Origin of the sequence: Pseudomonas sp. Irchel 3F6, from assembly GCF_900187595.1 — a bacterium.
GTDB lineage: Bacteria > Pseudomonadota > Gammaproteobacteria > Pseudomonadales > Pseudomonadaceae > Aquipseudomonas > Aquipseudomonas siliginis.
The window spans coordinates 589,136-644,019 of the sequence record NZ_FYDP01000001.1; the positions used below are offsets into that span (position 1 = coordinate 589,136).

Annotated in this window: 59 protein-coding genes, 3 tRNA genes and 2 pseudogenes (2 of these 64 running past the window's edge); 33 read left to right on the forward strand and 31 right to left on the reverse strand. The window is 57.5% G+C overall.

The window, feature by feature from the left end:
• The 3 genes and pseudogenes from CKW30_RS02570 to CKW30_RS02580 form a co-directional block, all read left to right on the forward strand.
• Positions 1-129 carry the 3' portion of an ATP-binding protein gene (locus CKW30_RS02570; RefSeq protein WP_095179744.1) on the forward strand. The gene continues 882 nt to the left of window position 1, outside the view, so only the last 129 of its 1,011 coding nucleotides appear in the window; the start codon falls outside the window, past its left edge; the stop codon is at positions 127-129.
• Positions 102-782, forward strand: a pseudogene (locus tag CKW30_RS02575) (VWA domain-containing protein); the annotation flags it as partial. The gene CKW30_RS02570 and the pseudogene CKW30_RS02575, both read left to right, overlap by 28 nt.
• Positions 783-1,151: 369 nt before the next feature.
• Positions 1,152-2,711 carry a TerC family protein gene (locus CKW30_RS02580; RefSeq protein WP_041478708.1) on the forward strand — a complete coding sequence of 520 codons (1,560 nt, stop codon included), beginning with the start codon at positions 1,152-1,154 and terminating at the stop codon, positions 2,709-2,711.
• 136 nt (positions 2,712-2,847) lie between these two features.
• On the opposite strand, the gene CKW30_RS02585 is transcribed toward CKW30_RS02580, so the two are convergent.
• Positions 2,848-3,279, reverse strand: coding sequence for a co-chaperone YbbN (locus tag CKW30_RS02585; RefSeq protein ID WP_095179748.1), 432 nt, complete (start codon positions 3,277-3,279; stop codon positions 2,848-2,850).
• A 458-nt stretch (positions 3,280-3,737) separates the two neighbouring features.
• Here CKW30_RS02585 and CKW30_RS02590 point away from each other — a divergent pair, with 458 nt between their 5' ends.
• The 8 genes from CKW30_RS02590 (at position 3,738) to CKW30_RS02625 (ending at position 10,433) form a co-directional block, all read left to right on the forward strand.
• Positions 3,738-4,586 carry a transporter substrate-binding domain-containing protein gene (locus CKW30_RS02590; RefSeq protein WP_041478710.1) on the forward strand — a complete coding sequence of 283 codons (849 nt, stop codon included), beginning with the start codon at positions 3,738-3,740 and terminating at the stop codon, positions 4,584-4,586.
• 51 nt (positions 4,587-4,637) lie between these two features.
• On the forward strand, positions 4,638-5,300 hold the full coding sequence (locus CKW30_RS02595) for an amino acid ABC transporter permease (protein ID WP_024012746.1): 663 nt from the start codon (positions 4,638-4,640) through the stop codon (positions 5,298-5,300).
• 9 nt (positions 5,301-5,309) lie between these two features.
• On the forward strand, positions 5,310-5,972 hold the full coding sequence (locus tag CKW30_RS02600) for an amino acid ABC transporter permease (protein ID WP_016774495.1): 663 nt from the start codon (positions 5,310-5,312) through the stop codon (positions 5,970-5,972).
• Complete coding sequence (locus tag CKW30_RS02605; protein ID WP_095179750.1) at positions 5,969-6,760, forward strand: amino acid ABC transporter ATP-binding protein; 792 nt, start codon at positions 5,969-5,971, stop codon at positions 6,758-6,760. Before CKW30_RS02600 ends, CKW30_RS02605 begins: the two co-directional genes overlap by 4 nt.
• Before the next feature lie 31 nt (positions 6,761-6,791).
• The gene (locus CKW30_RS02610; RefSeq protein ID WP_016774497.1) at positions 6,792-7,181 is read left to right on the forward strand and encodes a RidA family protein; all 390 of its coding nucleotides are present in this window, start codon (positions 6,792-6,794) and stop codon (positions 7,179-7,181) included.
• 147 nt (positions 7,182-7,328) lie between these two features.
• Positions 7,329-8,093: an IclR family transcriptional regulator gene (locus CKW30_RS02615; RefSeq protein WP_095179752.1), complete on the forward strand. Its 765-nt coding sequence runs from the start codon at positions 7,329-7,331 to the stop codon at positions 8,091-8,093.
• 38 nt (positions 8,094-8,131) lie between these two features.
• The gene (locus CKW30_RS02620; RefSeq protein WP_095179754.1) at positions 8,132-9,346 is read left to right on the forward strand and encodes an amino acid deaminase; all 1,215 of its coding nucleotides are present in this window, start codon (positions 8,132-8,134) and stop codon (positions 9,344-9,346) included.
• Between the two features lie 154 nt (positions 9,347-9,500).
• Positions 9,501-10,433, forward strand: coding sequence for a sugar kinase (locus CKW30_RS02625; RefSeq protein WP_095179756.1), 933 nt, complete (start codon positions 9,501-9,503; stop codon positions 10,431-10,433).
• A 116-nt stretch (positions 10,434-10,549) separates the two neighbouring features.
• Here the strand turns inward: CKW30_RS02625 and CKW30_RS02630 are convergent, their stop codons facing one another.
• Positions 10,550-10,825: a peptidylprolyl isomerase gene (locus CKW30_RS02630; protein WP_007912322.1), complete on the reverse strand. Its 276-nt coding sequence runs from the start codon at positions 10,823-10,825 to the stop codon at positions 10,550-10,552.
• 52 nt (positions 10,826-10,877) lie between these two features.
• On the reverse strand, positions 10,878-13,415 hold the full coding sequence (locus CKW30_RS02635; RefSeq protein WP_095179758.1) for a PAS domain-containing sensor histidine kinase: 2,538 nt from the start codon (positions 13,413-13,415) through the stop codon (positions 10,878-10,880).
• A 109-nt stretch (positions 13,416-13,524) separates the two neighbouring features.
• On the opposite strand from CKW30_RS02635, the gene CKW30_RS02640 reads away from it, so the two are divergent.
• Together CKW30_RS02640 and CKW30_RS02645 are read left to right on the forward strand one after the other, a co-directional pair.
• Entirely contained in the window at positions 13,525-14,634 is a 1,110-nt protein-coding gene (locus CKW30_RS02640) for a PilT/PilU family type 4a pilus ATPase (RefSeq protein ID WP_095179759.1), read from the forward strand.
• Positions 14,635-14,775: 141 nt separating this feature from the next.
• A complete protein-coding gene (locus CKW30_RS02645; RefSeq protein ID WP_143497854.1) occupies positions 14,776-18,465 on the forward strand; it encodes a hypothetical protein in 3,690 nt (1,229 codons plus the stop codon).
• A gap of 18 nt (positions 18,466-18,483) precedes the next feature.
• On the opposite strand, the gene CKW30_RS02650 is transcribed toward CKW30_RS02645, so the two are convergent.
• The 10 genes from CKW30_RS02650 to CKW30_RS02695 all read right to left on the reverse strand — a co-directional run bounded on the left by CKW30_RS02650 (position 18,484) and on the right by CKW30_RS02695 (position 31,517).
• The gene (locus tag CKW30_RS02650; RefSeq protein ID WP_095179761.1) at positions 18,484-20,457 is read right to left on the reverse strand and encodes an acetoacetate--CoA ligase; all 1,974 of its coding nucleotides are present in this window, start codon (positions 20,455-20,457) and stop codon (positions 18,484-18,486) included.
• Between the two features lie 150 nt (positions 20,458-20,607).
• A complete protein-coding gene (gene hbdH / locus CKW30_RS02655; RefSeq protein WP_071172267.1) occupies positions 20,608-21,381 on the reverse strand; it encodes a 3-hydroxybutyrate dehydrogenase in 774 nt (257 codons plus the stop codon).
• Between the two features lie 7 nt (positions 21,382-21,388).
• Positions 21,389-22,780 (reverse strand): GntP family permease, encoded by a 1,392-nt coding sequence (locus CKW30_RS02660; protein WP_016774505.1) that lies wholly within the window; start codon positions 22,778-22,780, stop codon positions 21,389-21,391.
• Positions 22,781-23,055: 275 nt separating this feature from the next.
• Positions 23,056-24,471, reverse strand: coding sequence for a sigma-54-dependent Fis family transcriptional regulator (locus tag CKW30_RS02665; RefSeq protein ID WP_056785262.1), 1,416 nt, complete (start codon positions 24,469-24,471; stop codon positions 23,056-23,058).
• 132 nt (positions 24,472-24,603) lie between these two features.
• Complete coding sequence (locus tag CKW30_RS02670) at positions 24,604-26,178, reverse strand: ABC transporter ATP-binding protein (RefSeq protein WP_095179762.1); 1,575 nt, start codon at positions 26,176-26,178, stop codon at positions 24,604-24,606.
• Between the two features lie 9 nt (positions 26,179-26,187).
• A complete protein-coding gene (locus CKW30_RS02675; RefSeq protein ID WP_041478730.1) occupies positions 26,188-27,210 on the reverse strand; it encodes an ABC transporter permease in 1,023 nt (340 codons plus the stop codon).
• Positions 27,210-28,271, reverse strand: a complete 1,062-nt coding sequence (locus tag CKW30_RS02680) for a microcin C ABC transporter permease YejB (RefSeq protein WP_041478731.1) — start codon at positions 28,269-28,271, stop codon at positions 27,210-27,212. The genes CKW30_RS02675 and CKW30_RS02680 overlap by 1 nt, the downstream gene beginning before the upstream one ends.
• Positions 28,271-30,139 carry an extracellular solute-binding protein gene (locus CKW30_RS02685; protein ID WP_095179764.1) on the reverse strand — a complete coding sequence of 623 codons (1,869 nt, stop codon included), beginning with the start codon at positions 30,137-30,139 and terminating at the stop codon, positions 28,271-28,273. Before CKW30_RS02685 ends, CKW30_RS02680 begins: the two co-directional genes overlap by 1 nt.
• A gap of 131 nt (positions 30,140-30,270) precedes the next feature.
• Complete coding sequence (locus CKW30_RS02690) at positions 30,271-30,552, reverse strand: peptidylprolyl isomerase (protein WP_041478733.1); 282 nt, start codon at positions 30,550-30,552, stop codon at positions 30,271-30,273.
• A gap of 95 nt (positions 30,553-30,647) precedes the next feature.
• Positions 30,648-31,517, reverse strand: a complete 870-nt coding sequence (locus tag CKW30_RS02695; RefSeq protein ID WP_095180294.1) for a triacylglycerol lipase — start codon at positions 31,515-31,517, stop codon at positions 30,648-30,650.
• 334 nt (positions 31,518-31,851) lie between these two features.
• Between CKW30_RS02695 and CKW30_RS02700 the strand changes: the two genes are divergently transcribed.
• Positions 31,852-32,931, forward strand: a complete 1,080-nt coding sequence (locus tag CKW30_RS02700) for a hypothetical protein (RefSeq protein ID WP_095179766.1) — start codon at positions 31,852-31,854, stop codon at positions 32,929-32,931.
• Positions 32,932-32,985: 54 nt separating this feature from the next.
• Here the strand turns inward: CKW30_RS02700 and CKW30_RS02705 are convergent, their stop codons facing one another.
• Positions 32,986-34,059, reverse strand: coding sequence for a 3-deoxy-7-phosphoheptulonate synthase (locus CKW30_RS02705; RefSeq protein ID WP_095179767.1), 1,074 nt, complete (start codon positions 34,057-34,059; stop codon positions 32,986-32,988).
• A gap of 605 nt (positions 34,060-34,664) precedes the next feature.
• Between CKW30_RS02705 and CKW30_RS02710 the strand changes: the two genes are divergently transcribed.
• The 6 genes from CKW30_RS02710 (at position 34,665) to CKW30_RS02735 (ending at position 38,552) form a co-directional block, all read left to right on the forward strand.
• Positions 34,665-35,108 (forward strand): N-acetyltransferase, encoded by a 444-nt coding sequence (locus CKW30_RS02710; RefSeq protein ID WP_095179769.1) that lies wholly within the window; start codon positions 34,665-34,667, stop codon positions 35,106-35,108.
• A gap of 127 nt (positions 35,109-35,235) precedes the next feature.
• A complete protein-coding gene (uvrY, locus tag CKW30_RS02715; RefSeq protein ID WP_024012761.1) occupies positions 35,236-35,877 on the forward strand; it encodes a UvrY/SirA/GacA family response regulator transcription factor in 642 nt (213 codons plus the stop codon).
• 2 nt (positions 35,878-35,879) lie between these two features.
• On the forward strand, positions 35,880-37,703 hold the full coding sequence (uvrC, locus tag CKW30_RS02720; protein ID WP_095179771.1) for an excinuclease ABC subunit UvrC: 1,824 nt from the start codon (positions 35,880-35,882) through the stop codon (positions 37,701-37,703).
• Positions 37,704-37,735: 32 nt separating this feature from the next.
• Positions 37,736-38,296, forward strand: a complete 561-nt coding sequence (gene pgsA, locus CKW30_RS02725) for a CDP-diacylglycerol--glycerol-3-phosphate 3-phosphatidyltransferase (RefSeq protein ID WP_056785283.1) — start codon at positions 37,736-37,738, stop codon at positions 38,294-38,296.
• A 60-nt stretch (positions 38,297-38,356) separates the two neighbouring features.
• Positions 38,357-38,432, forward strand: a tRNA-Gly gene (locus CKW30_RS02730).
• Positions 38,433-38,478: 46 nt separating this feature from the next.
• Positions 38,479-38,552, forward strand: a tRNA-Cys gene (locus tag CKW30_RS02735).
• 86 nt (positions 38,553-38,638) lie between these two features.
• Here CKW30_RS02735 and CKW30_RS02740 read toward each other — a convergent pair.
• Positions 38,639-39,172 carry a GAF domain-containing protein gene (locus CKW30_RS02740; RefSeq protein ID WP_164488345.1) on the reverse strand — a complete coding sequence of 178 codons (534 nt, stop codon included), beginning with the start codon at positions 39,170-39,172 and terminating at the stop codon, positions 38,639-38,641.
• A gap of 490 nt (positions 39,173-39,662) precedes the next feature.
• On the opposite strand from CKW30_RS02740, the gene CKW30_RS02745 reads away from it, so the two are divergent.
• A tRNA-Leu gene (locus tag CKW30_RS02745) sits at positions 39,663-39,749 on the forward strand.
• Positions 39,750-39,831: 82 nt separating this feature from the next.
• On the opposite strand, the gene xerC is transcribed toward CKW30_RS02745, so the two are convergent.
• From xerC to CKW30_RS02790, 10 genes are all read right to left on the reverse strand, one after another.
• The gene (xerC, locus tag CKW30_RS02750; protein WP_095179773.1) at positions 39,832-40,863 is read right to left on the reverse strand and encodes a tyrosine recombinase XerC; all 1,032 of its coding nucleotides are present in this window, start codon (positions 40,861-40,863) and stop codon (positions 39,832-39,834) included.
• A 1-nt stretch (position 40,864) separates the two neighbouring features.
• Positions 40,865-41,071, reverse strand: coding sequence for a DUF4224 domain-containing protein (locus CKW30_RS02755; protein ID WP_056785291.1), 207 nt, complete (start codon positions 41,069-41,071; stop codon positions 40,865-40,867).
• A 36-nt stretch (positions 41,072-41,107) separates the two neighbouring features.
• Positions 41,108-41,335 (reverse strand): hypothetical protein, encoded by a 228-nt coding sequence (locus tag CKW30_RS02760; RefSeq protein WP_095179774.1) that lies wholly within the window; start codon positions 41,333-41,335, stop codon positions 41,108-41,110.
• A gap of 48 nt (positions 41,336-41,383) precedes the next feature.
• Positions 41,384-41,506, reverse strand: coding sequence for a hypothetical protein (locus CKW30_RS27420; protein WP_256584134.1), 123 nt, complete (start codon positions 41,504-41,506; stop codon positions 41,384-41,386).
• Positions 41,507-41,698: 192 nt separating this feature from the next.
• Entirely contained in the window at positions 41,699-42,181 is a 483-nt protein-coding gene (locus CKW30_RS02770; RefSeq protein WP_095179775.1) for an SAM-dependent methyltransferase, read from the reverse strand.
• 49 nt (positions 42,182-42,230) lie between these two features.
• Positions 42,231-42,599, reverse strand: coding sequence for a hypothetical protein (locus CKW30_RS02775; protein WP_095179776.1), 369 nt, complete (start codon positions 42,597-42,599; stop codon positions 42,231-42,233).
• A 47-nt stretch (positions 42,600-42,646) separates the two neighbouring features.
• Positions 42,647-42,826 (reverse strand): hypothetical protein, encoded by a 180-nt coding sequence (locus CKW30_RS02780; protein ID WP_095179778.1) that lies wholly within the window; start codon positions 42,824-42,826, stop codon positions 42,647-42,649.
• A complete protein-coding gene (locus CKW30_RS27185) occupies positions 42,823-42,969 on the reverse strand; it encodes a hypothetical protein (protein ID WP_159894609.1) in 147 nt (48 codons plus the stop codon). The genes CKW30_RS02780 and CKW30_RS27185 overlap by 4 nt, the downstream gene beginning before the upstream one ends.
• Positions 42,966-43,502 (reverse strand): hypothetical protein, encoded by a 537-nt coding sequence (locus CKW30_RS02785; protein WP_095179779.1) that lies wholly within the window; start codon positions 43,500-43,502, stop codon positions 42,966-42,968. The genes CKW30_RS27185 and CKW30_RS02785 overlap by 4 nt, the downstream gene beginning before the upstream one ends.
• Positions 43,499-44,149, reverse strand: a complete 651-nt coding sequence (locus CKW30_RS02790) for a DUF4406 domain-containing protein (RefSeq protein ID WP_256584135.1) — start codon at positions 44,147-44,149, stop codon at positions 43,499-43,501. The genes CKW30_RS02785 and CKW30_RS02790 overlap by 4 nt, the downstream gene beginning before the upstream one ends.
• 48 nt (positions 44,150-44,197) lie before the next feature.
• On the opposite strand from CKW30_RS02790, the gene CKW30_RS02795 reads away from it, so the two are divergent.
• The 4 genes from CKW30_RS02795 to CKW30_RS02800 all read left to right on the forward strand — a co-directional run bounded on the left by CKW30_RS02795 (position 44,198) and on the right by CKW30_RS02800 (position 46,315).
• Positions 44,198-45,025, forward strand: a complete 828-nt coding sequence (locus CKW30_RS02795) for a hypothetical protein (protein WP_095179781.1) — start codon at positions 44,198-44,200, stop codon at positions 45,023-45,025.
• Between the two features lie 186 nt (positions 45,026-45,211).
• A complete protein-coding gene (locus CKW30_RS26645; RefSeq protein ID WP_143497856.1) occupies positions 45,212-45,556 on the forward strand; it encodes a DUF6864 domain-containing function in 345 nt (114 codons plus the stop codon).
• The gene (locus CKW30_RS26650; protein WP_143497858.1) at positions 45,549-45,854 is read left to right on the forward strand and encodes a hypothetical protein; all 306 of its coding nucleotides are present in this window, start codon (positions 45,549-45,551) and stop codon (positions 45,852-45,854) included. The genes CKW30_RS26645 and CKW30_RS26650 overlap by 8 nt, the downstream gene beginning before the upstream one ends.
• Before the next feature lie 143 nt (positions 45,855-45,997).
• Complete coding sequence (locus CKW30_RS02800; protein ID WP_095179783.1) at positions 45,998-46,315, forward strand: hypothetical protein; 318 nt, start codon at positions 45,998-46,000, stop codon at positions 46,313-46,315.
• On the opposite strand, the gene CKW30_RS02805 is transcribed toward CKW30_RS02800, so the two are convergent.
• Positions 46,312-46,674, reverse strand: coding sequence for a hypothetical protein (locus tag CKW30_RS02805; RefSeq protein ID WP_095179785.1), 363 nt, complete (start codon positions 46,672-46,674; stop codon positions 46,312-46,314). The two genes, CKW30_RS02800 and CKW30_RS02805, sit on opposite strands and share 4 nt — an antisense overlap.
• Positions 46,675-46,685: 11 nt before the next feature.
• Positions 46,686-46,934: a hypothetical protein gene (locus CKW30_RS26655; RefSeq protein WP_143497860.1), complete on the reverse strand. Its 249-nt coding sequence runs from the start codon at positions 46,932-46,934 to the stop codon at positions 46,686-46,688.
• A 22-nt stretch (positions 46,935-46,956) separates the two neighbouring features.
• On the opposite strand from CKW30_RS26655, the gene CKW30_RS02810 reads away from it, so the two are divergent.
• A complete protein-coding gene (locus tag CKW30_RS02810) occupies positions 46,957-47,871 on the forward strand; it encodes a hypothetical protein (RefSeq protein WP_177434187.1) in 915 nt (304 codons plus the stop codon).
• Positions 47,872-48,045: 174 nt separating this feature from the next.
• Here CKW30_RS02810 and CKW30_RS02815 read toward each other — a convergent pair whose 3' ends face one another.
• From CKW30_RS02815 to CKW30_RS02825, 3 genes are read right to left on the reverse strand one after another with little or no spacing between them, the layout of a single operon-like run.
• Positions 48,046-48,288: a hypothetical protein gene (locus tag CKW30_RS02815; RefSeq protein ID WP_095179787.1), complete on the reverse strand. Its 243-nt coding sequence runs from the start codon at positions 48,286-48,288 to the stop codon at positions 48,046-48,048.
• A 2-nt stretch (positions 48,289-48,290) separates the two neighbouring features.
• Entirely contained in the window at positions 48,291-48,959 is a 669-nt protein-coding gene (locus tag CKW30_RS02820; protein ID WP_095179789.1) for a lambda exonuclease family protein, read from the reverse strand.
• A complete protein-coding gene (locus CKW30_RS02825) occupies positions 48,956-49,264 on the reverse strand; it encodes a hypothetical protein (protein ID WP_256584137.1) in 309 nt (102 codons plus the stop codon). The genes CKW30_RS02820 and CKW30_RS02825 overlap by 4 nt, the downstream gene beginning before the upstream one ends.
• Between CKW30_RS02825 and CKW30_RS02830 the strand changes: the two are divergent.
• The 6 genes and pseudogenes from CKW30_RS02830 to CKW30_RS02855 all read left to right on the forward strand — a co-directional run.
• A pseudogene (locus tag CKW30_RS02830) lies at positions 49,236-51,182 on the forward strand (DUF1983 domain-containing protein); the annotation flags it as partial. The gene CKW30_RS02825 and the pseudogene CKW30_RS02830 sit on opposite strands and share 29 nt — an antisense overlap.
• 8 nt (positions 51,183-51,190) lie before the next feature.
• On the forward strand, positions 51,191-51,502 hold the full coding sequence (locus CKW30_RS02835) for a hypothetical protein (RefSeq protein ID WP_177434196.1): 312 nt from the start codon (positions 51,191-51,193) through the stop codon (positions 51,500-51,502).
• Complete coding sequence (locus CKW30_RS02840) at positions 51,502-52,182, forward strand: hypothetical protein (protein WP_095179792.1); 681 nt, start codon at positions 51,502-51,504, stop codon at positions 52,180-52,182. Before CKW30_RS02835 ends, CKW30_RS02840 begins: the two co-directional genes overlap by 1 nt.
• A 20-nt stretch (positions 52,183-52,202) precedes the next feature.
• Positions 52,203-53,465, forward strand: coding sequence for a hypothetical protein (locus tag CKW30_RS27425; RefSeq protein WP_252877571.1), 1,263 nt, complete (start codon positions 52,203-52,205; stop codon positions 53,463-53,465).
• A gap of 5 nt (positions 53,466-53,470) precedes the next feature.
• Positions 53,471-53,806, forward strand: coding sequence for a hypothetical protein (locus tag CKW30_RS02850; RefSeq protein ID WP_095179794.1), 336 nt, complete (start codon positions 53,471-53,473; stop codon positions 53,804-53,806).
• Between the two features lie 51 nt (positions 53,807-53,857).
• Positions 53,858-54,406, forward strand: a complete 549-nt coding sequence (locus CKW30_RS02855) for a glycoside hydrolase family 19 protein (protein WP_095179795.1) — start codon at positions 53,858-53,860, stop codon at positions 54,404-54,406.
• Here CKW30_RS02855 and CKW30_RS02860 read toward each other — a convergent pair whose 3' ends face one another.
• Positions 54,407-54,709 carry a hypothetical protein gene (locus CKW30_RS02860; protein WP_095179796.1) on the reverse strand — a complete coding sequence of 101 codons (303 nt, stop codon included), beginning with the start codon at positions 54,707-54,709 and terminating at the stop codon, positions 54,407-54,409.
• 67 nt (positions 54,710-54,776) lie between these two features.
• Here CKW30_RS02860 and CKW30_RS02865 point away from each other — a divergent pair, with 67 nt between their 5' ends.
• Positions 54,777-54,884 carry the start of a lysis system i-spanin subunit Rz gene (locus CKW30_RS02865; protein ID WP_095180296.1) on the forward strand. 384 nt of this gene lie beyond the right edge of the window, so the window shows 108 of its 492 coding nt (coding positions 1-108); it begins with the start codon at positions 54,777-54,779; its stop codon lies off the right edge, out of view.

Here is a 54,884-nt window from a genome sequence, read left to right on the forward strand (position 1 = left end):
TCTCCGTCAGGCACAGACAGCAAATCCGGCGAAGGCCAGGGCCAGTGGGGCGAGATGCCGGCAACGGCGCAAGCCACCGGTGCCCGCCGCGAAGTTCCGAGCTGGCCGCCACTGGCAAAAAAGCCCTAGGCATTCGCCCCCGATCCGACGCGGGGGCGAATGCCAGACCCCGTGCCGGACAACTCGATAATGGTCGTCAGGGCCAACGCCAGAGCGCCAGCAGCGGTTCGGTGAACTGGCCGGGCACGCTGCTCAACGGCCGCCCTCAGCGACGCGCCGATTTGCTGTTTCAACAGCGCACCCGCTCACCCCATGAAATCTGGCTGGTGATCGTCGACGCGTCGGCTTCGACCCGTCGCCATCAGGCCTTGAGCGATGCCAAGGGTCTGCTCGCGCAGTTGTTCGACGATGCTTACCGCCAGCGGGCGCGGCTGGCGTTGCTGACCGCCAGTGGTTCTGCGCCGAAATGGCAGGTGCAAGGCTTGAAGGCCTCAAGCGGCCTGAGCACCTGGCTTGACGGTCTGGGCGCTGGTGGCGGCACGCCGTTGCTCGCGGCGCTGGAGCAGGCGCAGCAATGGCTGACGGTTAGACGCAAGCGCTTTCCCGCCGAACAGCAACGCTGCCTGATCGTGACCGATGGTCGCTTGAAAAAGCTGTCGGGGTTGCCGGTGCTGGCGTGCCCGGGATTGCTGATCGACATCGAACGCGGGCCGATTCGACTGGGCCGGGCGAAGGATCTGGCGACCGCGCTGCAAGCGCAGTATCAGCATATCGATGAGCTGGGTCTACGCTTAAATCCGCCGCACCGCTCGCACCCTGTGGGAGCGAGCCTGCTCGCGAAGGCTTTTTCGGCAACGCTGAAAGTCTCCGATCAAGGTCATTCATACAGATTTTGAAATGATTTACCGCTGTGGAGCAGGTCGGTCGACGCTGTACGCTCGAAGGCCATTTTTCATTCAGGATCTACATGAACACCCTCTCGGAGCCTCCCAGTCAGCACTCTCCAGCGCAACGTTGCGCGGTCTTGATCCATTCGCAGCATCCTGTTTTCCGACTCCCGACTATGGTTGATAACGCGGCTCTTGAGCCTTCGCGTTGCACTTCGCCGTGTCCGGCCGCCTGAATTCACTGAAGAGAGATCGAGACGTTTTATGGAATGGTTAGCGGATCCCACGGCCTGGTTAGGCCTGTTGACTCTGATCGTGCTGGAACTGGTGCTGGGTATCGACAACCTGGTATTCATCGCAATTCTTGCCGACAAACTGCCGCCGCATCAGCGTGATCGTGCGCGCATCATCGGCTTGTCGCTGGCGTTGATCATGCGCCTGGGCCTGTTGGCGAGCATTTCCTGGCTGGTCACGCTCACGCAACCGTTGTTCGAGGTGTTCGACAAGAGCTTCTCCGGCCGCGACCTGATCATGCTGTTTGGTGGTGTGTTCCTGCTGTTCAAAGCGACGATGGAGTTGCATGAACGCCTCGAAGGCCACGTCGGCGAGCGCTCGACCAACACGACCTACGCGCTGTTCTGGCCGATCGTGGCGCAGATCGTGGTGCTCGACGCCGTGTTCTCGCTCGACGCGGTGATTACCGCCGTGGGCATGGTCGATGAACTGGCGGTGATGATGATCGCCGTGATCATTTCCATCGGCCTGATGATCGTCGCCAGCAAGCCGCTGACCCGCTTCGTCAACGCACATCCGACCGTGATCATGCTGTGCCTGGGCTTCCTGATGATGATCGGTTTTGCCCTGACCGCCGAAGGTCTGGGCTTCCATATCCCGAAAGGTTACCTGTACGCGGCCATCGGTTTCTCGATCCTGATTGAGGTGTTCAACCAGATCGCCCGGGCTCGGCGCAAACGTTCGATGCAGGGCGTGCGGCCGATGCGTGAGCGCACGGCACATGCAGTGATGCGTCTGCTCGGCGGGCGCAAACTGGCGGCGGAGGAGGTTGGCGAGGAAATCTCCGACCTGCTGGACAACGGTGAAGCGCCGGTGGCCGAGCTGTTCGACCGTCGTGAGCGGGTGATGATCAGCGGTGTGCTGCAACTGGCGGAACGGCCGATTCGCAACCTGATGACGGTGCGCGCCGACGTTGACCTGATTGATCTTGCGGATGACGCCGAAACCATTCGCACGAAGTTGATGCATTCGTCCTACTCGCGCTTGCCGTTGATTCGCGATGGCGCGGTGGACGAGCCGCTGGGCTTCGTACACAAGAAGGAACTGCTCAAGGAATATCTGGCGGGCAACGAGCCGAACCTGGAGCATCTGGCACGCAAGACCGTCAATCTGCTCGACAGTTACTCAATCCTCAATGCCCTGGAGCAGATGCGCGCGGCCTCGACCCACATCGCTTTCGTGGTCAACGAGTTTGGCGATTTCGTCGGTGTGTTGACCATGACCGACATCCTCGAATCGATCGCTGGCGAACTACCCGATGCCAGCGAAATCGAAGGCCCGGACGTGGTCGAAGAGCGCGGCGGGTTTCTGGTCAGCGGCGCGCTGCCCTTGGCTCGCGTTCGCCAGCGTACCGGCTTCGATGCCGAGCCGACGGAGGACTATCAGACCATGGCCGGGTTGGTGATGAGTCTGCTGGATCGCTTGCCGATGACCGGCGACCAACTGGAATACGAGGGCTGGCAATTGACTGTCAAAGCGGTGGAAGAGCGGAGGGTGACGCGGGTGTTGCTGGAGCGCGCTGCCGCGTAATACTTGCGTTTTCTAAAAGCTGTGCCGGCCTTTTTGCGAGCGGGCTCGCTGCCACATTGCAATGCGGTTCAATGTGGCAGCTAGCCTGCTCGCGAAGGCAATTTGGCAGGCACTCCATACCTCTGAGGAGGCTCGTTCAGTACATCCTCCGTAGGCGCCCATGTGGGACGGTACGCAAAGTACGAAGTGTCTGACGCAGCCAAGGCAGATCATGCTTCCGTTTACGCGCGGCAAAGGGGGCTTTGGTCTTGCCGATGTGCACGGCGAAATCCCGTGCGAGGGTTTCTTCAGTGCCGATACCTTTGAGCTTTTTCATCAGCCTGCCGTTTTTATAGAACAGCACGGTTGGCGTGCCCGTGACATTCGGGTGCTTGGGCGATTGGCTGGTGTTGAGCATATAGATGTTGGCGCGCAGTCGGTAAGGCTCGGCAATCTGCCGAAAGATCGGCCCGGACCATTCGCAGGCGGGGCAATGTTCATTGGCGAAATAAAGAATGACCGGACGCCAGGTTTTCAGGGCTTTGCGGTAAACCGGGGCCAGCGCGGAAGTTGTGTTGGTGACGTTCATCGAAGGGTCCTTTTCAACGAGCGGATAGGTTCCTTGACGTTAAAGGAGTAGGCACGTCTGGGTCTACTGTCAGAAATTACAGGTGGACTGCGTAACCACGAGAAGTGCTGTCGTCACGGTGATAGCCGTCGCGAGACGGCAGGGTGGTGATGTCTACGGGCAGGCGCTAAAGCGCTGATACCGGGTTTTGCTCAACTGTCACCCTGATTCGCACCACAACGGCGCGATCTGACCCAAGTTGGGAACGCATTACCCCTTTCCTGGCTTTGTCAGGTGTTTCCTTCGCTCCTGGTCGGGCCAAACCCTTTGGTCCACGAAACATATCTTGTTGATTCCAAAAGCGTTCAACGCAGTTACAGATTTCGCGAGATTCCTGTGGCACACTTTCTGCTGTCTATTCCGTAGCAACAAACCGTGTTCCGGTATAGCTGAATAAACACAATTCTGGAGTGCTTGCCTTGCGTCGCCATCCTTCGTTGTTCAAAGCGTGTGTTTTTGTCCTTGCGGCTTCTTCCTCGGTCATGGGTCTGGCCCAGGCGGCCGACAGCAAGCTCGACAGTGTTCTCGCCCGTGGCAAGTTGATCGTGGGCACCGGCAGCACCAACGCGCCGTGGCACTTTCAGGGCGCGGACGGCAAGTTGCAGGGTTTTGATATCGACATCGCCAGGATGGTGGCCAAGGGACTGTTCAACGACCCGAGTAAAGTCGAGTTCGTGGTGCAGTCGTCCGATGCGCGTATCCCCAACCTGCTGACCGACAAGGTCGACATGAGCTGCCAGTTCATCACCGTCACCGCGAGCCGCGCGCAGCAAGTGGCATTCACTCTGCCGTACTACCGCGAAGGCGTCGGCCTGCTGTTGCCGAACAACAGCAAGTACAAGGAAATCGAAGACCTGCAGGCAGCGGGCGATGACGTTACCGTTGCGGTGCTGCAAAACGTCTACGCCGAAGAATTGGTGCATCAGGCATTGCCCAAGGCCAAGGTCGATCAGTACGACAGCGTCGACCTGATGTATCAGGCAGTGAACTCCGGCCGTGCCGATGCCGCCGCAACCGATCAGTCGTCGGTCAAATACCTGATGGTGCAGAACCCGGGCCGCTACCGCAGCCCGAGCTATGCCTGGAGCCCGCAGACTTACGCCTGCGCAGTCAAACGTGGCGATCAGGACTGGCTGAACTTCGTAAACACCGCGCTGCATGAAGCAATGACCGGGGTTGAGTTCCCGACCTACGCCGCCTCCTTCAAGCAATGGTTCGGTGTCGATCTGCCGTCGCCCGCGATCGGTTTCCCAGTCGAATTCAAATGATCCCGTGAGAGTGGGGCGATTTCAGTCGCCCCGCTCAAGGTACTGCTGACCATGAATTATCAGTTGAACTTTGCCGCCGTGTGGCGCGATTTCGACACCTTGCTGGCAGGGCTCGGGCTGGGCTTGCAGCTGGCGCTGGTGTCGATCGCCATCGGCTGCGTGATCGGCCTGCTGATGGCGTTTGCCTTGCTCTCCAAACATCGCGCCTTGCGGGTGCTGGCCTCGGTGTACGTCACGGTGGTGCGCAACACGCCAATCCTGGTGTTGATTCTGTTGATCTACTTCGCACTGCCCAGCCTTGGCATTCGTCTGGACAAGATTCCTTCGTTCATCATCACGCTGTCGCTGTATGCCGGCGCGTACCTGACCGAAGTCTTCCGTGGCGGCTTGTTGAGCATTCCCAAAGGCCAGCGCGAAGCCGGGCTGGCAATCGGTCTCGGTGAATGGCAGGTCAAGGCTTACGTCACCGTGCCGGTGATGCTGCGCAATGTGCTGCCGGCGCTGTCGAACAACTTCATTTCGCTGTTCAAGGACACTTCGCTGGCGGCTGCGATTGCGGTGCCGGAGCTGACCTATTACGCGCGCAAGATCAACGTCGAGAGCTACCGGGTGATCGAAACCTGGCTGGTGACCACGGCGTTGTATGTCGCTGCCTGTTACCTCATTGCCATGCTGCTGCGTTACCTCGAGCAGCGTCTGGCGATCCGCCGATAGGAGGCTGCGATGTACGAATCTCCCAGTTGGTTGCATGAATTGTGGGTCGCGCGCGAGCCGTTGTGGCAGGGCTTTCTGACCAGTGTGCAGGTCTCGGCGCTGGCCATTGTGTTGGGCACCATGCTCGGCGTGGTTGCCGGCCTGGTCCTGACTTACGGCAGATTCTGGATGCGCGCGCCGTTTCGGCTTTACGTCGATCTGATTCGCGGCACGCCAGTGTTTGTGCTGGTGCTGGCCTGCTTTTATATGGCGCCGGCGCTCGGTTGGCAGATCAGCGCGTTTCAGGCCGGAGCCTTGGGCCTGACGCTGTTCTGCGGCTCGCACGTTGCCGAAATCGTTCGTGGCGCGCTGCAAGCCTTGCCGCGCGGGCAGATGGAGGCGGGGAAAGCCATCGGCCTGACGTTCTACCAATCCCTCGGCTATGTACTGTTGCCTCAGGCGCTGCGGCAGATTTTGCCGACCTGGGTCAACTCGTCCACCGAAATCGTCAAGGCTTCGACCTTGCTCTCGGTGATCGGCGTCGCCGAATTGCTGCTCAGCACGCAACAGATCATCGCCCGGAACTTCATGACCCTGGAGTTCTACCTGTTCGCCGGTTTTCTGTTCTTCGTCATCAACTACGGCATCGAATTACTCGGCCGGCACATTGAAAAGCGGGTGGCCCTGCCATGACTCAAACTCAAGTTGCTTCACAGAATCAGGCGCTGCTGGATATTCGCGGTCTGCACAAACAGTACGGCGCGGTGGAAGTGCTCAAGGGTGTCGACCTGAGCATGCAGCGTGGCAACGTCGTTACGCTGATCGGCTCCAGTGGCTCTGGCAAGACCACGCTGCTGCGTTGCGTGAACATGCTTGAAGAGTTTCAGGGCGGGCAGATTCTGCTCGACGGCGAATCCATCGGCTATGACGAGGTCAACGGCAAACGCGTTCGCCATGCGGAAAAGGTCATTGCCCGTCATCGTGCGATGACCGGCATGGCGTTCCAGCAATTCAACCTGTTTCCGCACCTGACCGCGTTGCAGAACGTCACCTTGGGCCTGCTCAAGGTGAAGAAGATGCACAAGGACGAAGCCGTGGTGCTTGCCGAAAAATGGTTGGAGCGTGTCGGCCTGCTGGAGCGGCGCAATCACTTTCCCGGTCAGTTGTCCGGCGGCCAGCAACAGCGCGTGGCGATTGCCCGAGCTATTGCGATGAACCCGAGCCTGATGCTCTTTGACGAAGTCACTTCGGCCCTCGATCCGGAGCTGGTCGGTGAGGTGCTCAACGTGATCAAGGGGCTGGCCGAGGACGGCATGACCATGTTGCTGGTGACCCACGAAATGCGTTTCGCTTTCGAGGTCTCGGACAAAATCGTATTCATGAATCAAGGGCGGATCGAAGAGCAGGGGCCTCCCAAGGAACTGTTCGAACGCCCGCAATCGCCGCGTCTGGCGGAATTTCTCAAAAGCACGCGGTTTTGAATCTGCACTTTTGCAATCAGGAGAAACACCCATGAGCATTACGCGTTACGGCACCGGCAGCACCGCCGCCGGCGGCCAGCCTCGTCCATTCGCCCGCGCAGTCGAAGCGGATGGCTGGCTGCATGTGTCCGGCCAGGTACCGGCAGTAGATGGCGAGATCATCGTCGGCGGGATTGTCGAACAGACCCACCAGACCATGAAGAACCTGATCGCGATTCTTGAAGAGGCCGGTTATGGCCTTGAGGACGTGGTTCGCGCCGGCGTCTGGCTGGACGATCCACGGGATTTCAGCAGCTTCAACAAAGTCTTCGCCGAGTATTTCAAACCCGAACACGCCCCGGCGCGGGCCTGTGTGCAGGCGAGCATGATGGTTGATTGCAAGGTTGAGATCGACTGCATTGCCTACAAGAAGAAGGCCTGAAACAAGTGCAGCCCTCTTCGCGAGCAGGCTCGCTCCCACATTTGGAATGCGTTTTCCTGTGGGAGCGAGCCTGCTCGCGAAAGCGATGTAACAGGCGACACTGGACTCTCGGTAAACTCCCGGCGACTTTGAATGGAAACCACTGACATGACCGAAGACACCATCAAGCGCCGGGCACGTGGTCTGGACCGGGCGTTCGATATCCTCGATTTTCTCAAGGAAATCGGCCAGCCCCTGCGCCCCAATGACATCGCCAACGGCATCGGCGGCCCGAAATCCACGGTCTACGAGCTGGTCGCATCCTTGCTGGAACGGCGGATTCTGGAACCGGTGGGCAAGGACGGCCACGTCTATCTCGGCCGCCAGTTGTACTTCCTCGGCCAAGCGCATCTGCGTCATTTCGACCTCAGCCGCGAGGCCGATCACGCCTTGCAGGAGATCGTCAGCCAGACCCGCGAAACCGCGCAGATGTGCCTGCTCAACGGGCGCAAATACACGGTGGCGTTGATGAAGGAGGGCGAGCGGCATTTCCGCATCTCATCGGATATCGGCGAAAACGCACCGATCCCTTGGACCGCCTCCGGGCGCTTGCTGCTCGCGCACTTGAGCGATCAGCAGATCATCGACCTGATCGACGAGGACGACTACATCCTGCCCGACGGCGAACGTCTGCCGCTGGAACGCTTTCTGGCGGAGATTCGTAAGGCCGGTATCGATGGCTTCTTCTCCTTCGACAGCGTCGCCGACACCTTCACCCATTGCTTCGCCGCGCCGGTGAAAGACCCGCAAGGCGTGGCCATTTGCACGTTGTGCATCGTCGCCCCACGGGCCGATGCAAAAAACAATTACAACGACTATCGCCGGGTGCTGATCGAGAGCGCCAACAGCCTCGCCCGGCGTATCAACGAATAACCGCGGCTGCCTGCGGCCGCGACTGTGAGGACTGGACCATGACCACTGCCATCAACTCTGCCGTAGAAAAAGGCGACGCCACCCTCGGCGCGCAACTGACCCGCGATGTCAGCCTGCCGGCGCTGGTGCTGCACCGCGAGGCGCTCGAGCACAACATTCGCTGGATGCAGAAATTTGTCAGCGACAGCGGCGCCGAACTCGCGCCCCACGGCAAAACCAGCATGACCCCGGCACTGTTCAAGCGACAGCTCGACGCCGGCGCCTGGGGCATCACCCTCGCCAGCGCTACCCAGACCCGCGCGGCTTATGCCCACGGCGTGCGGCGGGTGCTGATGGCCAATCAATTGGTCGGCACGCCTAACATGGCGTTGATTGCCGATCTGCTCGCCGATCCGACGTTCGATTTCTATTGCATGGTCGATCACCCGGACAACGTTGCCGACCTCGGGGCTTACTTCGCTTCCCGTGGGGTCAAGCTCAACGTGATGATCGAATATGGCGTGGTCGGCGGGCGCTGCGGGTGCCGCAGCGAGCAGGAAGTCATCGAGCTGGCCAAGGCCATCGATGCGCAACCGGCGCTGGCGCTGACCGGCATTGAAGGTTACGAAGGCGTGATTCATGGTGATCACGCGGTCAGTGGCATTCGCCAGTTCGCCGCGTCGCTGGTGCGCCTGGCGGTGCAGCTGCAGGACAGCGGCGCTTTCGCCATTGCCAAACCGATCATCACCGCATCGGGTTCAGCCTGGTATGACCTGATCGCCGAATCCTTCGAAACCCAGAACGCCGCTGGCCGCTTCCTCAGTGTGTTGCGCCCGGGCAGTTACGTGGCCCACGACCATGGTATCTACAAAGAGGCGCAGTGCTGCGTGCTCGACCGTCGCAGCGATCTGCACGAAGGCCTGCGCCCGGCGCTGGAAGTCTGGGCTCATGTGCAGTCGCTGCCGGAACCGGGTTTCGCGGTGATCGCCCTGGGCAAGCGCGACGTCGCATTCGACGCCGGTTTGCCGGTGCCGTTGTTGCGCTACAAGGCCGGTGTGGTGCCGGCGACAGGTGATGATATCGGTGCGTGCAAGGTCACGGCGGTGATGGATCAGCATGCGTTCATGACCGTGGCGCCGGGTGTAGAACTGCGGGTCGGCGACATCATTTCCTTTGGTACTTCGCATCCGTGCCTGACGTTTGACAAATGGCGTGTTGGGTTGCTGGTGGATGAGCAGTTGGCGGTTATCGAGACCATGGCGACTTGTTTCTAAGGCTTGAGACCGAGGCGCGGCCAATCGCTGGCAAGCCAGCTCCCACAGGGCCGGAGGTGATTACCCAATTTATGTTCACCTTGACTATGTGGGAGCTGGCTTGCCAGCGATGACGCCACAACAGCCATCACCGAACGACCAGAGACCCTACCAGATGACCACGCTCAGCCCTCTGGGGCCCAACACCCCACGCATCGCCCTGATCGGCGAATGCATGATCGAACTGCAACAACGTGCCGACGGCAGTCTGCAGCAAAGCTTCGGTGGCGATACCCTCAATACGGCCGTGTACCTGTCCCGCGCGCTGGGCGACAAGGCGCAAGTCGATTACGTTACCGCGCTGGGCGATGACAGTTTCAGTGACGCAATGTGCCAGATCTGGCGCAGCGAAGGCATCGGCCTCGATCTGGTGCAGCGCTTGCCCGGTCGGCTTCCCGGTTTGTATTGCATACAGACCGACGCCAACGGCGAGCGGCGCTTTCTGTACTGGCGCAACGAAGCGGCGGTACGCGATTGCTTCACTACCCCTGCGGCCGAGCCGATTCTCGCGGCCTTGCCGGACTACGACGTGCTGTATTTCAGCGGAATCACCCTCGCCGTACTTGGCATGCAAGGCCGTGCCCGCCTGATCAAGACGTTGAGCGAAGCCCGGCAGCGCGATGCGCGCATCGTGTTTGACAACAACTACCGCCCACGCTTGTGGGCTTCTGTGGAAGAGGCCCGCGCGGCATATCGCAGCGTCTTGCCCTATGTCGATCTGGCGTTGCTCACCGTGGATGACGAACAGGCGTTGTTCGGGTTTGCCGATTGCGCTGAGGTGTTTGCGACGTATGCGCAGATTGGCACGCCAGAAGTGGTGCTCAAGCGCGGCGCGGAGGCGTGCCTGATTCGTTGTCAGGGGGAGGCGTTTGAGGTGCCGGCGCAAAAGGTCGACAAGGTTGTCGACACCACGGCGGCGGGGGATTCGTTCAGTGCGGCATATCTGGCCCGGCGCTTGCTCGGCGGCAGCCCGGCAGAGGCGGCCCAAGCGGGACATGAATTGGCCAGTCAGGTGATACAGGTGCCAGGGGCGCTGATCCCCAGGTAGTCAGAGAATGGCCGCTTGCTGCGCAATCGGTTCGCGAGCAGGCTCGCTCCCACAATGAAAATCCGGTCGAAATGTGGGAGCGAGCCTGCTCGCGAAGAAGCTCGACAGCCAGCCGATCAATCCCGATAAAACACCTGCACCAGGTGATAACCAAACTTGCTCTTGATCGGTCCATGCACGGTGCGCAGTGGTTTCTTGAAAATCACCGCATCAATCGCGCCGACCATCTGTCCTGGACGTACTTCGCCCAGATCACCGCCGCGTTTGCCGGACGGGCAGGTGGAAAACTTCTTCGCCAGCACATCGAATGCTTCGCCCTTGGCGATGCGCTGTTTGAGTTGTTCGGCCTCTTCGGCGGTTTTCACCAGAATGTGGCGGGCTTGGGCTTTCATCGTGCAATACCTGATAACGGGGTGACAGCGGGGCGCGCGATTATGCCTCAAGTCACGGGGTCGGGTTGCTCAACTTGCGAATCTTGCTCGCCAACACTTCCAGGACAAAAGGCTTGGCGACCATGTCCATGCCCTCTTCAAGAAAGCCCTGGCGCTCGGCAGCAATCTGCGCGTAACCGGTCATGAACAGCACTTTAAGGCCGGGACGATGCTGGCGCGCAATTTCCGCCAACTGGCGACCGTTCATGCCGGGCAGCCCGACATCGGTGACCAGCAGATCGACACGTTGCGCGGACTCGAACAAGGGCAGGGCGATCTTGGCGTTTGCCGCTTCGAAGGTTTTGTAGCCCAGCTCCCTCAGCAGATCGAGCACCAGCATGCGCACCGCCGCGTCATCCTCGACCACGATTGCGGTTTCGCCAGAAGATGAAGCAGCAATCGGTTCGGCTTTCTTCACAGATGAGGTTTCCGGCGTCGGCTCAAGCAAGCGCGGCAAGTACAGGCGCACGCAAGTACCTTGCCCCGGCACGCTGTCGAGGCTGACGTGACCACCGGATTGCTGGGCGAAACCGTAGATCATCGACAGCCCGAGCCCGGTGCCCTGGCCGATCGGCTTGGTGGTGAAGAACGGATCGAACGCTTTGGAGCGAATTGACGGAGTCATGCCGGTGCCGTTATCGCTGACCGCGAGCATCACATATTCCCCGGCCTTGACCGGTTCGAGAATGGTGATGTCACTGCTGTCGAGGTAGACGTTGGCAGTCTGGATCAGCAACGTGCCGCCTTCGGGCATCGCGTCGCGGGCGTTGATCACCAGATTGAGCAAGGCATTTTCCAGCTGGCTGACGTCGGTGCTCACCGGCCAAACGTCTTCGGGCAGGCGCAGTTGCAGGTCGATCGGATCGCCTTTGGTGCGGCGGATCAGATCTTCCAGCGAGTGCACCAGCTCATTGACGTTAAGTTGCTTGCGGTCCAGCGACTGGCGCCGCGAGAACGCCAGCAAGCGATGCGTGAGCGCCGCCGCGCGATTGGCCGATGACACGGCCGCTTCGGTAAAACGGCCGATCTCGTCGGCACGACCATTGGCGATGTAGCGCTGCATCAAGTCCAGACTGCCGATAATGCCGGTGAGCATGTTGTTGAAGTCGTGGGCGATGCCACCCGTGAGCTGGCCGACGGCTTCCATCTTCTGCGCGTGGCGCAAGGCATCTTCGGCGCGCTCGCGTTCGAACATCTCGTTCTGCAAACGCTCGTTGGCCTGAGCCAGTTGCTCGGTGCGCGCGCTGACCCGCTCTTCGAGGGTCTCGTTGAGATTACGCAGGGCTTCTTCGGTTTTCTTGCGCTCGGTCTCGTCGATGACAAAGATGTAGAAGCCGTTCACTGCACCGTCTGCGCCATGTCGCGGCAGATAATTCATAAGGGCATGACGGATGCTGCCATCGCGGTGCGGTGTGTAGAAACTGAAGGAACAGGCGCGCCCGGCCAGCGCTTCGGCGATGTACGGTGCGCGCAGGAAATACGCCTCTTCGCCGATGACTTCGCGAATCTTGCGCCCGTACAACTCTTGCGGTGTGAGGCCGTACCAGTCGAGATACGCTGCGTTGTTCAAGCGAAAACGTTCTTCGGCGTCGACATAGCTGATCAGGATCGGCATGGCGTTGATGATCAACTGCAATTCGGTCTGGCTCTGACGCAGCGCTTGTTCGGTGTGTTTGCGTTCGGTCAGGTCCAGCGCCGCGCCGAGAAAGCGCATCGGCCGACCATGATGATCCTTGTAGCAACGCCCGCGCGCGAACACCCAGCGCAGCGTGCCATCGGCCTGCAACAAGCGATATTCCTCAGCGTACTCGGTGCCGTGGGTGATGCAGTGCTTGATGCCGCGCGCAACCATTGCGCGGTCTTCGGGGTGCACCCCGTGCATGTATTCGCTGATCGGCAATTGCCCGGCCTTGCTCGGATCAACGCCATGCAGTTCGGCAAAATGCGCATCGGCAATGAATCGGTCTTCGCCAATGTCCCAGTCCCACGTTCCGACGGCGTCGGCGGCGGCGAGGGCCAGTTGCAGACGCTCTTCGGACTGGCGCTGAGCCTTGAGGCTTTCCTCGGAACGGCGCTGCAATTCCAGGGCAATACGGCGGCGTTCGTTGGTCTCAATGGCAGTGATCAGAATGCCGGCGATCTGTGCGGTTTCATCGCGAATCGGGCTGTAGGTCAGGTCCAGCCAGAAATCGGTTTTTTTGCCGTCCCGCTGTACGCTGAAACGCTGCTCGCTGAAGCTGCGCACCTGACCTTGCAGCACCGCCTGGTAAATCGGCTCGGCAAAATCCCGTACTTCCGGCCAGATCTCATGCGTTGGCTGGCCGAAGGCTTCGGGATGCTTGCTGCCGGCGAGCAGGGCAAAACCATTGTTGTAGATCTGCGTGAGTTGCGGCCCCCACAACAGCAGCATCGGCATCGGCGAATGAATCACGATGTCCACCGCTGTGCGCAGACTCTGCGGCCAGGTGCCGGCGGCGCCCAGCGGACTGCGGCTCCAGTCGGTGCGGGCGATCAGGGCCTGGGCGTCATCGGTGGTGGGTACAGCATTCATGTTTCAATCCTGAGCGTGGTTCGGTGAGACGGGGTCTATCATTGTTGCAGGAGCCGCGCCAAGCGTAGGCCAAATCTGCTCATTCAATGCTTCGCGGGTGCTTTCAGCCATGGAAATCGATGCACTGTTGTCAACATTGTCGCAAAAAAACGGTTCGGATCTCTTCCTTTCCACCGGCGCACCACCGAGCGCTCGCATTGATGGTGTGCTGACGGCGCTGAGCGATCAGCCATTCAAACCCGGCGAAACCGCGGCCATCGCCACCTCCCTGATGGACGCCGAGCAGCGCCGGGAGTTCGACCGGGATCTTGAAATGAACCTGGCAATCTCCCGAACGGGCGTCGGCCGGTTCCGGGTGAACATTTTCAAGCAGCGCAACGACGTTTCGATCGTTATCCGCAACGTCAAGCTCGACATCCCGCGGTTCGAAGACTTGAAACTGCCGCCGGTGTTGCTGGAAACGGTGATGCTCAAACGTGGCCTGATTCTTTTTGTCGGCGCTACCAGTTCGGGCAAGTCGACCTCCCTGGCGGCGCTCATCGATCATCGCAACCGTCACAGTGCCGGACACATTGTTACCATCGAAGACCCGATCGAATATATCCATCGGCACAAGCGCTCGATCATCAATCAGCGTGAGGTTGGCGTCGATACGCGCAGCTTTCATGCTGCACTGAAGAACACTTTACGCCAGGCACCGGACGTCGTCCTGATTGGTGAGATCCGTGACCGCGAAACCATGGAGCACGCGCTCTCGTTTGCCGATACCGGGCATCTTGTGTTGTCCACGTTACATGCGACCAATGCCAATCAGGCGCTGGATCGCATCATCAATATGTTTCCCGAGGAGAAGCGCGAGCAGCTGTTGCAGACATTGGGCAACAACCTGAAAGCCTTTATCTCGCAGCGCTTGGTACGCACTGTCGACGGCCAGCGCAGGGCGGCCGTGGAAGTGTTATTAGGTACGCCGACTGTTGCTGATGCGCTCCGTCGCAATGAGTTGGCTGAGTTGAAAAGTATCATGGAGAAATCCGAAGACTCAGGCATGCAGACATTCGATGCTGCACTGTTACAGTTAGTCCTTGCGCGTGTTATTACAGTAGAAGAAGCTTTGAAAAACGCGGATTCGACAAACAACTTACGGTTAGGCATCAAGCTTAAACTTGATTCTCCAATCAACGAAAAAGCATCGACAGGGGATTGGGGGTTGGTGGAGTAAGTTTCGTGTCTGTAGGGTGCTGAGCGGTCAGGTGATAGATGTTTGAAATCTAGACTAATACTTGGTTAGTTGTGGTTTTGCCTGTTTTTATTAGATTTGCGATCTCGATAGCAAGTCCATGTAAATAAACAGGTCAATAAAATGAAAAATCGATGTGGTGCAGGTGCTCTTTCCAAATTGAGCGCTGCCGATAATGTGCGTTGTTCTGCCGCAGATGAATTAGAACGAACGGCACTTCTAGGCCAGTTGAAAAGATTTCTTGGTGAAGCTCCGGAAGACGTTGCACGGGATATTTCAAACGACGACCAAAAGATCATCTGGCTCTCGCCTGAATCCTCTTTTGGACGTTTACAAAAACCGGCCAGCGAGATGCTTCAGGATCTGATGAGCTTACTCGGTTCTGGCACCTACAGTAGGGTTACGTCTTCGGGTGAAATTCACATATACGTTACTCATGAAGGGTGGGTGGATGTATCGGATAACGTCAAGAGTAATCCCGACGCGAATGAGAAGTTCGAGAAGTTAGTTGCTATTGCAGCAGGTCTTGGTGGATTCGTTCACCTTGATAACGCAGTGCTGTTGTCGCAGTGGTTGCGTTTTCACGGGTTCAACGTGCCGGATGACAGAGAAAAACTAGAAAGCTTGATTGGCTTTTTGGAGTGGAAGTGGCCTGAAGGAGATAATTTTGGTAATTACTGGGGGCAGATAACTGGGCTAAATGATACGTCGATCACCTTGACACCACAGCAGTGTGCAGAGATTCGCGCGGTGACGAGTAAACTTTTCCCTGCGAATGAGAATCTACTTAAGACAATCTTCAGAAGCGTCAGACCGTATAACGTTACTACCGTTAATTGGGACAGCGCTAACGAGGTCGTTGCAATGCTGGTTCGTCATCCAGCGTCACAGAAAATTGCCAAGGAATACGTCATTGCACTGGACTGGTGGGGGGCGAAGGATTCCGAGGAAATCAGTGGTGACGATCTAGCTCAGGTATTGCTCACCGCAATAATTTTGCAGTTGGATTCATCCATAGGCGTTACTGGCAAGCGCAACTGCATCGGAACCTTTGATATATACGATTCGAGCACCATGGCTGATAGGCCGTTATATGCCATACGTGAAAATTTTGAGGCTTACCTTGTAGCAAAGGGCCATTCGCACTCGATTATTCCTCTCGCTTCCCACCTGCTCCTGGCTCATGTAGCGCCTTGTCTCTTGGTTAAAAATCTGCCCCAAGAGCTTTACGCTGGCTCGATCGGCTGGGTGACGTTTTGCCAGGCGGTGAGCTTTATCGAGATCAATTGTCGAGGCGTCTCTCGCTTCATGACATATGAACAAGTCATGAAGTTTGCAAGCATGGAAACGGTCAGCCCGGTACTGGGGGAGCTGCAAGGTATTACTGCGATCGACCCTATCATTGACTGGGCATTGATGAATGAAGTCATCACTCATGAGCAACTGAGCACGTCTGCTCTTACAGCAGCTCAAGACGCTTTGAATGCGTATAAAACGCACGTGGATGATATTGTTTTGGGAATCAAGGCATTTGGGGCGGCTCCGCCCAATCGGAAACGACTGGCGATGACTGCATTGAAGCAGGCGGTTGCTGATTTTGATGTTATTGAACAACCTCTTTTGCGTCCTGAGACTTATTCTGCAATGAGAGTGTCGATGCTTGATCTTCATATCGAAGGGTTGCTGGCGTCCGGAACATGGGATTGGAATAAAGAGCCCGGCATTTTCGATAAGTATCCGCAGCTTTTGGCCTTGCCTGCCATCAAACCAGCATTCGAAGCTGAGCTCGTTAGCTATCACTGCAATATTCATAAGGCGATGGCTTCAAACATAAAGCTGGCGATAGCAGGAATGCCTCGAGCCGATCGAGATGTCTTTGCCTCAAGCAAGATCACGTTTTTTACTGTACGTCCTTCGGTTGCAGAGATTTACTATCCGTCATCGGCTAATTATAACTTGGTCGGCGCGGGTAATCAGCCACCAAAAAACATAGAAGTTCAGCTGAAGAAAGACCAGGCGGTGGGGCGGTTCGGCGTAATTATGATAGCTTCCTTCGGGAATGATCAGACTTTATGCTATGAAATGTTTACCTTGCTGGGGGAGTGCAGAAGAAACGATGAGCTAGGCAAATTGATTATTTATACCCAAAAAATGAACATGCCTGGAAGGGTTGAATATACAGGGGAGCCCAATGATGCATTTTTCCCTTTGCCCCCCACGCATAACGTTCCAACTGATTTCGATAGCTACATTGTCGGAAAAAAGCCGTCGCCGAATGCCTCTGGGATTATGGTTATAGAGAAACTTGGCACTGTTATCGCTCCGACTTCTGCGTCGCGGGTCGTTCGTAATAATTATCAGTTTTTCGTAAATGAGCATATCGAAAATATTGCCCAATTTGTTGTGAAGAACAGACCTTTGGGCAGCCTCCAGGATTTCAGGGAAGTCTTCACCGAATACACTGATAAAGAGCGTGCGGAGAACACTTATAACGAGGTGCTGACGTATATCATTGACCTGTGTGTCCCGTTCAAGAAATGTATCGAAGACTTGGCTTCCGGAAATAGAAATCAGGTGGTTGACGGAATTTACGCGTGCACGATGGATGCTATCGGTATTTTCTTCACTGTACTGGGTGCCCCGGCTAAAATTCTGCATATCGCAGCCAAAACAGTTTCGTTGACGGCAAAAATCGGCAGCCTCGTCAGGTTTGGCATTTCTCTGACAGTCTCCACTTTCAATCCGATTGATGGATTGCCAACTGCTGGATACCAAGCGTCAAAAGCATTGTTCAAAAGCGTCATGCATTTGGGCGCGTCGGGCGCAAAAGTCGTGGAATCTGCCGTTGTCCAGATGAGCAGACTGACCGGTACGGCGCGGGAATTTCACAAGCTGGCGAATGCTACCGATGTTGGTTTCGGGAGGTGGCGCCCGCTTGGAAGCACCGCGTCTTCTTTCAATGTCTGTGCCATCAAGAAAAGCAGTGAGTGGTACGCGGCCAATCGGCTAGGTAAGCCGTGGGGAAAACGACTCGTCAATTTCGACCTGCAAGAGAAGTTTAGTCTGCCATTACTGCAGAAACCGGTTCCGGGTGTTTTTACAGCTCACATTCTCGAGCGCAGTCTGCCACTGGCCCGTTTCAAAATAGACAGCGCAATTGAAATGCTGGGCTCGCCGGCGCTGAATTTCAAAACCGACCCCGCGATTGGATTGTTTTTTGGCAGTACCGCGGCGGCGCGTGACGAATTGTCCAATCTGCTAAGCGCCATCAGGCTGGATTTCGGCGGAACGTCCGCCAGTAATTTCCTGTTGGATAGCCTGAAACTAGATGATGGCGTCATTGAGGTAAATCCATTCGATTACAGTAAATGGAAGAGCGCAGGAGCTACAGATAAAAAGCGTGTTCAGTACATGACGGTCAATACACGTAACTTCAACCAGCGATTCAGCCTGACAGGTTACGGCGAAATCGCTGATGACCTCATCCACGAAATGATTCGGGTCAACCCCGCCAAGACCAGTCTGATCACTGCCGAGGGGGCGACCCGAGATGGTAAGGTCGGTTTGGATGTGGCGCCTTTACTAAACTTGGCAAAGGGACGCTTGCCCCGGTCTGAGCCTATCACTGGCAGTTTTCACGAAAGTGCTCAAGCGCTCCTCAATGCAGACTCGCTGATGCTCGTTATTGCCTTGCTCAGTTTGTTGAAAACAAACGAAGCGTTGTTTTCGCTGAATCTCAGCATCATGCGCGCAGCGATCGACGCCAGTGGAGATCAGCCCCTCACCGGTGAAGTTGTAATACAGCTGAATTGAGGCTGCGCCAGACGAAATTCAGTGTTGAATAACTTCGTTCATGGCCAGTTCGCGCCGATCCCGAAACTGCTCCAGCGCTTCGGGATTGGCCAGTGCATCGGTATTTTTCACTGGCCTCCCATGCACGACATCGCGCACCGCCAGCTCTACGACTTTTCCGCTGATGGTGCGCGGTATATCGGTTACTGCGACGATGCGTGCGGGAACATGCCTGGGTGTGGTATTGGCGCGGATCACTTCGCGGATTCGCTGTTCAAGCCCTTCATCTAGCTCGACGCCGTCGCGCAAACGCACGAACAACACGACGCGCACATCCTCCTGCCATTGCTGACCGATGGCGACGCTGTCCAGCACTTCACTGATTTTCTCGACCTGCCGATAAATCTCCGCCGTGCCGATGCGCACGCCGCCCGGATTCAACACCGCATCCGAACGGCCATGGATCATCATCGCTCCATCGCGCATTTGCTCGGCGTAATCACCCTGTGCCCACACGCCGGGAAACTGGCTGAAATAAGACTGGTGCAGTTTTGTGCCGTCGGGGTCATTCCACAAGCCGATCGGCATCGCCGGGAAGTGCCGCGTGCAGACCAGTTCACCTTTCTCACCGATCACCGGCTGGCCAGCGTCGTTCCACACCTCGACGGCCATGCCCAGGCTCTTGCCCATGATTTCTCCGCGACGTACCGCTGACAGCGGGTTGCCATTGACGAAGCACGAAACGATGTCGGTGCCACCGGACATTGAGGCCAGACACACCTCGGTTTTGAAGTCGCGATAAACGAAATCGTAGCTTTGCGGTGACAAAGCCGAGCCTGTGCACAGCAGGGTTTTCAAACTGCTCAAATCATGGCTTTCCCGTGGCCTGGCGCCGCTGCTTTCCAGCGTCGCGAGGAATTTCGGACTGGTGCCAAACACGCTGATGCGTTCATCGTCGATCAGGTCGAGCAGGCGCTGGCGATCCGGGTGGAACGGCGAGCCGTCGTAGAGCACCACGGCGCTGCCAACCGCGAGCGCTGAAACCAGCCAGTTCCACATCATCCAGCCGCAGGTCGTGTAGTAGAACAAGCGGTCACCGGGACCGAGGTCGCAGTGCAAACCATGTTCCTTGACGTGTTGCAGCAGCACGCCGCCGGTGCTGTGGACGATGCATTTCGGCACGCCAGTGGTGCCGCTGGAGTACAGCACGTAGAGCGGATGATTGAACGGCACCGGGGTGAAATCCGGTTCACCACCGGGTTGATAAAAATCTTCCCAGAAGCAGACATCGGCTAGGGTTCGGTAATCCTCGATGCGAGCTTGCGGGCGAGCGTACGGGACGATGATCAACTGCTGCAGTGACGGCAGTTGTGCAAGGATTTCGTTGAGCTTGGCGGTCTGATCCAGGGTTTTTCCGGCGTATTGATAGCCGGCACAGGTGAGCAGCACTTTCGGTTCGATCTGGCCAAAGCGATCGATCACGCCGTGGGTGCCGAAGTCGGGCGACGAGCAGGACCAGATCGCGCCGAGGCTGGTAGTGGCCAGCATCGCCACCAGGGTTTGCCAGGTGTTGGGCATGCACGCCGCCACGCGATCACCCCGGCCAACGCCCGCCGCGCGCAGGCTCGCCTGAAACCCGGCGACCTGTTCGGCCAACTCGGCCCAGGTCAGTTGTTCGCGCTGACCATTCTCTGCGACTGCGATCACGGCCACGGCATCGTCGCGTCGGCGCAACAGGTGTTCAGCGAAGTTCAGGGTCGCGCCGGGGAACCACTCGGCGCTGGGCATTTCTGCACCTTCACGCAAGACGGCGTCGGGCTGAGTGTGGAAGCGGATGTCGAAGAAATCGACGATCGCCTGCCAGAACGCCGGGCGCTGATCGATGCTCCATTGGTGCAGGGCAGGGTAGCCGTCGAGCTTGAGCGAATGCCGCTGATTGATATCGCGCCGGAAGGCATCCATACGCGAACCGGCGATACGCTGGGTGTCGGGTTGCCAGAGGATGTCGGACATGGGTTTGCCTCTTCTTATCGGATTCGTACAGGCCAGGGAGATCATTCCCTGTGGGAGCGAGCCTGCTCGCGAAAGCGTTGTCTCAGTATCCCGAACTGTGTCTGATAAACCGCATTCGCGAGCGGGCTCGCTCCCACAATGGCCAGGTGTTTATTGCGCCAGCCAGCCACCATCAATGTTCCACGCCGCGCCGCGAACCTGGCTGCCGGCTTCGCTGCACAAGAACAGCACCAACTCACCCAGATGCTGCGGTGTGACGAACTCCAGCGAGGGCTGTTTTTCCGCCAGCAGATCATGCTGCGCCTGCTGCGGATCGACCCCCTTGGCCGCGCGATCGTCGATCTGCTTCTGCACCAGCGGCGTCAACACCCAGCCCGGACAGATCGCATTGCAGGTGACATTGCTGGTCGCGGTTTCCAGCCCGACCACTTTGGTCAGGCCGATCACGCCATGCTTGGCGGCAACGTATGCGGCTTTGCCGGTGGAGCCGACCTGGCCATGCACCGAGGCGATATTGATAATGCGCCCCCAGTTCTTGCGGCGCATGCCCGGCAGACTCAAACGGGTGCTGTGGAACACCGATGACAGGTTGATCGCAATGATCGAATCCCAGCGCTCAACCGGAAACTCTTCTACCGCCGCAACGTGCTGAATGCCAGCGTTGTTGACCAGAATGTCGACGCCGCCAAACTCGCGCTCGGCGTAGGCGACCATGTCGGCAATCTGCGCCGGGTCGCTGACATCGGCGGGATGATGGCCGACCTTGCCGCCGAACTGAGCGACTTCGGCGATCACCTTCGAGGCGTCGCCGAAGCCATTGAGGATCAGGTTGGCGCCGGCCTTCGCGAGAGTCAGCGCGATGCCCAGGCCGATGCCGCTGGTGGAGCCGGTCACCAAAGCTGTCTTGCCGGAAAGAGTGGTCATGAATACCTCACACAATACCAGTGGCGTAGAAAGTGCCGATCACCACGAAAACCGCCAGCGTCTTGATCAGCGTAATACAGAAAATGTCTTTATAGGCTTCGCGGTGGGTCAATCCGGTCACCGCCAGCAGGGTGATCACCGCGCCGTTGTGCGGCAGGGTGTCCATGCCGCCACTGGCCATCGCGGCCACGCGGTGCAGCACTTCCAGCGGGATATTCGCCGCGTGCGCCGCGCTGATGAACTGCTCGGACATCGCCGCCAGCGCAATGCTCATGCCGCCCGAGGCCGAACCGGTGATGCCGGCGAGCAGCGTCACGGTGATCGCTTCGTTGACCAACGGATTGGGAATCTGCTTGAGCCAGTCGGCCAGCACCAAAAAGCCCGGCAGCGAAGCGATTACCGCACCAAAGCCGTATTCAGACGCCGTGTTCATGGCTGCGAGCAACGCACCGCTGACTGCGCTTTTGCTGCCTTCGGCGAGCTTGCTTTTAATCGCCTTAAAGCCGAACGCCAGCACCATGAGAATGCCGACCAGCAACGCCGCCTGCACCGCCCAGATCGCCGTGAGCTTGGCGATTTCGGTAGTGACCGGCGCGGCCATGCCCGGCAGTGCGAGGCTGTGGGTCTTGCCGTACCACTGCGGAATCCATTGGGTGAACAGCAGGTTCATGATGCCCACGGCCAGTAATGGCGACAGGGCAATCCACGGGTTGGGCAGTTTCAGGTCTTCGGCAGTTTCCGGTTCGTTGCGCAGTTCAGTGCCGTAGCCTTCGCCGGCACGTTGCGCCTTGTTGCGTTGGCGCTGCAGAAACAGCATGCCGGCGCAGAACACGAAAATCGTGCCGATCACCCCCAGCCACGGCGCCGCCCATGCGGTGGTGTTGAAGAAGGTGCTGGGAATGATGTTCTGGATTTGCGGCGTGCCGGGCAGGGCGTCCATGGTGAACGAGAATGCACCGAGGGCAATGGTCGCCGGAATCAAACGCTTGGGGATATTGCTCTGGCGGAACATCTCCGCTGCAAACGGATAAACGGCGAAGACAACGACGAACAACGACACGCCGCCATAAGTGAGCAGGGCGCACACCAGCACGATCACCAGCATTGCTTGTTTGGTACCGAGCAGGCGAATCGCAGCGGCGACGATCGAGCGCGAGAAACCGGACAGTTCGATGAGCTTGCCGAACACCGCGCCGAGCAGGAATACCGGGAAGTAGAGCTTGATGAAACCGACCATCTTGTCCATGAACACCCCGGTGAACGCGGGGGCAACGGCGGACGGATCGGTGAGCAGCACCGCGCCGAGGGCGGCGATCGGGGCGAAGAGGATGACGCTGTAGCCACGGTAGGCGGCGAGCATCAGCAGCGTCAGGGCTGCCAAGGCAATGATCACACTCATGGTGTGTCTCTCCAGGATTGTTATTTTTGTGGGTGAAACGGATGTGGAGAGGTGTTAGCGAGATTTGTGCCAATCTTCTAACTGTTTGAAATATAAGGAAATTAGATCTCGGTCGAGTTCTCGAAGCTGTTTTTGTCTCTTAGTTGAGATTTTCTTTGAATGGGCCGGAGCCTTCGCGAGCAGGCTCGCTCCCACATTTGACATGCATTCCCCTGTGGGAGCGAGCCTGCTCGCGAAGCTTTTGTTTTGTCTTCATACAGAGATTCGATATCTCTTTATGTAGACTCGGCAATCCCCAGCGCAGCCATTTTCTTGTACAGCGTCGACCGCCCCAGACCCAGCCGAACCGCAGCCTCCGGTACCTTCCCCGCGCATTGCGCCAGGGTCGATTCGATCAACTGCCGATCAAAGCGCGCCCGCGCCTGCGCGAATGTCTCCCGAGCCGATGCGTGCGTGCTCGGCTCGGACGTCCGCGCAACGGGAGTAAACGTGCCAATCGCCCCGCGAATATCCTGCTCGGTCAGCATGAGGTCATCACTGAGCAACGCCGCCCGCTCCAACACATTGCGCAACTCACGGATGTTGCCCGGCCAGGCATGCTGGCCCAACAGCGCCAGCGCATCGCGGTGCAGTTCATGCTGGCTGCGCAGTTCTTCGAGAATCGCCTCGCTCAGCGCCGGCAGATCATCGAGACGTTCGCGCAGCGGCGGCACCTGGATCGGCAGCACATTGAGGCGGTAGTACAAATCGGCGCGAAATTCGCCGCGCTTGATCGCTGCCTGCAAATCCGTCGACGTCGCGGCGATTACCCGCACATCGCTCTGAATCACTTCATTGGAGCCGACCGGCTCGAACTCCTTTTCCTGCAACACGCGCAACAGTTTGCTTTGCAGCGGTAGCGGCATATCGCCGATCTCGTCGAGAAACAGCGTGCCGCCCTGAGCGATTTGTAATTTACCGGTGCGGCCCTTGCGGTCAGCGCCGGTGAAGGCGCCGGGTGCCGTGCCGAAAAATTCGGCTTCCAGCAGCGCCTCTGGAATTGCCGCGCTGTTGATGCTGACGAAGGCTTTGTGTGCACGTGGCGAAGCGCTGTGAATGGCTTGTGCGAGTAGCTCTTTGCCAGTGCCGGTTTCTCCCAGCAGCAACACGGGCGAATCAGCGCTGGCGCTTCGTCGCGCACGTCGTTTGACTTCAAGGCTGGCGGCGCTGGTACCGATGAAATGGGCGAAGTTGTATTTGGTCTGCCGCGCACGCAGCAGTGAGCGGGTCGAGGCCAGTTCCTCCTGCATGCTCAGGTAACGCTTGAGCATCGGCGACAGCGTGCGCAACTCGTCGAACAGGGCAAAACCGATGGCGCCGATCACGCTGCCGGCATCGTCGTGGATCGGCAGGCGCATCACCACCAGCGGTTCCTTTGGGGTGTCCTGCATGTCCAGCAGAATCGGCCGACCGGTGCGCACCACCTCGCGCAGCAGGCTGCCGGGGATCACGCTTTCGCAAGGCTTGCCGATAGCGCCTGCCGCCGATTCGAGACCAAAGCGCCGGGCATAGCGTTCGTTCATCCAGACGATGTTCGCATCGCGATCGACAATCACCGTGCCTTCACTGGATTGCTCGATGATCTCGAACAGCGAACGGATCGCCAGAGTGCGGACTCGTTGGTAGTCCTTGAGGCTTTCGGTGGTGTTCATGGAGGCTGGTCCTGATTGTTTGTTGCCAGTGACGGCCCGTTCGCGAGCAGGCTCGCTCCCACAGGGGCCTGCATTCAAATGTGGGAGCAAGCCTGCTCGCGAATGCCGCGCCGCGAATTAGCAGAAAAAAACCTACCCCGGATGCGCCGCCGCCAGCAGCTCTTTGGTGTAGGGATGCTGCGGGTTGTCAAACACGTCGTGACTGGCACCACGCTCGACCACCTGACCGTCCTTGATCACGATCATGTCATGCGCCAGCGCGCGCACCACCGCCAGATCATGACTGATAAACAGGTAGGTCAAACCGTATTTCTCCTGCAGATCACGGAGCAGGGCGACCACTTGTTTCTGCACGGTGCGATCGAGGGCCGAGGTCGGTTCATCGAGCAGGATCAGCGCCGGTTTCAGCACCAAGGCCCGGGCGATGGCAATGCGCTGGCGTTGGCCGCCGGAAAATTCATGCGGGTAGCGATGGCGGCTTTCCGGGTCGAGGCCGACTTCCTTGAGCACGCGAATCACTTGCTCATCACATTCATTAGCGGTCGACTCGCAATGCACTTCCAGACCTTCGCTGATGATCTGTGCCACCGACATGCGCGGGCTCAGGCTGCCAAACGGGTCCTGAAACACCACCTGCATCTGCCGCCGCCACGGGCGCAATTGCTTTTGATTGAGGCCGTCCAGCGCTTCGCCCTGAAAGCGAATGCTGCCCTCGGAATCCAGCAAGCGCAGGATCGCCTGACCCAGCGTCGACTTGCCCGAACCGGACTCGCCAACAATGCCCAAGGTCTTGCCGCGCTGGATATTCAGGCTGATGCCATCGACAGCGCGCAGATACTGCTTGCGCCTGAACAGCCCGCCGCTGACCTGGAAATTGACGCGCAAGTCAGCGACTTCCAGTACATTTTCACGTTCGTCACGGGGCAGGGCTTCACCTTCCGGCTCAGCGTTCAACAGCACGCAGCTGTAAGGGTGTTTGGGTTCGGTGAACAGGGTTTCGCAGGGTGCCTGCTCGACGATCTCGCCAGCCTTCATCACACACACCCGCTGCGCGATGCTGCGCACCAGATTGAGATCGTGACTGATCAGCAGCAGCGACATGCCGAGCCGATGTTGCAGGGACTTGAGCAGCAAGAGAATCTTGCGTTGCACGGTGACGTCCAGTGCCGTTGTCGGCTCGTCGGCAATCAACAACTCCGGTTCGCAGGCCAGGGCCATGGCGATCATCACCCGTTGCCGTTGCCCGCCAGAGAGTTGGTGCGGATAGGCTTTCAAGCGTTCCTTGGGTTTCTGGATGCCGACCAGCCCGAGCAATTCGAGAATGCGCTGCTGCGCTTGCTTGCCGCCGAGGCCGCGGTGCAGCAACAGAGTTTCGCCGATCTGCTTTTCGATGGTGTGCAGCGGATTGAGCGAAGTCATCGGCTCCTGAAAGATCATGGCGATACGATTGCCGCGCAGTTCTCGCAAGACCTTCGGATCAGCACCGAGCAGTTCCTGCCCGCGATAGCGGATGCTGCCACGGGTTTGCGCCTCGCTCTCAGGCAGCAGTTGCAGGATCGAATGCGCGGTCACCGATTTCCCCGAGCCCGATTCGCCCACCAGAGCCAGGCACTCACCGGGGCGGATATCCAGGCACAGGTCACGCACCACAGTCTGACCATGGAAGGCGACATTGAGGTGGCGGATTTCAATCAGGTTTTCAGTCATGGTCACGCTTCAGGATCGAGGGTCAAAAGCGTCACGTAACGCTTCGCCGATGAATACCAACAAGGAGAGGATCAGCGCCAGGGTAAAGAACGCGGTCAACCCGAGCCACGGTGCTTGCAGGTTCTGCTTGCCCTGACCGATCAGTTCACCCAGCGAAGCGCTGCCGGCCGGCATGCCGAAGCCGAGGAAATCCAGCGCGGTCAGCGTCGAAATCGCTCCGGTCAGAATGAACGGCAGGTAACTCAGCGTCGCGTTCATTGCGTTGGGCAGAATGTGCCGGAAGATCACCTTGCGGTCAGTCAGGCCCAGGGCACGTGCGGCTTTGACGTATTCCAGATTGCGCCCGCGCAGGAACTCGGCGCGCACCACGTCCACCAGCGCCAACCAGGAAAACAGCGCCATGATCCCCAGCAGCCACCAGAAATTCGGCTCGACGAAACCGGAGAGGATGATCAGCAGATACAACACCGGCAGCCCCGACCAGACTTCCAGCACGCGTTGTCCAAGCAGGTCGACCCAGCCACCGTAATACCCCTGCAACGCGCCGGCGGCGATACCGATCAGCGCACTGACAAATGTCAGCATCAAGGCAAACAGAATCGACACCCGAGCGCCAAAGATGACCCGCGCCAGCACATCGCGTGCCTGATCGTCGGTGCCCAGCCAGTTCACCGAAGTCGGGGGACTTGGCGCCGGTTTGTTCAGGTCATAGTTGGGGGTGTCGTCGCTGAACGGAATCGGCGGGAACAGCAACCAGCCACCGTCCTTGCGTATCAGATTCTGCACGTACTCGCTGCGATAATCGGCCTGAAACGGCAGTTGCCCGCCGAACTCCTGTTCGGTATGGCGCTTGAACACCGGGAAGTACCACTGGCCCTGATAACTGACCATCAACGGTTTGTCGTTGGCGATCAACTCGCCACCCAGCGTCAGGATGAACAGGCCGATGAACAGCCACAGCGACCACCAGCCACGACGGTTTTTCTTGAAACGTTCGAAACGGCGACGACCCAAAGGCGAGAGCTTGAACATCAGGCATTCCTCGCGGCGAAGTCGATACGCGGGTCGACCAGGGTGTAGCACAGGTCGCCGATCAGTTTTATCAGCAGGCCGAACAGGGTGAAGATGAACAGTGAACCGAACACCACTGGATAATCCCGCGATACCGCTGCTTCGTAACTCATGCGCCCAAGGCCATCGAGGGAGAAGATCACTTCGATCAGCAGCGAGCCGGCGAAGAACACACTGATGAACGCCTGAGGTATCCCCGAGACCACCAACAGCATGGCGTTGCGAAACACGTGTCCGTACAGCACGCGGCGTTCGCTCAAGCCTTTGGCGCGGGCCGTCACTACGTACTGTCGGGTGATTTCATTGAGGAACGAGTTTTTTGTAAGGATCGTCAGCGTCGCGAATCCACCGATCACCAGCGCCGTGACCGGCAGCACCAGATGCCAGAAGTAATCGGCAATCTTGCCCAGTGTCGACAGCGATTCGAAGTTGTCCGACACCAGCCCGCGCACCGGAAACCAGTTGAGCGAAGTGCCGCCGGCGAATACGACGATCAGGAACATCGCGAACAGAAACGCCGGCATGGCGTAACCGATGATGATCGCCGTGCTGCTCCAGATATCGAAATGGCTGCCGTGGTGCACAGCCTTGCGGATGCCCAGCGGGATCGACACGAGATAGGTGATCAGCGTCGCCCACAGCCCGAGCGAAATGGTCACCGGCATTTTTTCCAGAATCAGGTCGGTGACTGTCGCGCCACGGAAGAAGCTCTTGCCGAAGTCCAGTTGCGCGTAATTCTTCAGCATCAGCCACAGACGCTCGTGGGCCGGTTTGTCGAAGCCATACTGCTTTTCGATGTCCTTGATCAGCTGCGGATCGAGGCCACGGCTGGCGCGCGAGGCAGTGCTCGAGGTCTCGCTGGCACCGCCGCCGACACTGGCGCCGCCAATGCCTTGCAGGTGGGCGATGGCCTGTTCCACTGGTCCGCCGGGCGCGGCCTGAATGATCACGAAATTGACCAGCAGGATGATCACCAGCGTCGGAATGATCAGCAGCAGGCGCCGCAGTATGTAACCCCACATCAGTGCGGCCCTCCGGGTCTGCTGCGACTGATTTTCTCGGCGGTCATTTGCTGATTGGTCAGCGGCGTGCGGCTGATTTCCCACCAGCTCTCGATGGCTTCGTCGTTGCTCGCCTGCACCGTTGGAATGCCGAAGCGGTTCCACCAGACGGTCGAGGTGCCCGGCGGGTAATAGTTGGGAATCCAGTAGTAGTTCCATTGCAGCACCCGGTCCAGCGCATGGGCGTAATGCAGCATGTCTGATTGGGTCGAGGCGCGGATCAGGCCGTTGATCAAAGTGTCGACTGCCGGATTTTTCAGCACCATGTAATTGTTCGCGCCCGGATCGTTGGCCGCTGCCGAGCCGAAGTAGTTGAGCAACTCGCCGCCCGGAGAAGTGGTAACGGGATAGCCGGTGACGATCATGTCGTAGTCGCGACTCATCAGGCGATTGACGTATTGCGAGGAGTCGATGCGGCGAATATTGAGCTCGATGCCGATCTGTTCCAGCGTGCGCTTGTAAGGCAACAGCAGGCGGTCCATTCCATTCTGGCTGACCAGAAAAGTGAAGCTCAGCGGTTCGCCGGCGCTGTTGACCAACTGGTCGCCATCCGGTTTCCAGCCGGCCTGCTCGAGCAGTTGCAGGGCTTGCAACTGCTTGTCACGGATGATGCCGCTGCCATCGGTCTTCGGCGCTTCGAAGACTTCAGTGAACACTTCTTCGGGAATCTGATCGCGCAGTGGTTCAAGGATTTTCAGTTCCTGTGCGTCGGGCAACTGTCGGGCGGCGAGGTCGGTGTTGGAGAAGTAACTCTGCTGGCGGATATAGACGTTACGCATCATCTGCCGGTTGCTCCATTCGAAATCCCAGAGCATCGCCAGTGCCTGGCGCACGCGGCGGTCCTGGAACATCGGCTTTTGCAGGTTGAACACGAAACCCTGGGCCGATTGCGGCGCTTCAGTGGCGAGGTGGGCCTTCTGCAAACGGCCATCGCTGAGGGCAGGGCTGTCGTAGCCGATCGAGTAGCCGGTCGCGGAAAACTCGCGGTTGTAGTCATAGGCGCCACCACGCAGCACCTGGCGGGCGACATCGGTGTCGCCGAAGTACTCGATGCTGAAATGGTCGAAGTTGTACAGGCCGCGGCTGACCGGCAGGTCCTTGCCCCACCAGTCGCCATTGCGTTCGAACGTGATACTGCGCCCGGAGTCGACCTTGCCAACCCGGTACGGCCCACTGCCCAGCGGCGGTTCATAACCACCGCCGCTGGCGAAATCACGGCTCTTCCACCAGTGTTCGGGGAATACCGGCAAGGTCGCGATGTCCAGCGGCAAAGTTCGGTTTTCGTTACTTTTGAAGTCGAAGCGCACGGTCAGCGGTGCCTCGATTTCGACGCCTTTGACGTCGGCGAACTGGGTGCGATAACGCAGGCTGCCCTGGGTCATCAGCAGGTTGTAGGTGTAGCGCACGTCTTCGGCGGTAATCGGTTTGCCATCGGCAAAGCGCGCCTTCGGGTTGATGAAGAAACGTAGCGAAAGACCGTCGTCCGAACGTTCCATCTTCTGCGCAACCAGACCATAGACGGTGTAAGGCTCGTCCAGCGAGCGTTGGGCCAGCGGCGAGTACAGCAGGCCGTCGATCTGCGTCACGCCGATGCCTTTGTCTATATAAGGCAGCAAATGGTCGAAGTGGCCGATCTCGATGGCCGAGCGCCGCATCGTCCCGCCCTTCGGCGCTTGCGGATTGGTGTAGTCGAAATGGCTGAAACCGGCGGGGTATTTGGCCGGTTCGCCGTAAACGGTCAGTGCGTGTTGCGGGGCAGCGTTCACGCCAGCGGCGCCAATGAGAAAGGCGAGGGCGGTGAGCATCAGTGTGGGAAAAACCAGTCGCATCGTCAGCCTTGGAACGCAAAATCGATAAGCGCAAGTTGTACGCGACCCGCGCGCCACTCGCCAGCCGTATGTGTAACTGAAACACAACGGCCCACCAGAAGGCGGGCCGTTGTCAGCAATCGGACGACGAATCAGTCCTGACGGCTGGTGACTTCCAGCAGGTGATAACCGAACTGGGTTTTTACCGGGCCTTGCACGACGTTGATCGGCGCGCTGAATACCACGGTGTCGAATTCCTTGACCATCTGGCCTGGACCGAACGAGCCCAGATCGCCGCCCTGACGGCTGGACGGGCAGGTGGAGTTGGCTTTGGCGACTTCAGCGAAATCGGCGCCGGCTTCGATCTGAGCCTTGAGTTCGTTGCACTTGTCTTCGCTGGAAACCAGGATGTGGCGGGCAGTGGCTTTGGCCATGGGGAATTCTCCGAACTGTTTCAATAAAAGGTGGAGCGTACCGGAATCAGTCGGCGAATTCTCGGCAAAGTTCCATTCTGCGTTCCTTGCCCGATTCATAGATCCGCCGCTTGCAGACGCTGGGCATGTTCGACGTACAGGTCGATCGGATCCGGCGAGCGCGCTTTTGTGCCCGCGCTCCGCCGCAGGCTGGCCAAATGATCCATTGGGTAATCGGAGCGGATCACTTGGCCGAGATGGCTACTGAAGCGTCCGACGAAACCATCATTCTGCTGGGGTTCGGTGGTGAAATATTGCGACAGGACCCGGCAGGTTGCTTGAACCGGATCCAGCACTGGCAACGTGGATTGCGCAACAACCCCGCTCCACGAGTAGTAGCGCACGCCGTTGACTTGCTCAGGACCATGCCCGCCCCAGGTTTGCGGCAGTCCCTGGGGAAATTTGTCATTGAATTGACCGACGCCGACCGTGGTCAATGCGTTGAGTGCGGCTAACGCATTCTGCGGCAATGTCGCGCTGCCGCTCAGTAGCGACAGTAAGTCGGCGAAGTGCGTTGCGACATTCTGTGCGACGGCTTCGGGAAGCTTGCCTGGAATCAGTGCCCTGCGCAGGAAGTCGGCGAGCTCCGAGCCGTGGTTCGGGCCACTGACGGAGGTGACCGAAGCGACGACGTTTGGCGCAAGCGCCGCGGCATAGCGCGCAGCGAGTGCGCCCTGACTGTGTCCTATGAGGTTGACTTTCTTCGCGCCTGTGCCTCGCAGCACGCAAGCAATCTGTGACAGCAGTTGCTCGCCCCTCATTTCATTGTCGTGGGTGGCCGAAAGGTGTGGAACAAACAATCGACATCCGGCCGTTTTCAGCGCGGACTTGACGTCATGGAACAGCTCGAAATGACCGATATGCTCGAACCCGAACAGACCGTGGACCAACAGGATGGGATAACGAGTTGTAGCATTCGGTTGCATGTTCTTACCTTTTTCGTAGAAGTTCATCGGGAAATCACCGGGCCACTCTAAAACACTCATCCCGTTGAAGAAGTACGAAGAGGCTTCACATTGCGTTTGAAAATGGACTACGAGGCGTACGAAATTTCGGAGAGCTGTGAAATCCGAATCGGAAGTTCAGTGGGTCGTTTGTCGGCATAACCGCGTGACCTCTGCTGTTGCCTACTTTGCGAGTAGCGGTTACGCCGTTGTCGCGGTGGATTCGGCTGACATCCGGAACGTTCAAAGAGGTCCTCAATGTAGATGTCAGTGTCGTCATTCGGGGCGGCACGTTTTCCAGGGAGTGGAAGCGAAAATGAATAGCCATGAAATCGAGTTTTGCTGGCGGATGCGCCAGCCGATGGTTGCCGAAGTGTCTATCGAACCTCTGGTCGCGCCAACGATTGACGGGCTCCAAGGGAGCGTGTTGGATCCTTCGCTGGCCAAGGCCATCGTTCGCATTTCCCCTTATGCCAACATGAGCTGCGGCGATCAGATCGTGCTGTCTTGGGAGGGGCTGGATATCGAAGGCTTTGCCTATCAATACGAGAGTGTTCGATTCATCAGCCAGGTCCAGGTTGGCAAAGACGTCATCTTCGTCATCAAGGCGATGCATGTCGCTGCGCTGGACGGGGGCTCGCTGGAGGTTTACTGGACACTGCAAAGTGCGTCCGCGCCCAAGGCAGTGGAATCTGCTCGCCTGCAACTGTCTGTCGGGGACGTTGGACCGCATCTGTTGGCGCCGCAAATAGAAGGCTCGGTAAACGGAGCGCTGGAGCCGTCGCGAGTGGTCGAAGGCACCCTGGTGACCCTGCAGCCTTACGCTCGGATGTCAGCGGGCGACCGGATCATGCTGTCGTGGCATGGAGATGCTTCGCCTGAAATATTCACCGACTCGTTGAAGGTCGAGGCCTGCGCCGTCGCGCAAAGCCTGTCCTTCTGGGTGCCGGCCAGCTACGTCGAAGCGCATCGTGGTGGCGAGGTGGTGGTCGCCTACCGTGTTGAACAACGCTGTGGAGCCATCCGAACCTCGGAGCCTGCGACGGTTTTCATTGGGCCGGCAGTGCGTGCTGAACTGGCCGCGCCGGATATTGTTGGGGCGATCGATGATGTGCTGTCGGTGAAGGACTCGATAGAGGGGGTTTCCATTCTGATTGAAGACCCGCTGGTGCAGGAAGACGAGTTGGTCTATCTCAAGTGCGATGGTGATTTTTTCAGTCATCGCGATGATCTTGAAATCACTCGGGAGACGGCCGGGCAACCGGTGAGTTTCATTGTTCCCCATCGGTTCTGGCGCGAGCACCACGGCACGACGGTGGAGATTGCCTACACCATCGAACGTCTGGACGATACCAGTCAGCAATCTGCCGTGAGGCGGATCAGCATAGTGGCATAACCTGGGGAAGGTCAGCCCTCCGCGCTTCGTATGGAACGGGAGGGCGATCTGCGATCAGGCCCTGGCGTTAGCGAGGCGCCGTGCGGCGTCGGTCAGCAACTGTTCCGTTGCGTCAAAGCCGAGGCAGCCATCAGTGATCGATACGCCGTAGCGTAGAGAGGTGCTCAGCGGCTGGCAGCCTTCGAACAGATGAGATTCCAGCATCGCGCCGATCAGCGAGTGGTTGCCACGCAGGCGTTGTTCAAGCACCTCGTTGAACACGGCTGGCTGGCGCAGGGGATCCTTGCCGCTGTTGGCATGGCTGCAATCGACCATGATCCGGTTGGGGATCTTCAGTCGGCTGAGCTCGGCGCTGATGTTGGCTACGCTGGTTGCATCGTAGTTCGGCCCTTGATGGCCTCCGCGTAGCACGATGTGGGTATCAGCGTTGCCAGCTGTCTGCACGATCGCCGGATGCCCTTGGCTGTCCACACCGAAGTGCCGATGCGCATGGGCTGCCGAGCGCATGGCGTCGACAGCAATGGCGGCGCCGCCGTCGGTGCCGTTCTTGAAGCCCACCGGCATGTTCAAGCCACTGGCCATTTCGCGGTGGATCTGCGACTCGGTGGTGCGGGCTCCAATGGCCACCCAGCTCAGCAGGTCATCAAAGTAGCTGGCGGCCATGGGTTGCAGGAGTTCCGTAGCGACCGGTAGTCCGAGCTGGATCATTTCCAGCATCAGTTCGCGCGACAGCGTCAGGCCGGTAGCCATGTCGTCAGTGCCGTCCAGATGCGGATCGTAGGCTAGCCCTTTCCAGCCGACCGTCGTACGCGGCTTTTCGACGTAGGCGCGCATGACCAGCAGCATTTCACTGCTGACATCTTCGGCCAGACGAGCGAGTTTGCTGGCGTACTCAATCGCTGATTGCGGGTCATGGATAGAGCAGGGGCCAACGATGACCAGCAGGCGTGGGTCTTCACCGTCAAGGATGGCGCGCACCGCCTGGCGATGAGTGTTGACCTGTTGATGCAGGGAATGGCTGAGCGGCAATTGCTGTTTGAGCTGCAACGAGCTGGGCAGACGCAGAGTCAGCGCTTCGTTGGCAGAATCGATTGTGGACAGCGGCAAAGCGGAAACTGAAGAGTTCATGTTCGGTCTTCCTGGGCGGATGGCGGGTTTTTCCCGCGCACTCGGCCCTACTGGGGTGTTCGACAAATGGCCGTACTGGCTAGGCATGTGTGTTTGCCACCTATGGGTGACCGATCGGAGGCGGCAGGCTGTCCCGAGCGGAGGCTGGTAAATCGCCAGGCGCTAAAGCTGTCGTAACGGTAATAAGTGGCGTGGTTCATGGTGTAATCCTCGAAATGTGGTATGTCGCTGAAAGTGATGGGCCTGAAAAAACAAAACCCCCGGTCGGGAGGCCGACCGGGGGTTGAGAAATCTCTGGTAGGCGACCCGTTATCATGGGCGCCGTTTGGGTATCAGGCGCGCCAGTGGCTAAACCAATACCCAAAATAAAAATTGTCAGGAGCGCAAGTGTGATTCACCCGGGCAGCCGCGACCGAGCGCAGGGCGCTGGTGGTGCAAGACTGTGGAAGGGTGTTGAACATGTGCTGTCTCCGTTGAATGCGCCGAGCTTACTCGACGCTGATACGCATCAGCAATCAGAAAATGCTATTGCCCGCCGCTCGAAACGCCTATCACTGGCAAACCATGCGGGTGAAGGGCAACTTTGCAGTCATGGAGAAAGCTGAATGAGTTATCGAATCCGGCATGCCACCCGTGATGATCTTGCTTTTGCGCGGGATCTGACCTGTCGCAACATGCTGCGCTATTACATTGACCACGACCTGTTGTGGCAGGACGAGGCGTTCGACGCAGGCTGGCAGTATCGTGACAACTGGATGATCCTCCAGGATGAACTGGCGATCGGTTTTTTCAGTCTGAGCCAGGATGCGCGGGCGCTGTACATACGCGAATTGCAGATTGATCATCTCTGGCAAGGGCAGGGCGCCGGTTCCTGGGCCATTGGTCAAGTTACCGAAATGGCTCGTCAGGCAAGACGACCGGCACTGCGACTGACAGTGTTTGACAATAACCGGGCGCAAGAACTGTATGCACGCAAAGGACTGCGCATCGTGGGCAGGGATGAGTGTTTCCTCAGGATGCAGCTCGATTTGAGTACAGCTGTGCTCTGAAACCCACAGCCGGCAAGCCCTGAATGATGAATTGAAACTTTTTAAATGCGGCTTTCCGCTAGGTCTGTCTGGCACTTTTTGCTAAGGTGTCCGGCATCCCAATAAGACCATATCGCGAGGTGTCTGCTTGATTAGGGTGCTAGTGGTCGACGACCATGATCTCGTTCGCACAGGCATTACACGAATGCTGGCCGATATCGATGGCCTGCAGGTGGTGGGTCAGGCCGAGTCAGGTGAAGAGTCCCTGATCAAGGCCCGTGAATTGAAGCCTGACGTAGTGCTCATGGACGTCAAGATGCCCGGCATTGGCGGCCTCGAAGCCACGCGGAAGCTGCTGCGCAGCCACCCGGACATCAAGGTGGTTGCCGTTACGGTGTGCGAGGAAGACCCTTTCCCGACGCGTTTGCTGCAGGCCGGGGCGGCTGGTTACCTGACCAAGGGCGCGGGTCTGCCGGAAATGGTTCAGGCCATTCGTCTGGTCTTCGCCGGGCAGCGTTACATCAGTCCGCAGATCGCTCAGCAGTTGGCAATCAAATCATTCCAGCCCACCAATGATTCGCCGTTCGATGCGTTGTCCGAGCGGGAAATCCAGATTGCGTTGATGATTGTCGGTTGCCAGAAGGTCCAGATCATTTCCGACAAGTTGTGCCTGTCGCCGAAAACCGTGAATACCTACCGCTATCGCATTTTCGAGAAGCTTTCGATCAGCAGCGACGTCGAGTTGACACTGCTCGCGGTGCGTCACGGCATGGTGGATGCCAGCGCCTGACCATGACCGAGAAATTTGATTCCAGTGCTTTCCTGTCGACCGTCAGCGGTCGGCCCGGCGTCTATCGCATGTTCGACAGCGAAGCGCGCCTGCTCTATGTCGGCAAAGCGAAAAACCTGAAGAAACGTCTGGCGAGCTACTTTCGCAAGACCGGGCTGGCGCCGAAGACGGCCGCACTGGTCGGCCGTATCGCTCAGGTCGAGACGACCATCACCGCCAACGAAACCGAAGCGCTGCTGCTGGAACAGACGCTGATAAAGGAGTGGCGCCCGCCGTACAACATCCTGCTGCGCGACGATAAATCCTATCCGTACGTGTTTCTCTCCGACGGGCAGTTTCCGCGCCTGAGTATCCATCGCGGGGCAAAAAAGGCCAAGGGCAAGTATTTCGGCCCATATCCGAGTGCCGGTGCCATACGCGAAAGCCTGAGCATCCTGCAAAAAACCTTTTTCGTCCGTCAGTGCGAAGACAGCTATTACAGGAACCGCACCCGTCCGTGCCTGCAATACCAGATCAAACGCTGCAAGGCGCCGTGCGTGGGGTTGGTCGAGCCTGACGTCTACGCCGAAGACGTGCGCCACTCGGTGATGTTCCTCGAAGGTCGCAGCCATGCGCTGACCAACGAGCTGTCCATGGCGATGGAAGAGGCAGCGATCAATCTCGAGTTCGAGCGCGCGGCCGAATTGCGTGACCAGATCGGATTGCTGCGCCGGGTACAGGACCAGCAGAGCATGGAAGGCGGAACCGGCGATATCGACGTTATTGCCGCATTCGTCAACCCCGGCGGCGCCTGTGTTCACCTGATCAGCGTGCGCGGCGGGCGAGTGCTGGGCAGCAAGAATTTTTTCCCGCAGGTCGGCATCGAGGAAAACGTTTCCGAAGTCATGGCGGCGTTTCTCGGCCAGTACTACATCAGCAGCCCCGAGCGCGATTTGCCGAGCGAACTGATCGTGAATGTGGTTCACGAAGATTTTCCAGCGCTGATCGAAGGGATTCATACCTTGCGCGGCCGCGAATTGGCCATCAGTCACCGGGTGCGCGGTACCCGTGCGCGCTGGCAGCAACTGGCCGTGACCAACGCTGAGCAAGCGTTGGGCGCGCGTCTGGCCAACCGTCAGCACACCGCCGCGCGATTCGACGCGCTGGCCGAAGTGCTGAATCTGGATGAGCCGCCGCAACGTTTGGAATGCTACGACATCAGTCATTCCAGCGGCGAAGCGACGGTTGCCTCCTGCGTGGTGTTCGGGCCGGAAGGCGCGATCAAGTCGGATTACCGCCGCTACAACATCGAAGGCGTCACTGCCGGCGACGATTATGCGGCCATGCACCAGGCGCTGACCCGCAGGTTCAGCAAACTCAAGGACGGAGAGGGCAAGTTGCCGGACATCCTGCTGGTTGACGGTGGCAAGGGCCAATTGTCGATGGCCCGCGATGTGCTCAACGAACTGGCCGTGCCGGATCTGATCCTGTTGGGCGTCGCCAAAGGCGCCACGCGCAAGGCCGGTTTCGAAACGTTGTATCTGAATGATGCAGCGCACGAGTTCACCTTGCGCGGCGATTCGCCCGCGTTGCACCTGATTCAGCAGATCCGCGATGAGGCACACCGCTTTGCAATTACGGGGCATCGCGCCCGTCGCGGCAAGACCCGCCGAACCTCGACGCTTGAGGGTGTCGCAGGGGTAGGGCCGACGCGCCGCCGTGACCTGTTGAAACATTTTGGTGGATTGCAGGAGCTGTCTCGTGCAAGCATCGAAGAGATCGCCAAAGCCCCGGGGATCAGTAAAAAGCTCGCTGAGTCGATTTATGCGAACCTGCATAGTGAGTAGAATGCCCCTTCACCTCGTAGCCAGTTGTGCCGATGAATATCCCTAATCTGATTACCGTTCTACGCGTCCTGCTCATCCCGATCTTTATTTTGCTGTTCTATCTGCCCTACGAATGGAGTTACATGGCCTCCGCTTCGGTGTTCGCCTTCGCGGCCGCAACGGACTGGCTCGATGGTTATCTGGCGCGTCGACTGGAGCAAAGCACACCGTTCGGGGCGTTTCTCGATCCGGTCGCCGACAAGCTGATGGTCGCTGTTGCCCTGGTCTTGCTGGTGCAGGAACACGGCAATCTCTGGCTCACGCTGCCCGCAGCAGTCATCATCGGTCGCGAGATCGTGATTTCGGCGCTGCGCGAATGGATGGCCGAACTCGGCGCCCGAGCGCAGGTAGCGGTTTCCAATCTCGGCAAATGGAAAACCGCTGCGCAGATGCTCGCGCTGGTAATTCTGCTGGCTCATCCAAAGGCATTGAGCTTCTGGGTCGTGCTTGGTTATACGCTGCTGATTGTATCGGCAGGGCTGACCCTGTGGTCGATGGTTCAATACCTTCGCGCCGCCTGGCCGCACCTGAAGACTGATGTAGAAAAGAAATAAAAGTTTTTTGAATCAAGGGGTTGACGGGGCTTCTTAATTCTATAGAATGCGCCACACCAAGCGGGAATAGCTCAGTTGGTAGAGCACGACCTTGCCAAGGTCGGGGTCGCGAGTTCGAGTCTCGTTTCCCGCTCCAATTTGTACAGTGTTTGTTGTTGCGCTACTGACAGCAAATACTTTGAGGCCGAGTAGCAAAATGGTTATGCAGTGGATTGCAAATCCACCTACGCCGGTTCGATTCCGACCTCGGCCTCCACTATCAAAAACCCCGTAGATCAATGATCTACGGGGTTTTTTGTTGCTTGTGGGAAAAGTGTGGTGTTCCGCATCGTTTGAGTAGGGTCACTCAGTCAGACACGCCCCGGTCTTGATATGGCTGGCACCTTCCACCGTCAGATTCGAGAAAAAGATGCAGCCAATAAGGCGTGCGAATAACGTCAGTGTGTCCGCAAGATCCGGGTTATCAAACAGAACGGCCCTTGAATCCAGAGCACATAGGGCACCCCAGAGTCTTCCGTCCGGCAGGAAAACAGGCGCGCCTGCGTAGCTTTCAATTGAATACTGCTTCACCACAGGACGTGACGACAGTCGTCCATCCTTGCTGATTTGTGGAAGGAAGAGGGCTTGAGGATTTCGTCGAAACTCACTGCAGAGCGTAGTTTCCAGATCCAGCGTATCGCCTACGTTTATTCCCAGTTCAATCGGATCGTATGCCGAACAGACGATCCATTCCGTTTCCGTGAATTTTGCGATTCCGGCAAAGCGTGTACCGGTCAGGCGGGTGACAAGCTGCAGGATATTGGTGGTCGCTTCGATCTCGGCGATCGCCGAGCGCTCCTCTTGGCTTAAAGACGCTTTTAGAACGGTGTCACTCATTTGCATGGAATCAAATCTCCTGATTGCTTGTACATCCCTGAGCTCTGCTCTGGTGACGTTCTGTGAGGCGTGATCGTGGTTGAAGGGGGGCGTGCTGATACCCTTTGATTATTGATTTCGGCGCCAACCTTTAGCGTAGACATCCCGTCCAGACTTGGGTTGCCTGCTCATAATCTCAATCGATGAAACATCTGTCACCCGTGCAGCCAAGGTGATGGTGAGCATCTGAATCTTTTGAGTTTATCGCCACAATTTCCAGTCTGGTTGCTGCGATTTGCCAGTTACCTCGGCCTCTACTTCAAGCAAACTCCGTAGCTCCCTGATTTCTGAGGCTTTTTGATTTTCTGCGGTCAGCGATATTTAGTTCTCAAATCGCGCACTCCAAACTTGCTTCACCGGGACGTGATGTATATATTCCCCGCTCGGCTTTTTAAGCGGTCATCCTGTCAGGATCCAACCGCAAGGCTGAGCAGAGCAATACCGCGCTACCGCCCGAATGGCGAAACTGGTAGACGCATGGGACTTAAAATCCCCCGCTCGTAAGGGCGTGCCGGTTCGATTCCGGCTTCGGGCACCATCTTAAATCAAGGGTTTGCGAGCGAAAGCTGATGCAAACCCTTGTTTGTTTCTGGTCCGCTATTCTGGAGTTGGTCCGCAATTCACTTGGTAGGCATGACTTTTTTGCCTTTTCGATTGCGGATGTACTGCTCGGTCATAACCACCGTCGTATGCCCAAGTTGATCTCTGGCTTGCAAGATATCGCCACTGGATTCAGCCTTATCGGTACCCGCCTTGGCGCGCAAGTCGCGCATCTGAAATTCAGCTTTCGGCACGCCGGCCGATTCCCTGGCCAAGTCGAATCTCCTGCGCAACATCGCCACCGTCATCGGTGTGCCGTCCTCTGTAACGATCAGCCGCGTCGAGCGGACCTTGTGTTCTGACTTGCGGGACATGATTCGATCAATCAAAACCTTCAGCTCCCCCGTTATCTCGATCCGCCGCTTCGCCTTTGTCTTGCCCTGCAACACCCAAATCTGCCCGTCACGCACGTCGCGCTCATCCATCAGCCGGGTATCTGTTACCCGTTGCCCGGTCAGATAGGCGAGGTCCATTGCGTCTTGCAGGCCCACATCTGCCTTGTCGTGCACGCGTTTGAACAGCGCATCCTCGACATACGTATCCCGCCCGGTTTCCTTGTTTCCCTTGATGCCGGCGCATGGATTGGCAAGAGACGTATAACCCTTGTCCCGAGCGTAATTCCAGATGGCGCTGAGCAGCGCTTTCTCGCGGTTCGCGCGCACCGGCGCGGCCTTGCGCCATGTCAGGTACTGGCGTACGTGCAACGGCTCGATCGTTTCCAGCGGCGCTGGCGGGTCGTCGAAGAAAGCGATCAGATTCTTCAGCTCGCGCTTGTTGTCAGCCTGGGTCGCCGTGCCTTTGGTAGGGACGACGTCGACCATGTATTTTTCGGCGACGTAGCGGAACGTGATGACCTTGGCGACCAGATCGGTTGCGGTGCGATCACGCTCAAGCTTCGCGTACTCCATGATCGCCAAGCCGTAGTCGCTGCCCAGTGGAATTTCCTTTCTGTCTTTGCCGCCCGTGTCGTAGTAGTAGAACACCCGGCCGCTGGCTTTCTTGCGCTCCCGCAGCCTGGCGATCGAGCCGGGTTTACTTGGTCGTCTTCCCATGTCAGCTGGCCTTACGTGATTTCCATACGGGCTTTTCTGATTCAAATGCGCCGACGGCGGTGACCGCCATCGCGGTGACGCTCGGCCAGCCGTTCACTTTAATCGTATGGCGGACGCCGTTCTTTTTCAGGTTGAGGATCTGTCCTGCTTTGGTCCGCGCGCCGGTGAGCTCGCAAACCTCCTCGTGAGATAGAAACTGGATGGTCATGTGATGCTCCATGCCGCGCGTGGCGGCAGAAGGTGGTTATTCGGTTGGGTCGACAACGCTGTGCGAGATGGAAACCGTCTTGCGATCGGCGGCTCCGAGATAGATCTGGCTCATGACGTCGTCGTGCTGGACGGCCACTGTGTCGGTGGCGCATTCGTCATCGCCGAGTTCTGATAACGCTAATCGGCGAACCTGCAAGAGGTCGACCCCGTCAGGCACTTCAAAAACGGTCGCGACTGAGGTTGTGATCATGATCACGGGCATACGAATTCCTCGCCCGCCGTACACCGGCAGGTTGTTGAGTGGTTGGGGTTATTGCCGGATCAGCTCGGCGGGGACTTTCACCGCGGCGCCGCGCTTGGCGAATACCACGGCGCGGAACACTGCGATGGTTCTGGTTTCGCCGGGCTGGCGGTTGAACGGGTCGCTTGTCATGTCGGCCAGCACAAGGGTGCAGGTGGCCAGCGTCGACCCAGACGCCGTACTTCGTGATCAGTTGCTCGGCGTCGGGCAGGGCGAAGAGATCCAGCTGGCCGGCGACAGGCTGCTGATCACCCTCGATCGCGTTGATCGCCCAGTCCAGCGCCGGGCCGGTCAGTTCCTCGGTGCGGACGCTGACCATGCGGTTCATGGTGCCGGCCGCTTCATGAACGTGATCCAGTGCGTTTTTTCGCGCTTGCCTGACTTGTGGCCAAACAGCGGCTTTTCATCGGTAAGCGCAAGCAGCTCGCTGACCGTCACCTGGGTCTCGTTCCACTTAAATATCAGAACGCCTTCGGATTCCAGCACCCGGAAACACTCGGCGAAACCCTGTCGAATGTCCTCGCGCCAGTCGGCGGTCAGCATGCCGTACTTGGCCCGCATCCAGCTGTCGACCCCGGCGCGGGTCAGGTGCGGCGGGTCGAATACCACCAGGCGGAAGGTTGAGGCCTCGAAGGGCAATTTCCGGAAATCCATCAGCACATCCGGCTCAACTTTCAACACCCGACCATCGCAAAGCAGGTGCTGCTCGTCACGGATGTCGCCGAAAAGCGCGCGCTGGTCCTGCTTGTCAAACCACATCATTCGGCTGGCGCTGCACGGGTCGAGGACCTTCGCTGCTGCACTCATCACCGCGGCCCCTTGTAGCAGTACACGTAGGCGAACCAGGCGAGGGCGATCATGGCGTCACCTGCGCGCCGGGGAGTTTCGGCACCGGCAATGCCCGACGACCCCAAACGCAGACTGGTCCATCTTCGTGATCGTGGATCGACAGGATGAACCAGTCTGGCTCGTCCGGCCGCTGGATTTCCCACGCCGAGCAATCGCACTGGCCGTCATCCATGTACGCATCGAAAACCTCAAAAGGAACGTCGCTCTCCATGTAGGAGACTTTCGTTTCAATCTGGTGGCGCAGACACCATTCCTGAAACTGCGCCTCAGTGAGCTCGTCGTCGTACTCCGAGAGGTAATCCGGATGCGACCACCAGCCGTCCTCATCGCGCTCGACCGGTAGGGGCTGGATGAACGAAAACTTTTCTTCAGACATGACTTCGTCCTTGCCGATATAGCGGCTGACTTTGAAGGGGGAGGGAGTTACGGGTATTTCTTGCTGATGCGCTTGGCGATCGCTTCGAGCTTTTCGGCCATCGCCCACATGTCGTTGTTATCGCGGCGGGAGACGACCGGGGAGCGCTGAACGTTGCGGTCCATAAGGATCTTCGCTGCCAGCAGGATCAGCCAGGCTTCGAGCTTGCGGCGGATGAAGCGCTTCATTCCTGCGGTGCCGGGTGGCTCGCGTTCCAGCGCTCGAAGGCTTCTTGCGTGGTGGCAGCTTCGATCTTCTCGTCGCACTGGTTGCACGCCGCCACACCGCCGGCCGCGCCGACATCGCGGTGACCTTGCTTGCACGGGTTCATATGCCAGTCGTCATCCTGTTCCTGTCAGCGACCTCAACCACCAGGTGCTTGCCGCAGGAATGGCAGAAGTGCATGCCGTTTTCCTCCGGCCCATCTTCGTGGAATGACCAAGTCTCACCGCAGCCACTGTTCCAGATGCCGCTGTCGTCTTCGCGACTCCATTCGCAGGTCCCGGCTCGATCATCGTTCAGTTGATCCGCTGCGTTCAGGCGCTGCTGCAGGGCGTCACGCTCTTTGATCGCGACCGCGTGTTTATCACGCCAGTGCAGTACCGCTTCCAGTTCCTCGGCAGCAGTCACCGGAGGCTGCCCGGACATGCGCCGTTCGATCATCTGCCACACCGGCTCGTACTCAGGCCAGTCGCTCTCGATCACCAGAAACCGGCGAGCAGGCGCGCCGGCAATCAACATTTGCTCGTAGAAGTTCCGGCAACGCCCGGAGAAGTTGCGCCGGACCAGGTGCGGCAACTTTTCCATATCAGTGTGTTTGATGACGATGTAACGGTCTTCGCGCTGAAAGGTTAAGTCGTTCATCCTGCAATCTCCATCGATACTAGATCATGGGCATTCACAACCTTCATGCCGAGCTCGCGGGCAATGTGCACTTCGAGCCGGGCGCCTTTCGAGCTCTCCCAGCCGGGCAGCACCGCGACCTGACCGCAGAGGCCGAGGCGGGTCAGGTCGTAGGCCATGAAGTCGGCCCAGTCCGCGCCGTCGACGACGCCGTGCTCGGCAGGATTTTCGACGACGTATCCACGGGCGCGCAGGTCGGCTGCCATCTTGTTGAAGGCAGGGAAGTTGAAGTCTTCGAAGCCAGTCATCGGCCCGGCCAGGTACAGGCGATTGGCGCGGGAGGCGGCGAGCGTGACACCAGGTGCTGCTGGCGCTGGCGACAGCTCGTGCCAGGTGTCGACCTCGAACTCTGCCGGGCGAAGGCCAAGGCGCCTGCCATCTGGCAGCACAGCCGCGACCCCACCGTGGCTGTTGGTCCATACGGGAAAGATTTTGCCTTCAGGGCAGATCAGGCCATCACCCCGCAAGAGTGCGGACCCAATTCCCGGCATCGGATCAGCCACGACGGTCGTGAACATCTTCACCGTGCGCGGCACGCGTTCGCCGAACGGATAGTTTTTGCTGCGCTTGTGCAGGGCTGGACAGTCGATACGGTTTTCTGTGGGCACGGAGATGTCTCCCAGATATATTGAGAATCAAAAGTGGAGGCTTCAGGTATGGATGTTTTCTTAGCTTCTGGCGGATCAGCTGCGCTTTTCGCTTTAGCGCTATGGCTTGCCAGAAATTTGATAATCACAAGATTGACAAAATCGGTTGAAAGTGAATACTCCCGGTTGAATGAATCTTACAAGTTTGATCTTAGGAAATTAGAGGAATCCTTTAAAGCAGATCTAAAAACTAAAGAGACGGAGATAACAGCTTTACGGAATGGTACTCTGTCTGCTATCTCAAGTCGGCAGTTGTTGTTAGATCAAAAAAGAGTGGAGGCATCTGAGGAGATCTGGGCTTCCGTCGTCTCGTTAGGCGCTTTTAAGTTTGTATCGAGTTGGATGTCAGTCATAAAGTTTGAGGAGGCTGCTGCGGCGGCTAAACATGATCCGAAGGTGCGCCGATTGGTAGAGGCTTTAGATCAACAGCTAGATCCCGATTTTATTAAGAAGCAAGTGGTTCCTAGCAAAGCTCGTCCATTTGTAACGCCAATGCTCTGGGCTGCGTATTCCGCCTATTCCAGTGTGATGATGCAGGCTGTAATGGCGGCGTTTGTTATAAAGCACGGAGTTGGCGCGGAAATGATAAACAACAAAAAGTCCTCAGAGATCTTAAAACTCGTCCTGCCGCATCAAAGCGATTATATTGACAAGTTTGGCATCTCTTGTTATCACTACCTTCTCGAAGAACTTGAAGAGAAAATAATAAAGGAAATTCACCACACGATTTCTGGTCATTCGACTGACAACGAAAGTATTCAGCAAGCCGCAGCCGTCATAAAAAAATGTAATGAAATCTCTGATCCAGTCGAAAAGACACACAACGGTATGAGCTAGTGAGAGTGTTTTTTAACGGCTGGCGTGACTCGTAGAAGTGGGGTATTTGTTCGGTGTGGAGCACCCCTTACGCTCGCCCTCTACAAAAGAGTGGTGCTAGCGTTTTATGAGCTAAAATACGTTACAGACGTTTGCTCACCGCTGGTTTGAATTAATATTTTAATTGATGTATTTGGAGGGTTTACTTTGCTTGTTAAAGCATTTGTCGATGGCTACGAAGTAATTGACTCAGGGGTGATTCATCTGACTGGAACCACGGTGGAGTTCGTTGTTGACGGATTGCCAATAGAGGTCTTATTCAAGATCGAGAATCTTCCACCAAAATACGCAGTCACAATCGAGGGTTATAAAGTTGTTTTAACTCTGTCAGATTTTAGCAGTAAAGAGGGTCAGGGACTAATTGAGCCACTTGTAGTCGCTTCAAGCCAAGGGCGAGATATAAAAATGACCTTTTTTGTACAAACTTTGCCCGATTCCCATTATCGCATTATGTCTTATGCATTTTTATTGGCGCCAAATTTGAATGGCTGATCCTAAAGTACCCGAAGGGACCTCCGGGTCCGTAGGAAAAAAAGCTCCAGAGCCCAGAGGTAACGCTGCTGGAAAAATTACAGAAAATATTGGCACAGGGGAGAATGCTAAAAACTCTATCGTTTGGATGACAATAACATGGAGTTTTATTATTGCGGGAACTTTAAGTCTGTTGTTGTTTTCCTTGGTTGTTGCTGAAAAAGATTTTAAGTATTTGGACGAAATAAAATCAGTGTGGTCGATTTTTATCCCGCTTATTACTTTGGCGCTTGGTTATGCATTCGGCAAAAATAAGTGAGGCGCGGCTTTCTCCGAGATTCTCAGGAGCGAGCGTATGATACGTTTTCTTACAGGCGGCATCGCGCCTCGCCGGCTGGCGTGATTCGTATAAGTGGGGTATTTGTGTTCGGCCCGGCATGGAGCCGGATCAAGGAGTGAGCTATGAAGAAATCAATCGTCGATCATGTGTGGCACAAAATCGCAGATATTGACTCACAGGGTCGTGCTGCCGCCGTGAGTAAGCTTGAGCAAGTGGTAGATCTTGCTCGCCGGCTGAGCCAAACCGAAGGTGAAGAAAGCACGAACAATATTCTGGAGCATGGCTTGATCGAGGTTGCTCTGCTTCGGTGTCGAGAAATTCAAGACGGCAAAGAGGGCCTCTGCTATGACGATCTTCAAATTTACTACCGGTACGCCACTTCGGCGATGAAGAGGGCTGAGGCGATCATTGCTAAAGAGTTGTCTCATCTTGACCTTTAACCAGTCCTGACGATCTCGTCTTCGGGCTCTGGCGGATCGTCGGCTAGGGACTTCATGCCCACTGCTCTGATCAGTCGCGACACTTTTTCCGAAACGACAAAAGGTGTCGTGACACAACGAAGCATCTTGGCCTGGGTTTCGAAGTCGGCGGCGATCAGGTTCATCAGCAGCAGCTGGTAAACCTCCTGCTGGTTGTTGATGCCGTGTGCTGCCATAACCCGCCTAAGGTCAGCCTTGAACACCCCGGCCACCTCAACTGTAAACTTCTCGACGCCCAATGCAGCGTCCTTTGCTGCTGCCTTCTCGCGCTTTTTCTTCTGCTTGATCGCTTCCTTCGTTGGCTCCTGTACTTCGGCCATGGCCTACCTCTTCAATTCTGCTGGCCGGCATGTCCAGACATGTCTGTCGACGCTGGTGCGCCGGATTGATCAATCGCTTTACTGAGTTCGGGGAATTCGGTGCTGTACTGGTCAGCGTTGCGGCGTTCTACGAGCTCACTTGATACTGATGATGCTGCCGGAAATATTTGCAGCTGTGCCTCATGGATTTTTCCAAGCACGCGTCGCCCTTCGTGACCGGTGGTGGCAATTTGGCTATATTGAATACTTGATTTCAGCAATGCGGACGTATCGGAGCAAGGAATGGCAAGAAAAATACCTAGTCCATCAACCAGCCAGGTTGTGGAGAGTAAAGGTGAGATTGCGGCCAAAAAGTGTTTTATTGTCACCCCAATTGGCTCAGATGCGTCGTCGACGCGAAGAGCCGCAGATGGTCTGATAAATGCCGTTATGAAACCTGTGTTAGAAAAAATGGGTTTTGAAACTTACGTAGCTCATGAAATTGCAAGCCCCGGATCAATAACTCGTCAGGTTATAGAGCATGTAATATATGATGACTTAGTTATCGCAAATTTGAGCGAATTAAACCCAAATGTCATGTATGAACTTGCGGTTCGACATTGTGTGGGGCTACCTATCGTTGTGTTGGCGGAGATAGGGACGCGGTTGCCATTTGATATTTCAGATGAGCGAACCGTATTTTTCCAAAATGATATGTATGGTGCAGTAGATCTTGCTCCTCGCCTAGAGGCTGCCATTGAGGCAGCACTATTGACAGGGGAGCCTGATAACCCAGTATACAGAGTAACTCAAAGTCGGGTCCTAAGAGAGTCAGTGGAACCGGATGATGCACAGGCTTTCTTAATTAAAAAACTGGATTATATCGAGGCTTTCATCGGGGAAGTAAAATCGCGCGGTGTGGCACCATCCCCGCCTCCGGCATCTCGGTCGGTTGAGACGATAGATGACTACTTGATTCATGTTTACGACGAAGGTGCGGATATAAACCTTATTTATGATTTCTTAGGCTTGATTCCGGGTGTTGTGAATGTTAGGTCTGTTGAAAGTGATTCGGCAAAAATATCCTTCATAGTTAGCACCCACCTGCCAATCGGATGGCCAGAAATAAAAACGCTAGAAAAGCAATTCAACGTATCAGCCGGAATATTGAAAAAATTTCGTGGGACGAAAACGTATCATCCGCTGAAAAGTAATTGATGCGTGTGATTTTCTAATTTTTTTGGTTTTCATAATGATGCTACTGGGTGGTCATGGTCATATTTTGGGTGCTGAAGGGGTAAGTGTTCACGACTGCGTCGTGGTTGTTGCGCAGCAGCGCTCGGCAGCTGCGCTCAGCCCGGGCGAAACCGTTGTTGGGTTTGCGTTTCGACTTCATAGCGAGTCCGCCATTTTGCGCAGCGCCTTGCGTTCGGCGGCCGATATCGCCTTCGGCCTCCGCTTGAGGACCGTTTCAGGGTCTACCCAGTCCCGCCGTGCAGGCCTGGGCTTTATCCGCGTCGCCGGCAGCTCTTTGAAGGTGCTGCCGGGTCGCGCCCAGAAGTCGGCCATCGCAGCCGCGATTCGATCCGACTCAGTCTGCTTTTCACGAACTGCGTTGAGGTTGAGGCTGATCATGCTCAGGCTCCTAATCGATGGGCTTGTGCCCGCGCTTTATCCGCTACTTCGTCAACCATCCGGCCCAGCTCCAGGTTGAACTGAACCAGCTCTTGATGAAGCATCGCGATGTACTCGTCATCGCGCTTGATGGTCTCGATGTACAGGCGGCAGTCTTCATCTTGGCGCGGATCGAACGACAGGAAATCCCACCATTCCCGGCCCGTGACGAACATGCAGCCCTGAACCTGCGGCATGTGTTCGTCGGGCATTCCTTCGAGCCACGTACGGACGTGGACGGCTTCATTGAATGGACACTTCGACTCAATGCCGCCGTCCTCGCCAATCAAGCCGTCCGGCGAGCAGCCCAACCAGTCGTATTTTGGATGAACCAAGAAGCCCGACTTGATGACGGTATTGCCGGTCAGGATTTCGTAAAAGTCGTGACTTGACTGCTCAACCTCAGTCCCCCAGGCCATCGACTTGCTGCTAACCGAATGTTTCGATCTGTTCGCCAGACGTTCAAAAGCCAGTTCGCGCATGTAAGTGGTGCGGGCCGCGAGCGGCTTTCGCTTCCCGTGCTTGTCGCGATCACCCCAAGCAATCACATCCTTGAACCTGCTTGCCGTTAGGCGCCCGCTGCGGTCCTGATGCCACTGCTCGGTGCGTTGAAGGTCTACTGAGGCGTTCATTGCTCGCCGCCTTGCACATCGTCGTTCGCATTGCCGTTTGAGCTTTCGTTGAGGGTTGTGAACTCTGCCTCAATTGTCTGTGCAATCGATTTCAGCTCCCCGTGACGTGTCACGCCAATTGCGCCACGCTGCTGCGGTTTTAGTGCCTTCCAGGCTTTTTCGTAGCCATCAATTCCTTGTTCTTGAGCGATCTTTTTGAGCTGCTCGAACAGGTCCGCAGTTGCGTCGGTGGCGTCGCCCTGAGGAACCGACGCAGCTCCCACATCTGCTGGCTTTTCGTTGGTAGATCGTGGGGTAACCGTCACGGTAACCTATAGCGAACCGCCGGTGGCGCAGTTGCAATGGGCGCTCGATGCTGATGATCTGGCGATCCCGCTGTATCGCGTGCTGCGCACCAAGCGCACCACCGAAGGCGATTACGAAATCAGCGCGCTCCAGTTCGAGCCGAGCAAGTTCGCATTCATCGATACCGGTGCACGCCTGGAAGAACGCCCGATCAGCGTGATCCCGATCACCGTCGTCCCGGCGCCGTCCAGCGTTTCGCTGTCGTCGACTTCATCGGTGGTGCAGGGGCTGGCCGTGGCTACCATGACGATCACTTGGCCAGCCGTGCCTGGCGCCGTTGGCTATGACGTTGAATGGCGCAAGGACAGCGGCAACTGGATCAAGCTGCAGCGCACCGGCGTGACCAGCGTGGACGTGGTCGGCATCTATGCCGGTGCGTACGTGGCCCGTGTTCGCGCCGTGAGCGCTTTCGACATCACATCGATCTGGCGTAACTCGATCCTGACCAACCTCAGCGGGAAGCAAGGAATGCCGCCTGCGCTCAGCTACCTGACCGCCACGCCACTGCTGTTCGGCATCTATCTGAAGTGGGGTTTCCCTGCTGGTGCCGAAGACAGCCAGCGAACTGAGATATGGCATAGCCAAACAACCGATCTTGAGGCGGCGACCAAGCTGACAGACCTGGCCTATCCGCAGAGTGATTTCTCCATGCTCGGCCTCCGCGCGGGTGTGACCTTCTATTTCTGGGGTCGCATCGTCGACAAGATCGGCAACATCGGTCCGTGGTATCCGATCGGCATCGGCGTGCAGGGGCAATCCAGTTCTGACGCTGCTGCGATTCTTGAAATGATCGCCGGAGAGATCGGTCGCACGGAGTTGGGGCAGGACATCATCGACGAGATCGACAAGATCCCAGGCCTGCAAGCGCAGATCGATGCCCTAGACGGGCTGAAGGGCTACGACCCGGAAGCGATCTATGAGGAATACGACCTTGTAGTGGTCGGCAAGCGGATCTATCAGGCCACCGGCCAGGTGCCTATCGACACTCCGCCGCCGAACCCGCTCTACTGGCTCGATGTTGGGCAGACTGTTGAGACTGCGAACGGTCTCGCTCAGCAGGTCGCCACCAACACTGCCGAAATAACCGAACTCGATGGCGTGGTGACCGCGCAAGCGACAGCATTTCAGGCGCTACGGGCATCCTACCGAGACGACGATGGAGAGGGTGAAGCTCAAGACGCTCTGCGTGGCTGGAATGCTACGACCAGCTTTGCCGAAGAGGTCAAGGTTCGAGCAACACAAAACAGCGCACTCACCCAGCGGGTAACAACGCTCGCCGCTGAGGTGGGTGAAAACGCTGCGAACCTGACCGAACTGGAACAGACTGTCGCCACGAACGAAGAGGCGACTGCCACCAAAATCACTCAGTTGACAGCAACTGTCGGCGACAACACTTCAGCCATCCAAGAGACGGCGGAAGCATTCGCGGATCTCGACGGCAACCTCAAGACCATGTGGTCGGTGAAGATGTCGGTCACCGCGAATGGCCAGTACGTGACGGCCGGTATCGGCTTGGGAATTGAGAACGTGGATGGAGTTTTCCAAAGCCAGTTCCTGGTAGCCGCTAATCGCTTCGCCATCGTCAATACCATCGCCGGCGGTGCGATCTCTGTGCCGTTCGCAGTGCAGGGAGGGCAGGTGTTCATGAACTCGGCGTTCATTCAGGACGCCTCAATCGGGAACGCCAAGATCGGTTTTTTCATTCAGTCCGATAACTACATCGCCGGAGTGCAGGGTTGGCGCATCGACAAGGCTGGCAACTTCGAATTGAACAGCCCGCTGGGCGGCGGCGCTCGCCAGGTCATCAACAACAACGGTGGCAAGGTGTTCGACGAGAACGGCGTGAAGCGCTATCAATGGGGGAATTTGAACGCATGAGTTACGGCATAAGAATATGGGGCGCCGATGGGGCGCTCCAGCTGGACGAGAACTCGTTCACCATTCGAGTCGTGCTCTCAGTGCAAGTGACGTTTGCACTTGGCGCGAGCAAAGGAACTCAGGATTTCGCTGTCCCCGGCGTAGGCCCGGGTAACGGAACGGCGATCGTAGTTCCGATTGGGGCCTACCCTGATTCGCAAATGCAGTTCGAGACAGAGATGCTCGACGGAGTCGTCCGCGTCTACAACTACACCCGGACGTACGCGGCGAGCACCACGTCGTCAGGAACCATGCGCTTGATAGTAATGAGGTGGAGCTGATGAGCTACGGCGTTCAGTTCACAAACAACAATAACGTCGTCACTTTGGATTCAGAGTTTGCACGGCTGATGGTCATTGCTTCAGGGCGATACGCACCAAACCAAGAGTCCGGGCTTGGCTCGGTTACCACGTTTGCGCGACCAGTCACTTCCCAAGAACCCCCTCTGGTATTCGTTCGCCCCGATACTTTCAACGGCGTAGCTGGGCTTTGCCGGATGAGGCTGCTCGGCTCGGCGGGAAACTGGACTGGCTTTTATGTCAGGGCATACGACGTCAATGCTGCCGGTCTGAATGGGAGATATTTTGTAGCTGCGTTCGGTGCTCAGCCAGTGGCGCAGTACGGAATGAGGTTGTGGGATGGCGGCGGAAATCTGCTGTTTGACTCTGGTACGCCTAACGCAACATTCACCCGAGCATTTCAGAACTGGAACTACGTCCGCTACGACACCAGCCAGCAGGGGCTGACACGCATTTTCTATAGCGTCCCGTTCAACTTTCCAGAGAATGAATTCATGCTGTTGAACACTTTCGGCATGCCCATGACTTCGGGAAGTGGCATCCCGCGCGAGCTTTACTGCTGGTGGGATTTCCCCAACAGCACGCTCTATGCCATCACCGTTGCCGCCTCGAACCCTTTCGCTTTCTTCCTGCCGGCCGTGTTCGCCAAACAAGCCGCATAACTCTTTTATAGGATGCACCCATGCCCTGGTACAAAACGGGAGCGGTCTCTGTCACCCAAAATTCCAACGCGGTGATCGGCGTCGGTACGGCTTTCATTGCGAATTCCCGTGTTGGTGATGCTTGGATCGGTCCAGACAGTGGATTGTATGAAGTCACCAACATCGCGAGCGATACCGCACTTTCAATTTCGCCGCCGTATAAAGGCCAGACCAATACGGGCGGAACCTATGCCCTCGCGCCTATGCAGGGTTATTTGAAGGACACGGCCGATGCCCTCAGGCAGGCCTCGTTAGAGGTTGGCGGTGCACTCGATGGGCTGGAGGAAAGCGTGCAGTCGGCGAGTCAGTCGGCTACTGCTGCTCTTGCCTCCAAAAACGCTGCCGGGGAATCGGCGGCAGCTGCGGGCCAGTCCGAAACTGCGACGCTGGAATACAAAAACTCGGCGGGTCTTTCAGCAAACGCGGCGGCGCAGTCCGAAGCCGCTTCGCTTGACTACAAGAATGCTGCCGGTACGTCCGCAACCAACGCCGGACAATCGGAACAGGCTGCGCTTGGTTACAAGGACGCTGCGGCAAATTCCGCAAACAATGCCGCCGCGTCTGCTGCGGCGGCGGGTGCGCTGGGCGTTGGCCGGGGCTACATCGACGGGCTAACGCTCGGTTGGGTGTCAGCTACGTCGATCAGCGTTGGAGCGGGCAGTGCGTACATCCCGTCGGTCAACAAGGTTGTTAGTTACGCAGGCGGCACTTTCACGCCATCGGGGGCGGCCAACAGCTTTATCCATGTTTACCTGACCGCTGCCGGCGATATCGAGCAGGCCGCCACGGTGCCTTTACGTTATTACAACCAGGCACACCAGAAAACAGGGGACAACTCACGCCGTTACATCGGCTCGCTGCTGGTAGGAGCGGCGAACAACATCTACAAGTTTCACCACCATCCGCTCGATTCGTCGATGAGTTACACCTTCGGCGCCCCGCAGAGCGCTCCATTCCGAATCCTCAATGGATTGACAGGGATCGGCAGCGTCAGCACAGCGGCAAGCTGCCCGGCGACAGCGCACACGTTGGCCGGTTCTTTTCAGACAAGCTCGGGCGGTATCGCGCAGTTCACGCCATCCGACGCTGGCACGGCGGCATCGGTAGGGTGGCAGGTGTTCGTTTCGGCGGGGACGGTGCAGAACGGAACCTGCCGTATCGCTGACGATAGGACCATCACCTATTGGACGTCTTCTTCGAACCTCGCCTACATCTACACGCTTGGCTACTACTTCGACAGGTGACGAATATGCCTTATGCAATTACAGCTACCGGCTGGAGAGCGATTAACCCCGACATGGAGCTGCAGGACGGGGAAACTTTCGCTGAGGAGATTCCGCAGTGGCTCATAAATGCGAGTGCCGCTGCGGATGCGCTGCGCGAGGCAACGCGCATTGAGGAGGAATGGCGAGCTACCGAGATTTTGGAGATCAACGACCAGTTGATGGCGCTGGAGGAGGGGGCCGAAGCGCTCCCGGGTACGCGTGAGCAGTGGCTAGCCTATCGAACCCGAGTCAGGAACTGGAAGGAAGGGGCAGAGGGATTCCCCGAACCAGCCAATAGACCGTGGCGCCCAGCCGCATAAACCAACCGCAACCCGCCATCGAGCGGGTATTTTTTTGCCTGGAGAAAACAGATGCCTATCACCCAACAGCAACTGCTGCAGATCCTCCCGAACGCCGGCGCAAGAGCCGGCGTTTTTGTTCCTGTCCTCAACACGGCGATGCAGCGCTACCAGGTCGTCGGTGCCAAACGGGTGGCTGCGTTCATTGCCCAGATCGGGCATGAGTCCGGCCAGTTGCGGTACGTCCGGGAGATTTGGGGGCCGACACCGGCCCAGGCACGGTACGAGGGGCGGGCAGACCTCGGCAACACCAAGCAGGGCGACGGCCTCAAATACCGCGGCCGTGGCCTGATCCAGATCACCGGCCGGGCGAACTATGCCGCATGTGGCGAGGCGCTGGGCCTGGACCTGATCAATCAGCCGGAACTGCTGGAGCTACCGCAGCATGCTGCGATGTCGGCGGCATGGTGGTGGGCCACGCATGGGCTGAACACTCTGGCCGATGCCGGCGACAACTCGAACATCGGCAGCATCATCAACACCGGTCGGCGCGGGCGCACTCCAAACGGCGCAGATGAGCGCCAAGCTTTGTACGAGAAAGCGTTGAATGTTCTCGGCTGATCATGCCGTTTTTGGCATGTAACCAACAACATGGTAGTCGCTCCAACCTGCCTCACCTTTATCACTGGGTTTCACACCAGGTTCAGCCACAAGCACATACCCCCAGGCTGAAGCGTCGATATGCGGCCGGTAAATTCTCAGTGCGAATTGGTCGAGGCCTTCCTCGTTCAGGATGATGCTGATCCCCCGATTATCGATCCTGATATTGGTATTGCCGATGGTGAATTCAGCAGGCGCATGTTTGGCATCGGCACCGAGCGCCGCGCCGATCCCTGCGATTGTAATTTCCCTTTTGGTAGGCATTTCCAACTCCGTAGGTTATCGATTCCGGAACTCTTATATAGCAGAGGATTAGCGTGTGTTCATTTACATGAAGCTTTTAGGCGTCATCGCAATGATCGGTATCGGCTTCGGGAGCGCCTGGCAGTTTCAAGATTGGCGCTACGGCAAGCAATTGGCCGAGCAGTCCCAGCTGCAT

What these genes read in the sequence shown, in the direction of transcription:
- CKW30_RS02650 (WP_095179761.1), bottom strand. Translation starts at nt 20,457, where the DNA reads ATGTCCGACATCCTCTGGCAACCCGACACCCAGCGTATCGCCGGTTCG.
- CKW30_RS02685 (WP_095179764.1), bottom strand. Translation starts at nt 30,139, where the DNA reads ATGCGACTGGTTTTTCCCACACTGATGCTCACCGCCCTCGCCTTTCTC.
- CKW30_RS02810 (WP_177434187.1), top strand. Translation starts at nt 46,957, where the DNA reads ATGGCAAGAAAAATACCTAGTCCATCAACCAGCCAGGTTGTGGAGAGT.
- CKW30_RS02780 (WP_095179778.1), bottom strand. Translation starts at nt 42,826, where the DNA reads ATGAAGCGCTTCATCCGCCGCAAGCTCGAAGCCTGGCTGATCCTGCTG.
- CKW30_RS02760 (WP_095179774.1), bottom strand. Translation starts at nt 41,335, where the DNA reads ATGCCCGTGATCATGATCACAACCTCAGTCGCGACCGTTTTTGAAGTG.
- CKW30_RS02605 (WP_095179750.1), top strand. Translation starts at nt 5,969, where the DNA reads ATGACTCAAACTCAAGTTGCTTCACAGAATCAGGCGCTGCTGGATATT.
- CKW30_RS02645 (WP_143497854.1), top strand. Translation starts at nt 14,776, where the DNA reads ATGAAAAATCGATGTGGTGCAGGTGCTCTTTCCAAATTGAGCGCTGCC.
- CKW30_RS02610 (WP_016774497.1), top strand. Translation starts at nt 6,792, where the DNA reads ATGAGCATTACGCGTTACGGCACCGGCAGCACCGCCGCCGGCGGCCAG.
- CKW30_RS02670 (WP_095179762.1), bottom strand. Translation starts at nt 26,178, where the DNA reads ATGACTGAAAACCTGATTGAAATCCGCCACCTCAATGTCGCCTTCCAT.
- CKW30_RS02600 (WP_016774495.1), top strand. Translation starts at nt 5,310, where the DNA reads ATGTACGAATCTCCCAGTTGGTTGCATGAATTGTGGGTCGCGCGCGAG.
- CKW30_RS02740 (WP_164488345.1), bottom strand. Translation starts at nt 39,172, where the DNA reads ATGAGTGACACCGTTCTAAAAGCGTCTTTAAGCCAAGAGGAGCGCTCG.
- CKW30_RS02705 (WP_095179767.1), bottom strand. Translation starts at nt 34,059, where the DNA reads ATGAACTCTTCAGTTTCCGCTTTGCCGCTGTCCACAATCGATTCTGCC.
- CKW30_RS02700 (WP_095179766.1), top strand. Translation starts at nt 31,852, where the DNA reads ATGAATAGCCATGAAATCGAGTTTTGCTGGCGGATGCGCCAGCCGATG.
- CKW30_RS02800 (WP_095179783.1), top strand. Translation starts at nt 45,998, where the DNA reads ATGAAGAAATCAATCGTCGATCATGTGTGGCACAAAATCGCAGATATT.
- CKW30_RS02665 (WP_056785262.1), bottom strand. Translation starts at nt 24,471, where the DNA reads ATGAACACCACCGAAAGCCTCAAGGACTACCAACGAGTCCGCACTCTG.
- CKW30_RS27425 (WP_252877571.1), top strand. Translation starts at nt 52,203, where the DNA reads ATGCCCTGGTACAAAACGGGAGCGGTCTCTGTCACCCAAAATTCCAAC.
- CKW30_RS02635 (WP_095179758.1), bottom strand. Translation starts at nt 13,415, where the DNA reads ATGAATGCTGTACCCACCACCGATGACGCCCAGGCCCTGATCGCCCGC.
- CKW30_RS02580 (WP_041478708.1), top strand. Translation starts at nt 1,152, where the DNA reads ATGGAATGGTTAGCGGATCCCACGGCCTGGTTAGGCCTGTTGACTCTG.
- CKW30_RS02585 (WP_095179748.1), bottom strand. Translation starts at nt 3,279, where the DNA reads ATGAACGTCACCAACACAACTTCCGCGCTGGCCCCGGTTTACCGCAAA.
- CKW30_RS02805 (WP_095179785.1), bottom strand. Translation starts at nt 46,674, where the DNA reads ATGGCCGAAGTACAGGAGCCAACGAAGGAAGCGATCAAGCAGAAGAAA.
- CKW30_RS02660 (WP_016774505.1), bottom strand. Translation starts at nt 22,780, where the DNA reads ATGAGTGTGATCATTGCCTTGGCAGCCCTGACGCTGCTGATGCTCGCC.
- CKW30_RS02620 (WP_095179754.1), top strand. Translation starts at nt 8,132, where the DNA reads ATGACCACTGCCATCAACTCTGCCGTAGAAAAAGGCGACGCCACCCTC.
- CKW30_RS02840 (WP_095179792.1), top strand. Translation starts at nt 51,502, where the DNA reads ATGAGCTACGGCGTTCAGTTCACAAACAACAATAACGTCGTCACTTTG.
- CKW30_RS02640 (WP_095179759.1), top strand. Translation starts at nt 13,525, where the DNA reads ATGGAAATCGATGCACTGTTGTCAACATTGTCGCAAAAAAACGGTTCG.
- CKW30_RS02775 (WP_095179776.1), bottom strand. Translation starts at nt 42,599, where the DNA reads ATGTCTGAAGAAAAGTTTTCGTTCATCCAGCCCCTACCGGTCGAGCGC.
- CKW30_RS02695 (WP_095180294.1), bottom strand. Translation starts at nt 31,517, where the DNA reads ATGCAACCGAATGCTACAACTCGTTATCCCATCCTGTTGGTCCACGGT.
- CKW30_RS02770 (WP_095179775.1), bottom strand. Translation starts at nt 42,181, where the DNA reads ATGAGTGCAGCAGCGAAGGTCCTCGACCCGTGCAGCGCCAGCCGAATG.
- hbdH (WP_071172267.1), bottom strand. Translation starts at nt 21,381, where the DNA reads ATGACCACTCTTTCCGGCAAGACAGCTTTGGTGACCGGCTCCACCAGC.
- xerC (WP_095179773.1), bottom strand. Translation starts at nt 40,863, where the DNA reads ATGGGAAGACGACCAAGTAAACCCGGCTCGATCGCCAGGCTGCGGGAG.
- CKW30_RS27185 (WP_159894609.1), bottom strand. Translation starts at nt 42,969, where the DNA reads ATGAACCCGTGCAAGCAAGGTCACCGCGATGTCGGCGCGGCCGGCGGT.
- CKW30_RS02595 (WP_024012746.1), top strand. Translation starts at nt 4,638, where the DNA reads ATGAATTATCAGTTGAACTTTGCCGCCGTGTGGCGCGATTTCGACACC.
- CKW30_RS02850 (WP_095179794.1), top strand. Translation starts at nt 53,471, where the DNA reads ATGCCTTATGCAATTACAGCTACCGGCTGGAGAGCGATTAACCCCGAC.
- CKW30_RS02815 (WP_095179787.1), bottom strand. Translation starts at nt 48,288, where the DNA reads ATGATCAGCCTCAACCTCAACGCAGTTCGTGAAAAGCAGACTGAGTCG.
- CKW30_RS02680 (WP_041478731.1), bottom strand. Translation starts at nt 28,271, where the DNA reads ATGTGGGGTTACATACTGCGGCGCCTGCTGCTGATCATTCCGACGCTG.
- CKW30_RS02755 (WP_056785291.1), bottom strand. Translation starts at nt 41,071, where the DNA reads ATGACCATCCAGTTTCTATCTCACGAGGAGGTTTGCGAGCTCACCGGC.
- CKW30_RS02690 (WP_041478733.1), bottom strand. Translation starts at nt 30,552, where the DNA reads ATGGCCAAAGCCACTGCCCGCCACATCCTGGTTTCCAGCGAAGACAAG.
- CKW30_RS02795 (WP_095179781.1), top strand. Translation starts at nt 44,198, where the DNA reads ATGGATGTTTTCTTAGCTTCTGGCGGATCAGCTGCGCTTTTCGCTTTA.
- pgsA (WP_056785283.1), top strand. Translation starts at nt 37,736, where the DNA reads ATGAATATCCCTAATCTGATTACCGTTCTACGCGTCCTGCTCATCCCG.
- CKW30_RS02630 (WP_007912322.1), bottom strand. Translation starts at nt 10,825, where the DNA reads ATGAAAGCCCAAGCCCGCCACATTCTGGTGAAAACCGCCGAAGAGGCC.
- uvrC (WP_095179771.1), top strand. Translation starts at nt 35,880, where the DNA reads ATGACCGAGAAATTTGATTCCAGTGCTTTCCTGTCGACCGTCAGCGGT.
- CKW30_RS02820 (WP_095179789.1), bottom strand. Translation starts at nt 48,959, where the DNA reads ATGAACGCCTCAGTAGACCTTCAACGCACCGAGCAGTGGCATCAGGAC.
- CKW30_RS02855 (WP_095179795.1), top strand. Translation starts at nt 53,858, where the DNA reads ATGCCTATCACCCAACAGCAACTGCTGCAGATCCTCCCGAACGCCGGC.
- CKW30_RS26650 (WP_143497858.1), top strand. Translation starts at nt 45,549, where the DNA reads ATGGCTGATCCTAAAGTACCCGAAGGGACCTCCGGGTCCGTAGGAAAA.
- CKW30_RS02675 (WP_041478730.1), bottom strand. Translation starts at nt 27,210, where the DNA reads ATGTTCAAGCTCTCGCCTTTGGGTCGTCGCCGTTTCGAACGTTTCAAG.
- CKW30_RS02710 (WP_095179769.1), top strand. Translation starts at nt 34,665, where the DNA reads ATGAGTTATCGAATCCGGCATGCCACCCGTGATGATCTTGCTTTTGCG.
- CKW30_RS02860 (WP_095179796.1), bottom strand. Translation starts at nt 54,709, where the DNA reads ATGCCTACCAAAAGGGAAATTACAATCGCAGGGATCGGCGCGGCGCTC.
- CKW30_RS27420 (WP_256584134.1), bottom strand. Translation starts at nt 41,506, where the DNA reads ATGACAAGCGACCCGTTCAACCGCCAGCCCGGCGAAACCAGAACCATC.
- CKW30_RS02615 (WP_095179752.1), top strand. Translation starts at nt 7,329, where the DNA reads ATGACCGAAGACACCATCAAGCGCCGGGCACGTGGTCTGGACCGGGCG.
- CKW30_RS02625 (WP_095179756.1), top strand. Translation starts at nt 9,501, where the DNA reads ATGACCACGCTCAGCCCTCTGGGGCCCAACACCCCACGCATCGCCCTG.
- CKW30_RS02785 (WP_095179779.1), bottom strand. Translation starts at nt 43,502, where the DNA reads ATGAACGACTTAACCTTTCAGCGCGAAGACCGTTACATCGTCATCAAA.